Origin of the sequence: Lysinibacillus sp. NPDC086135, assembly GCF_044746345.1 — a bacterium.
Lineage (GTDB): Bacteria > Bacillota > Bacilli > Bacillales_A > Planococcaceae > Lysinibacillus.
In genome coordinates, this window is record NZ_JBIVCA010000028.1 from 1 (window position 1) to 57,671 (window position 57,671).

At 38.4% G+C, this 57,671-nt stretch carries 56 protein-coding genes, 3 tRNA genes and 1 rRNA gene (1 of these 60 running past the window's edge); 55 read left to right on the top strand and 5 right to left on the bottom strand.

Annotated features, from left to right (window positions below; all coding sequences use genetic code 11):
- From rrf to rsmI, 13 genes are all read left to right on the top strand, one after another.
- Positions 1–93, top strand: a 5S ribosomal RNA gene (rrf, locus tag ACIPKN_RS24560); the annotation flags it as partial.
- A gap of 108 nt (positions 94–201) precedes the next feature.
- Positions 202–639 (top strand): SRPBCC domain-containing protein, encoded by a 438-nt coding sequence (locus ACIPKN_RS24565; protein WP_400941277.1) that lies wholly within the window; start codon positions 202–204, stop codon positions 637–639.
- Positions 640–949: 310 nt separating this feature from the next.
- Positions 950–1,486 carry an HXXEE domain-containing protein gene (locus ACIPKN_RS24570; protein ID WP_400941279.1) on the top strand — a complete coding sequence of 179 codons (537 nt, stop codon included), beginning with the start codon at positions 950–952 and terminating at the stop codon, positions 1,484–1,486.
- Positions 1,487–1,576: 90 nt separating this feature from the next.
- Entirely contained in the window at positions 1,577–3,001 is a 1,425-nt protein-coding gene (locus ACIPKN_RS24575) for an aminotransferase class I/II-fold pyridoxal phosphate-dependent enzyme (protein WP_400941281.1), read from the top strand.
- Positions 3,002–3,018: 17 nt separating this feature from the next.
- Positions 3,019–3,648, top strand: a complete 630-nt coding sequence (gene tmk, locus ACIPKN_RS24580; protein ID WP_400941283.1) for a dTMP kinase — start codon at positions 3,019–3,021, stop codon at positions 3,646–3,648.
- A 287-nt stretch (positions 3,649–3,935) separates the two neighbouring features.
- Entirely contained in the window at positions 3,936–4,265 is a 330-nt protein-coding gene (locus tag ACIPKN_RS24585) for a cyclic-di-AMP receptor (protein WP_049667342.1), read from the top strand.
- A 68-nt stretch (positions 4,266–4,333) separates the two neighbouring features.
- On the top strand, positions 4,334–4,774 hold the full coding sequence (locus tag ACIPKN_RS24590) for a YaaR family protein (RefSeq protein WP_132364275.1): 441 nt from the start codon (positions 4,334–4,336) through the stop codon (positions 4,772–4,774).
- 181 nt (positions 4,775–4,955) lie between these two features.
- On the top strand, positions 4,956–5,960 hold the full coding sequence (holB, locus tag ACIPKN_RS24595) for a DNA polymerase III subunit delta' (protein ID WP_400941285.1): 1,005 nt from the start codon (positions 4,956–4,958) through the stop codon (positions 5,958–5,960).
- Entirely contained in the window at positions 5,953–6,768 is an 816-nt protein-coding gene (locus tag ACIPKN_RS24600; RefSeq protein WP_400941287.1) for a PSP1 domain-containing protein, read from the top strand. The genes holB and ACIPKN_RS24600 overlap by 8 nt, the downstream gene beginning before the upstream one ends.
- Before the next feature lie 27 nt (positions 6,769–6,795).
- Positions 6,796–7,152: a DNA replication initiation control protein YabA gene (gene yabA, locus ACIPKN_RS24605; RefSeq protein ID WP_400941289.1), complete on the top strand. Its 357-nt coding sequence runs from the start codon at positions 6,796–6,798 to the stop codon at positions 7,150–7,152.
- 63 nt (positions 7,153–7,215) lie between these two features.
- A complete protein-coding gene (locus ACIPKN_RS24610; RefSeq protein WP_400941291.1) occupies positions 7,216–7,965 on the top strand; it encodes a tRNA1(Val) (adenine(37)-N6)-methyltransferase in 750 nt (249 codons plus the stop codon).
- Complete coding sequence (locus ACIPKN_RS24615) at positions 7,949–8,212, top strand: GIY-YIG nuclease family protein (protein ID WP_142510476.1); 264 nt, start codon at positions 7,949–7,951, stop codon at positions 8,210–8,212. The genes ACIPKN_RS24610 and ACIPKN_RS24615 overlap by 17 nt, the downstream gene beginning before the upstream one ends.
- Complete coding sequence (rsmI, locus tag ACIPKN_RS24620; RefSeq protein WP_400941295.1) at positions 8,209–9,081, top strand: 16S rRNA (cytidine(1402)-2'-O)-methyltransferase; 873 nt, start codon at positions 8,209–8,211, stop codon at positions 9,079–9,081. The genes ACIPKN_RS24615 and rsmI overlap by 4 nt, the downstream gene beginning before the upstream one ends.
- Before the next feature lie 619 nt (positions 9,082–9,700).
- Here rsmI and ACIPKN_RS24625 read toward each other — a convergent pair.
- Positions 9,701–9,979, bottom strand: a complete 279-nt coding sequence (locus ACIPKN_RS24625; RefSeq protein WP_004229214.1) for a transition state genes transcriptional regulator AbrB — start codon at positions 9,977–9,979, stop codon at positions 9,701–9,703.
- 506 nt (positions 9,980–10,485) lie between these two features.
- On the opposite strand from ACIPKN_RS24625, the gene metG reads away from it, so the two are divergent.
- From metG to ACIPKN_RS24750, 25 genes are all read left to right on the top strand, one after another.
- Complete coding sequence (metG, locus tag ACIPKN_RS24630; protein ID WP_400941297.1) at positions 10,486–12,462, top strand: methionine--tRNA ligase; 1,977 nt, start codon at positions 10,486–10,488, stop codon at positions 12,460–12,462.
- Between the two features lie 254 nt (positions 12,463–12,716).
- Positions 12,717–13,487, top strand: a complete 771-nt coding sequence (locus ACIPKN_RS24635; RefSeq protein WP_400941299.1) for a TatD family hydrolase — start codon at positions 12,717–12,719, stop codon at positions 13,485–13,487.
- 135 nt (positions 13,488–13,622) lie between these two features.
- Entirely contained in the window at positions 13,623–14,834 is a 1,212-nt protein-coding gene (locus ACIPKN_RS24640) for a resuscitation-promoting factor (protein WP_400941302.1), read from the top strand.
- 222 nt (positions 14,835–15,056) lie between these two features.
- Positions 15,057–15,623: a ribonuclease M5 gene (gene rnmV / locus ACIPKN_RS24645; protein ID WP_142510481.1), complete on the top strand. Its 567-nt coding sequence runs from the start codon at positions 15,057–15,059 to the stop codon at positions 15,621–15,623.
- The gene (gene rsmA / locus ACIPKN_RS24650; protein WP_400941305.1) at positions 15,616–16,497 is read left to right on the top strand and encodes a 16S rRNA (adenine(1518)-N(6)/adenine(1519)-N(6))-dimethyltransferase RsmA; all 882 of its coding nucleotides are present in this window, start codon (positions 15,616–15,618) and stop codon (positions 16,495–16,497) included. Before rnmV ends, rsmA begins: the two co-directional genes overlap by 8 nt.
- Before the next feature lie 158 nt (positions 16,498–16,655).
- Entirely contained in the window at positions 16,656–16,916 is a 261-nt protein-coding gene (gene veg, locus ACIPKN_RS24655) for a biofilm formation stimulator Veg (RefSeq protein ID WP_142510483.1), read from the top strand.
- A gap of 106 nt (positions 16,917–17,022) precedes the next feature.
- A complete protein-coding gene (locus ACIPKN_RS24660) occupies positions 17,023–17,205 on the top strand; it encodes a small, acid-soluble spore protein, alpha/beta type (protein ID WP_053594103.1) in 183 nt (60 codons plus the stop codon).
- A gap of 518 nt (positions 17,206–17,723) precedes the next feature.
- Entirely contained in the window at positions 17,724–18,590 is an 867-nt protein-coding gene (gene ispE / locus ACIPKN_RS24665; protein ID WP_248717603.1) for a 4-(cytidine 5'-diphospho)-2-C-methyl-D-erythritol kinase, read from the top strand.
- Positions 18,591–18,646: 56 nt separating this feature from the next.
- Complete coding sequence (purR, locus tag ACIPKN_RS24670) at positions 18,647–19,480, top strand: pur operon repressor (protein WP_142510485.1); 834 nt, start codon at positions 18,647–18,649, stop codon at positions 19,478–19,480.
- Positions 19,477–19,851, top strand: a complete 375-nt coding sequence (locus ACIPKN_RS24675) for a RidA family protein (RefSeq protein WP_142510486.1) — start codon at positions 19,477–19,479, stop codon at positions 19,849–19,851. The genes purR and ACIPKN_RS24675 overlap by 4 nt, the downstream gene beginning before the upstream one ends.
- A gap of 398 nt (positions 19,852–20,249) precedes the next feature.
- Positions 20,250–20,552 (top strand): septation regulator SpoVG, encoded by a 303-nt coding sequence (gene spoVG / locus ACIPKN_RS24680; RefSeq protein WP_132364315.1) that lies wholly within the window; start codon positions 20,250–20,252, stop codon positions 20,550–20,552.
- A gap of 206 nt (positions 20,553–20,758) precedes the next feature.
- Complete coding sequence (gene glmU / locus ACIPKN_RS24685; protein ID WP_400941311.1) at positions 20,759–22,129, top strand: bifunctional UDP-N-acetylglucosamine diphosphorylase/glucosamine-1-phosphate N-acetyltransferase GlmU; 1,371 nt, start codon at positions 20,759–20,761, stop codon at positions 22,127–22,129.
- Between the two features lie 24 nt (positions 22,130–22,153).
- The gene (locus ACIPKN_RS24690) at positions 22,154–23,113 is read left to right on the top strand and encodes a ribose-phosphate diphosphokinase (RefSeq protein WP_132364320.1); all 960 of its coding nucleotides are present in this window, start codon (positions 22,154–22,156) and stop codon (positions 23,111–23,113) included.
- Between the two features lie 786 nt (positions 23,114–23,899).
- A complete protein-coding gene (locus ACIPKN_RS24695) occupies positions 23,900–24,490 on the top strand; it encodes a 50S ribosomal protein L25/general stress protein Ctc (protein WP_142510488.1) in 591 nt (196 codons plus the stop codon).
- A 267-nt stretch (positions 24,491–24,757) separates the two neighbouring features.
- Positions 24,758–25,318: an aminoacyl-tRNA hydrolase gene (gene pth, locus ACIPKN_RS24700; RefSeq protein ID WP_400941315.1), complete on the top strand. Its 561-nt coding sequence runs from the start codon at positions 24,758–24,760 to the stop codon at positions 25,316–25,318.
- Positions 25,319–25,745: 427 nt separating this feature from the next.
- Positions 25,746–25,973, top strand: coding sequence for an anti-sigma-F factor Fin (locus ACIPKN_RS24705; protein ID WP_400941318.1), 228 nt, complete (start codon positions 25,746–25,748; stop codon positions 25,971–25,973).
- A 452-nt stretch (positions 25,974–26,425) separates the two neighbouring features.
- A complete protein-coding gene (mfd, locus tag ACIPKN_RS24710; protein ID WP_400941321.1) occupies positions 26,426–29,938 on the top strand; it encodes a transcription-repair coupling factor in 3,513 nt (1,170 codons plus the stop codon).
- Positions 29,939–30,448: 510 nt separating this feature from the next.
- Positions 30,449–30,985, top strand: a complete 537-nt coding sequence (gene spoVT, locus ACIPKN_RS24715) for a stage V sporulation protein T (RefSeq protein ID WP_142510491.1) — start codon at positions 30,449–30,451, stop codon at positions 30,983–30,985.
- A gap of 148 nt (positions 30,986–31,133) precedes the next feature.
- Entirely contained in the window at positions 31,134–32,756 is a 1,623-nt protein-coding gene (locus ACIPKN_RS24720) for a putative polysaccharide biosynthesis protein (RefSeq protein ID WP_400941325.1), read from the top strand.
- Between the two features lie 9 nt (positions 32,757–32,765).
- Positions 32,766–34,226, top strand: a complete 1,461-nt coding sequence (gene yabN, locus ACIPKN_RS24725; RefSeq protein ID WP_400941328.1) for a bifunctional methyltransferase/pyrophosphohydrolase YabN — start codon at positions 32,766–32,768, stop codon at positions 34,224–34,226.
- 4 nt (positions 34,227–34,230) lie between these two features.
- Positions 34,231–34,521 (top strand): RNA-binding S4 domain-containing protein, encoded by a 291-nt coding sequence (locus ACIPKN_RS24730; protein WP_132364343.1) that lies wholly within the window; start codon positions 34,231–34,233, stop codon positions 34,519–34,521.
- A 159-nt stretch (positions 34,522–34,680) separates the two neighbouring features.
- Positions 34,681–34,980: a sporulation protein YabP gene (gene yabP / locus ACIPKN_RS24735; RefSeq protein ID WP_004229167.1), complete on the top strand. Its 300-nt coding sequence runs from the start codon at positions 34,681–34,683 to the stop codon at positions 34,978–34,980.
- Positions 34,977–35,468: a spore cortex biosynthesis protein YabQ gene (yabQ, locus tag ACIPKN_RS24740; RefSeq protein WP_400941332.1), complete on the top strand. Its 492-nt coding sequence runs from the start codon at positions 34,977–34,979 to the stop codon at positions 35,466–35,468. Before yabP ends, yabQ begins: the two co-directional genes overlap by 4 nt.
- A 17-nt stretch (positions 35,469–35,485) precedes the next feature.
- Positions 35,486–35,950: an FtsB family cell division protein gene (locus ACIPKN_RS24745; protein ID WP_400941334.1), complete on the top strand. Its 465-nt coding sequence runs from the start codon at positions 35,486–35,488 to the stop codon at positions 35,948–35,950.
- Between the two features lie 134 nt (positions 35,951–36,084).
- On the top strand, positions 36,085–36,540 hold the full coding sequence (locus tag ACIPKN_RS24750) for a S1 domain-containing RNA-binding protein (RefSeq protein WP_323657028.1): 456 nt from the start codon (positions 36,085–36,087) through the stop codon (positions 36,538–36,540).
- A 150-nt stretch (positions 36,541–36,690) separates the two neighbouring features.
- On the opposite strand, the gene ACIPKN_RS24755 is transcribed toward ACIPKN_RS24750, so the two are convergent.
- The 4 genes from ACIPKN_RS24755 to ACIPKN_RS24770 form a co-directional block, all read right to left on the bottom strand.
- Entirely contained in the window at positions 36,691–36,942 is a 252-nt protein-coding gene (locus ACIPKN_RS24755; RefSeq protein ID WP_400941337.1) for a hypothetical protein, read from the bottom strand.
- A gap of 380 nt (positions 36,943–37,322) precedes the next feature.
- Positions 37,323–37,394 (bottom strand) — tRNA-Glu (locus ACIPKN_RS24760).
- Positions 37,395–37,399: 5 nt separating this feature from the next.
- Positions 37,400–37,476, bottom strand: a tRNA-Met gene (locus ACIPKN_RS24765).
- An 11-nt stretch (positions 37,477–37,487) separates the two neighbouring features.
- Positions 37,488–37,562: transfer RNA gene (locus tag ACIPKN_RS24770), tRNA-Gly, on the bottom strand.
- A 629-nt stretch (positions 37,563–38,191) separates the two neighbouring features.
- Here ACIPKN_RS24770 and ACIPKN_RS24775 point away from each other — a divergent pair.
- From ACIPKN_RS24775 to lysS, 17 genes are all read left to right on the top strand, one after another.
- Entirely contained in the window at positions 38,192–40,585 is a 2,394-nt protein-coding gene (locus ACIPKN_RS24775) for a SpoIIE family protein phosphatase (RefSeq protein WP_400941339.1), read from the top strand.
- 28 nt (positions 40,586–40,613) lie between these two features.
- Positions 40,614–42,020 carry a tRNA lysidine(34) synthetase TilS gene (tilS, locus tag ACIPKN_RS24780; protein ID WP_400941340.1) on the top strand — a complete coding sequence of 469 codons (1,407 nt, stop codon included), beginning with the start codon at positions 40,614–40,616 and terminating at the stop codon, positions 42,018–42,020.
- A gap of 63 nt (positions 42,021–42,083) precedes the next feature.
- Positions 42,084–42,626, top strand: a complete 543-nt coding sequence (gene hpt, locus ACIPKN_RS24785; RefSeq protein WP_132364364.1) for a hypoxanthine phosphoribosyltransferase — start codon at positions 42,084–42,086, stop codon at positions 42,624–42,626.
- 476 nt (positions 42,627–43,102) lie between these two features.
- A complete protein-coding gene (ftsH, locus tag ACIPKN_RS24790) occupies positions 43,103–45,127 on the top strand; it encodes an ATP-dependent zinc metalloprotease FtsH (protein ID WP_400941344.1) in 2,025 nt (674 codons plus the stop codon).
- A 148-nt stretch (positions 45,128–45,275) separates the two neighbouring features.
- Positions 45,276–46,109: an aldo/keto reductase gene (locus ACIPKN_RS24795; RefSeq protein WP_400941346.1), complete on the top strand. Its 834-nt coding sequence runs from the start codon at positions 45,276–45,278 to the stop codon at positions 46,107–46,109.
- A gap of 793 nt (positions 46,110–46,902) precedes the next feature.
- On the top strand, positions 46,903–47,670 hold the full coding sequence (locus ACIPKN_RS24800) for a type III pantothenate kinase (RefSeq protein ID WP_142510501.1): 768 nt from the start codon (positions 46,903–46,905) through the stop codon (positions 47,668–47,670).
- Between the two features lie 21 nt (positions 47,671–47,691).
- Complete coding sequence (hslO, locus tag ACIPKN_RS24805) at positions 47,692–48,573, top strand: Hsp33 family molecular chaperone HslO (protein WP_400941347.1); 882 nt, start codon at positions 47,692–47,694, stop codon at positions 48,571–48,573.
- Positions 48,557–49,528: a peptidyl-prolyl cis-trans isomerase gene (locus tag ACIPKN_RS24810; protein ID WP_400941349.1), complete on the top strand. Its 972-nt coding sequence runs from the start codon at positions 48,557–48,559 to the stop codon at positions 49,526–49,528. Before hslO ends, ACIPKN_RS24810 begins: the two co-directional genes overlap by 17 nt.
- Before the next feature lie 464 nt (positions 49,529–49,992).
- Positions 49,993–50,922, top strand: a complete 930-nt coding sequence (cysK, locus tag ACIPKN_RS24815) for a cysteine synthase A (protein WP_400941352.1) — start codon at positions 49,993–49,995, stop codon at positions 50,920–50,922.
- Between the two features lie 308 nt (positions 50,923–51,230).
- A complete protein-coding gene (gene pabB / locus ACIPKN_RS24820; protein ID WP_400941355.1) occupies positions 51,231–52,640 on the top strand; it encodes an aminodeoxychorismate synthase, component I in 1,410 nt (469 codons plus the stop codon).
- Positions 52,637–53,218, top strand: coding sequence for an aminodeoxychorismate/anthranilate synthase component II (gene pabA / locus ACIPKN_RS24825; protein WP_142510505.1), 582 nt, complete (start codon positions 52,637–52,639; stop codon positions 53,216–53,218). Before pabB ends, pabA begins: the two co-directional genes overlap by 4 nt.
- Positions 53,219–54,058: an aminodeoxychorismate lyase gene (gene pabC, locus ACIPKN_RS24830; RefSeq protein WP_400941358.1), complete on the top strand. Its 840-nt coding sequence runs from the start codon at positions 53,219–53,221 to the stop codon at positions 54,056–54,058. It begins immediately after the preceding gene.
- A gap of 13 nt (positions 54,059–54,071) precedes the next feature.
- Complete coding sequence (folP, locus tag ACIPKN_RS24835; RefSeq protein WP_400941361.1) at positions 54,072–54,926, top strand: dihydropteroate synthase; 855 nt, start codon at positions 54,072–54,074, stop codon at positions 54,924–54,926.
- Positions 54,926–55,291 carry a dihydroneopterin aldolase gene (gene folB, locus ACIPKN_RS24840; RefSeq protein ID WP_400941372.1) on the top strand — a complete coding sequence of 122 codons (366 nt, stop codon included), beginning with the start codon at positions 54,926–54,928 and terminating at the stop codon, positions 55,289–55,291. The genes folP and folB overlap by 1 nt, the downstream gene beginning before the upstream one ends.
- The gene (gene folK, locus ACIPKN_RS24845; protein ID WP_400941363.1) at positions 55,291–55,812 is read left to right on the top strand and encodes a 2-amino-4-hydroxy-6-hydroxymethyldihydropteridine diphosphokinase; all 522 of its coding nucleotides are present in this window, start codon (positions 55,291–55,293) and stop codon (positions 55,810–55,812) included. Before folB ends, folK begins: the two co-directional genes overlap by 1 nt.
- 166 nt (positions 55,813–55,978) lie before the next feature.
- Entirely contained in the window at positions 55,979–57,019 is a 1,041-nt protein-coding gene (dusB, locus tag ACIPKN_RS24850) for a tRNA dihydrouridine synthase DusB (protein WP_400941365.1), read from the top strand.
- 184 nt (positions 57,020–57,203) lie between these two features.
- On the top strand, positions 57,204–57,671 hold the 5' end (the start) of the coding sequence (gene lysS, locus ACIPKN_RS24855; protein ID WP_323657008.1) for a lysine--tRNA ligase. It continues 1,035 nt past the right edge of the window; 468 of the gene's 1,503 nt are visible here — the first part of the coding sequence; its start codon is at positions 57,204–57,206; its stop codon lies beyond the right edge, outside the window.

The following is a 57,671-nucleotide window of genomic DNA, read 5'->3' on the forward strand; positions in this document are numbered from 1 at the left end:
CACACCCGTTCCCATACCGAACACGGAAGTTAAGCTCTTTAGCGCCGATGGTAGTTGGGGGCTTCCCCCTGTGAGAGTAGGACGTCGCTAGGCACAAAGTAGCCACTGAGAAATCAGTGGTTTTTTATTGTTTAAAAAACGCAGTATTAAACCCCTAAAAAATGTTAGAATTTAATTGAACAAATAAAGGGGTGAGTTGAAATGGCAACAGGGTTATATAGTGAAAATATTCAAATTGAGAAAGCAAAGCTACAAGCGTTTATTCAAAATAAGGAGCAATGGGCTGTACTAATACCCGGTTATTTACATCATGAATTTCCAAATGAACAAAATATGATTTGGGTATTTAAAGGGGACTTTGGCATTATCCAAAAAGCTGTAAAGGTTGAGCTTGAGGACAAGGAATCGAACCCTAATCAAGTTATGTTTGATTTGGTAGGCTTATCAGACCCGATAAACGGTGATGGTTATTTTGAAATTACACAAGATCAGGATGGTACATGTCAGTTAATAGGCAATTTAACAATGAAGGCAAGTGGTTTCTTAGCAGGGATGATGAATCCGGTTTTAGAGAAGTTTGTACCACAATTAGTTGAACAGCTAGTACAAGAGATGGCGGTAAAGGCTAGTATGTTGTAGAGAAATTAGAGTTAAGTACATTTTAAAATAGTTTTACTGTTAAACGTAGAATATCATGTAATATAAAAGAAAGTTGCTATTAGGTGCAATGATCCTTTTATGGTTCATCACCAAAAGTTGTGGATGACATTGTTAATACGTGTGCAGTTGATATAAGTTGATTGGAGTGAAGATTGGGCGACTCCTCTGGCATTAATGTCACAGAGAGTTCCTGCAGCGAAGTGGCTTATCGGACGCCCCGAAAAAGCGCCCAATCGGAAACGGAAATCACTTTATGATGAGGAGCTTTGGGGGAAAAGGAGGAACCATCATGGAACAATGGGTAGGTATCCAAACACTTATTTGGTTATTTCCTATTATGTTTATTCTTCATGATTTTGAAGAGATTATTATGGTTGAAAAGTGGCTAAATAAGAATTCTACTATTTTGTACGAAAGATTGCCGAAAAAAATTGCTGATCGAATTATGAAACAGTTTTCGATGTCGACAGCGCAGTTTGCGGTAGCAGTCATCGTAATATTCACGTTTGTAAGTAGTTCCACTTTTGTAGCAAATCAGTATGTGAATCATGGGCCATATGGAGAAATCTACTTTTTTACTGTTGTTACGCTAACCTACTTTCTACATGCGTTCACTCACCTTACACAGTCTATTTTTCTTCGTTCCATTACACCCGGTGCACTCACATCTTTGATAATCGTTATTCCATACAGTTTAGTTTTGTATCATTCGTTATTAGTCAATAAAGTCATAACATGGAACATTATTTTTGTATGCTTACCATTTTGTCTTTTATTGATACCTATTGCATTACTAGCACATTGGATCGGGAAAAAGGTTATATGAATTTCACTTTATTTATATCCAATCAGCAAATGTTTTCGTACCGTAAGTGTTATAATTAACTGAGAATATAACGGAAATGGGTGTATTGTTTTGCAAAAGAAAAGGCCGATTGTAGAAGGATTAGAGCGCTTTCGACAACAACAAAATATTTCCTTTCATGTCCCAGGGCATAAGCATGGAGCACTCTCCCATCTTCCTCAGCCATTTAAAGATGTAATGCGATATGACGTGACAGAATTATCAGGACTTGATGACTTACATCACCCAGAGGAAATGATATTAGAGGCGGAAAATTTGTTAGCAGATACATATGGGGCGATGAAAAGTTTCTTTTTAGTAGGGGGATCTACTATTGGAAACTTAGCGATGATTTATGCCACATGTAAAAAAGGGGATAAGATTATTGTCCAACGTAATGCACATAAGTCTATATTTCACGCAATAGAGCTTGTTGGAGCAAAACCTGTATTTGTTTCCCCGCTTTGGGATGAACGTACATTAACTGCAACACATGTTTCTTATAAAGATTTAAAAGATGCAGTTGATAATTATCCGGGGGCCCGTGCTGTCGTTTTAACGTATCCTACTTATTATGGTATGGCATCTCAAGAAATGCAGCAGCAGATTGCGTATTGTCATGAGAAGGGTATTCCTGTTTTAGTGGATGAAGCACATGGAGCCCATTTTAGTGCATGTACTTTATTTCAACCATCAGCATTGACATTTGGTGCAGATATAGTAGTACAATCTGCACATAAAACATTGCCTGCTATGACAATGGCATCCTTTATGCATGTTAATTCTGATTTAATCGATGTCGACAAAATAAATCACTATTTACGTATGTTACAATCTAGCAGCCCATCCTATCTTTTATTGGCTTCATTAGATGATGCACGCAATTATATACAGACATATATGGAGAGTGACGGTGCATATATAATAGAAAAAAGAGATCAATGGGTAGAGGCATTACAAGCTATTGGCTCTTTGGAAGTTATTGAGGTAGACGACCCTATAAAATTATTGTTACGTGTTAATGGCTATAGCGGTTTTCAATTACAAGAGGCATTAGAAGCAAAGCATGTATATGCAGAACTAGCAGATGCAAATCAAGTGTTGCTTGTGCTACCTTTATTGAAACAGGGACATAACTATCCATTTGCAGAAATACGTGTTCGTATTAAGGACGCTATAACATTGTTAGTAAGTACACCAAAGGCAGAAATAATAACAGCTTCACAAACAGCTTATAATTTTGTAGCTATTACGGAACCAGCCTACACATTTGATGAAATTGATAAGGCGGAAAAAGAATGGTTACCGTATATGCGAACAATAGGACATATCTCTGCTAATATGATTATTCCTTATCCACCAGGCATTCCATTGCTTGTTCCAGGAGAAAAAATAACAGTAGCAAAGCTAAGTCAGCTGGAGGAATTACTGGCTTGTGGTGCAACGTTCCAAGGAAATCACCGTTTAGAAGAAAAGATAATTGAGATCATTAAATAGTTGGAGGCAATAACAGCATGAATTGCAATTTATTTATTACATTTGAAGGTCCAGAGGGTGCCGGAAAAACAACAGTTATTCAAAAAATAGCCGAGCGACTTGCAGAGGAAAATATTGATGTATTAGCAACGAGAGAACCTGGTGGTATTGAAATTGCTGAGAAAATTAGGAGCATTATTTTAAACCCAGAACATACAGCCATGGATGAGCGTACAGAAGCATTATTATACGCAGCAGCGAGAAGTCAGCACTTTTTTGAAAAAGTACGACCTGCGTTGGATGCTAGTAAAACTGTTATTTGCGATCGATTTATCGATTCTTCATTAGCATATCAAGGATATGCGCGTGGTATCGGCGTTGATGAAGTATTATCTATTAATGAGTTTGCAATCGGTAAGATGTTACCTGATATGACAATATTATTTGACCTTGCACCAGAGGTTGGCTTGGCACGCATTCATGCTCATGGAGAGCGAGAAGTAAATCGCTTAGATGTTGAAAGTTTAGCTTTTCATAAGAAGGTTCGGGAAGGATATTTACAGTTAGTGGAGCGTTACCCTGAGCGTATACATGTCGTCAATGCGGATCAAAATATTGAGCGTGTTGTTGAAGATGTATGGTCATTAATATATGAAGCAATACAGTAAATGCATGAAGTTGTCTACCACAATGTGATATAATGGTAACATCTATAATCATTCAGCAAATGTTTTCTGCGCGAAAGCGAAGCGACAATAGCTGAATGCGGATATTGTTCCTATTCAGGAGATATCCAAACACCTACTGAAATAGAGGAACTCTGGCGTATACCATGGAATCGGAAAGGAGTACTTTGTGCAAGTACGAATCCGAATCCGAACACAATTATGCCTTGGCATAATTGAAAAGGTAATAAAGTTTATTTAGATGAATTTTATCAAAGGGGTGAGTGCGAATGAAGTTAGTCGTAGCTGTAGTGCAAGATCAGGATAGCAGCCGCTTATCGAATGCTTTAACGAAAAATCAGTTTCGTGCAACTAAGTTAGCAAGCACAGGAGGATTTTTACGCTCTGGAAATACGACGTTTCTTATTGGGACGGAAGACTCTCTCATACCCAAAGTTTTAGATATTATTCGTGATAATTGTCGAGCGCGAGAACAAATGGTTGCTCCTGTTTCGCCATTAGGCGGGAATACAGATTCCTATATACCGTATCCTGTAGAGGTAGAGGTAGGAGGAGCGACAGTTTTTGTATTACCAATTGAACAGTTTCATCATTTTTAAATCAATGCCACGTTAAATGAGAAATACAACACATTATATATATTTGATAGCAAGTGGGGGCGAACAGCTTGAAGATCAATCAAGATATACGTGTCGGGTTAAATACTAATCGTAAAGAGCCGCTGCATAACAATAATCAAAATAACCGATTTGGAGATATGGTCGTCAAGCAAGGAACCAAATTACAGACTGAACAGCTTACACGATTGCTAGGGGATATTTCTACAGCAGGTGATCGTGTTGCAAGATCACGTAATTTACGAGAACTTGCTCGTTTTAAAATGCTTGTTAAACGATTTCTACAAGAAACGGTAGAGCATGGTATGGATTTAAAGCAATCACATACTTGGAATCGTTTTGGTGAAGGAAGACGCTTGAAAATAATCGAAACTATTGATACGCGTCTTGTAGAACTTGCACAAGATATTTTAGATGAAGAAAAGGAAGCAATTGACCTTCTTGATAAAATCGGTGAGATTAAAGGCTTATTAATTAATTTGTATATGTAAAACCCGTGTCTCGTTCTCTTGTAGGCGCGGGCTTTTTTCGAATCTATTCAGCAGCCAAATTTATTTGTTGAATGACATAAAACCAATCTATCTGCTCTAAAGCCACAGATATTTATGTACTAAAATTGAGCAATAGGAAACAATTATGCTAAAAGTGTAGTTTAGGAAGGAATTTAAATATATGGCCAAGAATGTTGAAGAGCTATTCACACTACAGCCAGTTGTAATGAAGCAGCTTCAAACGATTTTTGACAAAAATAGATTAGCGCATGCATACATTTTTGATGGCGAAAAAGGGACAGGCAAAATAGATATTATGCAGTTTTTTGTCAAATTAATGCTATGTGAGCAACCAAAGCAAAATGTTCCATGTGAAACATGTCGAAATTGCAGACGTGTTGATTCGGGTAATCATCCAAATATTCATCAAATTTATCCAGAAGGTCAATTTATAAAAATTGATCAAATACGTGAATTAATTGCAGAAATGAAGATGATGGGTGTGGAAGAGGGACGTAAAATTTATGTACTTCATCATGCAGATCGTCTCAATATTGCATCTGCAAACATGATACTTAAATTTTTAGAGGAACCAGAGGGTGAAGTAACTGCAATTTTGTTAACGGAGCAAATGCAGTCAATTTTACCAACGATTCGTTCTCGCTGCCAGCACATTAAATTTCAAAAAATGCCTCGACACATATTGTTAAAGCATTTGCAAGATAACAACATTTCTTATTCGATGGCTTCTACAGTGAGCATGATGACGAACGAACTCGAAACAGCTATGATTTTAGCAAATGATGAGCAGTTTGCACATGCTCGAAAAACAGTGTTAAAATTAGTAGAGGCAATTCGCCAGAATGTACATGAGGCAATGCTTGTTGTACATGAAGAATGGTTGCCACTGTTTAAAGAAAAAGGCGAGATGGAGCAGGCATTAGATTTACTACTATTTGCTTACCGTGATATAGTGTCAATAAAAGCTAATCCCGAAGCAACTTGTACTTACCCAGACATGTTACAAACATTTAAAGAAGCTGCGCTACATTCGACTTATGAACGTCTATCTAGTCAAATGGAGTCAATTTTACAGGCACGTTCATCTTTACAACGTAACATGAATAGGACGTTAATGATGGAGCAGTTAATGCTAAATCTGCAGGAGGGATATACATTTGTATAATGTAGTGGGAGTCCGTTTTAAAAAAGCGGGTAAAATATATTACTTTGATCCAGCATCATATCTACTTGAGGACAGCCAATATGTCATTGTAGAGACAGCTCGCGGTGTAGAATATGGTAAAGTAGTTGTCCCCCAAAAGGTTGTTGGGGATAATGATGTTGTATTACCACTTAAACAAGTTCTACGACCAGCGGATGAACGTGATCGTATCCAAGTAGAGGAAAATGCAGCCGAATCAAAGCACGCATTTGAACTAGCAAGCGCAAAAATCATTGAGCATAATTTAGAAATGAAGCTCGTTGATGTTGAATATACATTTGATCGTAATAAAATCATCTTTTATTTTACGGCTGAAGGACGCGTTGATTTCAGAGATCTTGTAAAAGATTTAGCTTCAGTTTTTAGAACACGTATCGAACTTCGTCAAATTGGTGTTCGTGATGAGGCGAAGTTGTTAGGTGGAATTGGCCCTTGTGGCCGGATGCTTTGCTGCTCAACGTTTTTAGGAGATTTTGAGCCGGTTTCTATTAAAATGGCTAAAGATCAAAACTTATCTTTAAATCCATCCAAAATTTCAGGTCTTTGCGGTCGTTTAATGTGCTGCTTAAAGTATGAAAATGATGAGTATGAGGAAGCAAAAGAGGGCATGCCAGACGTTGGTGATATGACGATGACACCAGATGGCCGCGGTAAAGTTGTAGGTTTAAATGTACTAGAAAGACTCATTCAAGTATATTTACAAGAGCAGGAGCGCACAGCCGAGTATACATTAGAAGAACTGCTAGCATGCGAAAAAAATCTTATTTAAGATAGAGGATTGGACGAGGTGGCTTGGGTGAAGGACCGTAATTTCTTAGATACCGTTATGGAGTTCGAACAACAGCTCGAAGCAATGCAGGAGCAATTTAGTGCATTGAAACAATTTGTAGCGTTAATGATGGAGGAGCATAAGGCACTCGAAACAGAAAATCAACACCTTCGTACACGTCTAGAAGAACTACTTTCTAATGAAAACTCTGTACAAGTTTCTGATGAGAAGAAAGAGAATCCGTTAGATATTGGCGAAGGTTATGATAATCTAGCACGTTTATACCAAGAAGGCTTCCATGTTTGTCATGTTCATTTCGGAAGTTCCCGTAAAGGTGAAGACTGTCTGTTTTGTCTATCATTTTTAAATAAACAAAATGTGTAATAGAAGGCTGATTCCCACTATAGTGGTGTCAGTCTTTTGTTTTGTATAGTAGGAGGAAGAAAAATGGAAAATTGGTTGAAGGGTGATGAACGATTAGACTATTTATTAGCTGAGAATTTGCGTATTATTCAAAGTTCCTCCGTCTTTTCGTTTTCATTGGATGCAGTGCTACTTTCTAAATTTGTCAATGTCCCATATCATAAAGGGAAAATTGTTGATTTGTGCTCAGGCAATGGTGTTATCCCACTTTTTCTAAGCGCCAGAACGAAGGGACATATTACAGGAGTAGAAATTCAACCACGTTTATTTGATATGGCTGAGCGAAGTATCAGTTACAATAAGTTAGAAGAACAAATTCATATGGTCCTTGGTGATGTGAAGGAAATTCCTAAGGAGCTTGGTATTGAAAAATATGATGTTGTAACCTGTAATCCACCATATTTTTTAGCACATGAAGCTAGTGATAAAAATTTAAGTGAGCATTACGCTATTGCACGTCATGAACTATATTTAACGTTAGAGGAAGCAATACAATCAGCAAGCAAATTATTAAAGCAAGGCGGAAAGGCAGCTTTTGTTCATCGTCCTGGTCGGTTACTAGATATTGTTACGGCAATGCGCGCAAATCGTTTAGAGCCTAAACGTATGCAACTTATTTACCCAAAAGAAGGTAAGGAAGCCAATACACTATTAATAGAAGGAATTAAAGACGGTAAGCCCGATCTGAAAATATTACCGCCCTTGTATGTTTATAATGCGAATAATGAATATACAGCAGAAGTGAGAGAAATCCTTTATGGAAAAGAGCAATAGCCATTATTTTTATGTGTTAGAGTGTGCCGATCAATCCTTTTACGCTGGCTACACGAATAATGTAGACAGGCGTGTTGATGTGCATAATGCTGGTAAGGGAGCAAAATATACGAGAGCACGAGGTCCAGTGGAATGTATTTATGTAGAGGAATTCGATACAAAACAAGAAGCAATGCGTGCAGAATACGCTTTTAAACAGCTAACACGAAAGCAAAAAATGAAATATATAGGGAGGGATGACGCATGAAATCTCAGAAAAGTACAATGCACGGTCATACAGGTTGTTTATATTTAGTGGCAACGCCTATTGGTAACCTAGAGGATATGAGTGTACGTGCGTTACGTATTTTAAAGGAAGCAGATATTATTGCTGCCGAGGATACACGTAATACAAAGAAACTATGCAACTACTTTGATATAGAAACACCACTGATCAGCTATCATGAGCATAATTTAGAGGTAGGGGGAGAAAAGCTATTAGCCTTCTTACGTGAAGGAAAAACAGTCGCATTAGTTAGTGATGCTGGTCTACCTTGTATTTCCGATCCTGGTGCAGATATAGTCGAAAAAGCAATTGATCAAGACTTTCCAGTTGTGCCGGTACCAGGTCCCAATGCTGCAATATCAGCATTAATCGCTTCTGGATTAACACCGCAGCCATTTTTCTTTTATGGATTTTTAAATCGAGGAAAAAAGGATCGTCGACAGCAATTAGAGCAACTAAAAAAACGTCAGGAAACTATATTGTTTTATGAGGCTCCTCATCGTTTAAAGGACACTTTAAAAGATATGGAATCCATTCTTGGTAATCGTCGAATCGTATTAGCTCGTGAGTTAACTAAAAAATTCGAAGAGTTTTTACGTGGTACGTTGGCTGAAGCAGTGGAATGGTCACAAACAGAGGGAATTCGAGGGGAATTTTGTATTGTCCTTGAAGGAAACGAGAATGCCGTGGAAGAAATAAACGAAGAAGCCTATTGGATGACAATGTCTGTCGTTGAACATGTCGATTATATTATTAATGATACAGGCATTACATCAAAAGAAGCTATAAAGGAAGTAGCAAAACTACGTCAAGTAGCTAAGCGAGAAGTCTATAATGAATACCATAGTTAATGGAAAGAAAGAGGTTGCCTTAATAGGGCGACCTCTTTTTTGTATATCTATTGAAATGGAGGCTACTCACCAATAGTCTTCGGAATGATATTTGTTAAAACATGCCATGTGAGGCTGGGCGACTCCTTGGGGATTAGCAATAGAGGAGCGGAGGCTAAAACCATCACGTCCTGTGATAATGCCTTCGTGACCAACATCGTAATGGACGAGACCCTGGAGCGAGCAACACGAGTGATGTGGCTATCGGACGTCCCCAGGAAGCTTTGCTTTGCGCGAAAGTGATGCGTCAGTCACAAAAGCGTCAGCAACAAATGTTTTAACTGTGCGAAAGCGCAGTGTAGCGAAGCGTCAGCAACAACAAAGCGCCTAGCCGGAACGGAAATCAACCCCACATTATTAGAGATGAGTCTATAAATCATATAAATTGATAATAATTGTAAAAAATAGTATCCTTATTCATAAAAGGTCTGACATGGACATTATAAGGGACTCAAAAATTGGGCATATTATAGTTATCTTCTATTGAATGAAGATAACGCCTGTGAACCCAATTAAGCCAAGGCGAAATTGATAAAAAAACACCTAAATCACAGTGCTTGATTTAGGTGAGTATATCAAATTATTTTTTTAAGTTAGATTGGATTTCTTTCACTAACATTTCTGCGCCTTCAGGGCTTAAAATTAATTTGCCTCCAACTAGACGGAAGTTATCATCAGAAACTTCACCAGTTACAGCACATGTCATGTTTGGCATATATTTTTTTAAGATGATTTTGTCATCATCCACATAGATTTCTAAAGCATCTTTTTCTGCAATACCTAATGTACGGCGAAGTTCGATAGGAATTACTACACGTCCTAATTCATCGACTTTACGAACGATTCCTGTTGATTTCATAATTATTTTTCCTCCTAATGTTAAAAAGTTATATTGGTATTTCGTCAAATTTCGACATAATTTCCTTGTCTGATAGTTATCATACCAAGTAATGCCATAAACGTCAATTAATTAATGCACTAAGATTATTGTTTTTAAAAAAATTTTTGAGGAGAAAACAGATATTTTGGTTATTTTAAAAGGTTTTTATTATATATTTTAATTTCTAGTAAAAAAGCTTCTCATTTAAGACATTAAATGGATTGATTCTATCATTCGACATTTTTCGCGTCCGGCATCGCCTTTGTGCTTAGGCCTGCGTGATGCAGGTCAGTTAGCCGTTATCGCATGGATGCGATGGTTTTAGGTTAACTTCCTATATAAGAGCTCCTTTCCGATTCCGTGATATCCGCCGAGGCTTTAACTTCTCTGGAGCGAGTGTTTGAATACCCGCTGAAAGAAGTTGAAACGAATTTCGTACTTAGTTAGAATAGATAGTATACTGTGAAACAATGGAGGCAGTTCTTGTGAGCGAACAAAACAAAACATTCTATATAACAACCCCTATTTATTACCCAAGCGGGAAATTCCATATCGGTACAGCGTATACAACTGTAGCATCAGATACAATTGCACGTTATAAACGTTTACGTGGTTATGATGTACGTTTTTTAACTGGAATGGATGAGCATGGGCAAAAAATTCAAGAAAAAGCTGCAGAAGCGGGTAAACATCCCCAACAATACGTGAATGAAATTGCAGATGCTGCAAAAAAGCTTTGGGCATTAATGGACATTTCATACGATGACTTTATTCAAACGACGCAAGAGCGTCATACGAAAACTGTCGAAAAGATTTTCCAAAAGTTTTTAGATAATGGTGATATTTATAAAGGTGAGTATGAAGGGTCGTACTGTACACCATGTGAATCATTCTTTACGGAGACACAATTAGTAGAAGGTAACTGCCCAGACTGTGGTCGTCCAGTACACAAAGTTAAAGAGGAATCCTACTTCTTTAATATGAAGAAATACGCAGATCGTCTATTAGCTTATTATGAAGAAAACATTGATTTCATTGAGCCTGAATCTCGAAAAAATGAAATGATTAATAACTTCATTAAACCGGGGTTAGAAGATTTATCTGTATCAAGAACTTCATTTGATTGGGGCATCAAAGTTCCTGGAGATCCTAAACATGTCATTTATGTATGGGTAGATGCCTTAACTAACTATATCACGTCATTAGGTTATCTTTCAGAAGATGAAACATTATTCAATAAATATTGGCCGGCAGATGTACATGTAGTTGGTAAAGATATCGTTCGATTCCATACTATTTATTGGCCAATTTTCTTAATGGCACTAGATTTACCACTTCCGAAAAAAATATTTGCCCATGGTTTTATAATGATGAAAGACGGTAAAATGTCTAAATCAAAGGGCAATGTTATTTATCCTGAAATGTTAATAGAACGTTATGGGTTAGATGCGACACGATATTTTCTATTACGTGAGTTACCATTCGGATCTGATGGTGTATTTTCGCCAGAATCTTTTGTTGAACGTACAAACTTCGACTTAGCAAATGATTTAGGCAATTTATTGAATCGTACTATTTCAATGATAAATAAATATTTCGACGGCATGATTCCAACTGAAAGTCTTCAGTCGACAGAATTTGATGCGGCTTTAAAAGAACAAGCTGAATCGGTACGTATTAAATATGAAGAAAGTATGGAAAAAATGCAGTTTAGTGTCGTATTAGCAGATGTATGGACACTTGTTTCAAGAACGAATAAATATATAGATGAAACTCAACCGTGGGTACTAGCAAAAGAGGAATCAGATAAGCCAAAATTAGGAGCTGTTATGCGAAATTTGGCGGAGAGTTTACACCAAATTGCTGTCATGTTACAACCATTTATGACATCTACTCCCAAACGGATGATTGAACAATTAGGTTTGGATGACAAATTCTTAGCATGGGAAACAATTGAAACATTCGGCAATACTATTCCAGTAAACATTAAAGTGGTAGAAAAAGGTATTCCGATTTTCCCTCGTTTAGAGAGTGAAGTTGAAATTGCGTATATTCGTGAAGAAATGCGAGGCTCAGTGAAAACTCCACAAGTGGAAGAAACAAAAAATGAGCAAAAAGACGCAGAAGTTCCAGAAATTCCTGAAATTACTATCGATGATTTTATGAAAGTTGATTTACGAGTAGCTACTGTAACAGCGTGTGAAACGATTCCGAAGGCAGACAAATTATTAAAGCTTCAAGTGGATCTTGGATATGAGCAACGACAAGTAGTTTCAGGTATTGCAAAGTTTTATTCTCCAGAAGAATTAATTGGTCAAAAAGTGATTGTAGTCACTAACTTAAAGCCGGTTAAATTACGCGGTGAATTATCACAAGGAATGATTCTAGCTGGTGAAAAAGATGGGATTTTAAAATTAGCATCGGTTGATCCGAAACTAGAGAACGGCGCAAAAGTAAAGTAATAAATTTTGAGGAAGGCCTGCTGAATGTAAAAAGTTCAGCAGGCTTTTAAAATCCGTTTCGAAAAGGAGTAGTTTATTATCTTGAAATAATTTATGCACACTATTCATTGGGTTTTTTTAGGTATATAGTAATAGGTGTGGTGTCTGAGGTTGTGAGTAATGTTATAAAACAAAATTGTTTGTAACATAATTGTAACACTGACGAAAAATATGAAATAATAATTTTTAATAAAATCTATGTTAGGAGAATGACGATGTTCATTGATACACATGTACACTTAAATGCAGATCAGTATGAAGAAGACTTACAAGAGGTTATAGATAGAGCTCTTGAAGCCAAAGTAGAAACAATGGTTGTTGTTGGTTTCGACCGCAAAACTATAGAAAAAACAATGCAACTGGTTGAACAGTATGATTTTGTTTATGGTGTCATTGGTTGGCACCCTGTTGACGCCATTGATTGTACAGAAGAGGATTTAAACTGGATTGAGGAATTGGCAGCACATCCGAAAATAGTAGGTATTGGTGAAACTGGATTGGATTACTATTGGGATAAATCCCCGAAAGATGTTCAACAAGCGCTTTTCCGCAAGCAAATTCATTTAGCGCAAAAGCTGAATTTACCAATTATTATTCATAACAGGGATGCTACTGGAGATGTTGTACAAATTTTACGTGAAGAAAACGCGGCTTCCGTGGGAGGCGTTATGCATTGTTATAGTGGCAGTGTGGAAACCGCACAAGAATGTATTGCTATGAATTTTATGATTAGTCTTGGTGGGCCGGTGACATTTAAAAATGCACGAATGCCGAAAGAAGTGGCGACAGAAATACCTTTAGAACATTTGATGATTGAAACTGATGCACCGTATTTAGCACCTCACCCATACCGAGGAAAACGTAATGAGCCAGCTTTAGTGCCATTAGTTGCAGAAGAAATTGCCCGTTTAAAAGGATTAACAATTGAGGAAATTGCACAAGTAACGACAGCCAATGCGAAAATTTTTTTTAGGATTGACAATTAACTAGCTGAGATGCCTCCAATACTGGGTTTGTGGTTGGCTAAAAAGGTAATGTCAATTTTCTTTGAAATACATTCGGGTTGACAGTGCCAAATCTAGTACGTATAATCCAACTTTGTATTAAGGAGGCGTTTTTTCATGTCAAATAATTCCATGAAAAACTTGTTCTTAGGATCATTGAGGAGTAAGCAAACAGTGATAAGCATTATTTCACTTGTCCTGTTTGTATCTGTAATTTCATTTGTACTTTATCAAGGTACTAAAAAGTCCGTAACGCTTGATGCGAACGGAGAAACAATCGAAGTAACAACACATGCCAAAACTGTAGAACAATTATTACAAGATCAAAATATAGACATAGCAGAGCATGACAAAATATCACCCTCTCTGAACACCAAAATTGTTAATGGATTAGCAATTTCATGGGAACAGGCAAAAGAAATAACTATTTCAGTTGATGGAAATCAGTCAAAAGTTTGGACAACTGAAACACAAGTGAAAGACATTTTGAAAGAAGCAAATATTGAAGTATCAGAGCATGACTCATTAGTACAAAGTCTAGATACAGAAATAGGAGCAGACAACAAGATTGATATTCAAAAGGCGTTTCAAGTATCGCTTGTCGATGGCGTAAACAAGAGACAAGTATGGTCCACTTCGACTACGGTCGCTAACTTTTTAAAACAACAAGGAATTCAACTAAATGAATTCGATCGTGTCGAGAATAACCTGAAGGACGTAATCACTCCGCAGAGTAAAATCACAGTAGTTCGCGTAGAAAAGGTTATCGATGTAGTGGAAGAATCTTTAGATTTCGCAATTGAAAAGAAGCAGGATGCTTCATTGCAAAAAGGAAAACAAAAAGTTGTAACAGCAGGCCAAAAAGGATTAATGACTAAAACGTTTGAAGTTGTGAAAGAGAATGGCCAAGTTGTAGCTAAAAATCTACAATCAGAAAAAGTTGTAAAAGAATCGCAAAAGCAAGTGGTTGCAGTAGGTACTAAAACTGTAGTAGCTAGTGCTGCGACTGTATCACGTGGTTCATCAGAGCCAGCTAGTGGTAAAGAATTTTATGTAACGGCAACCGCTTATACACCTAATTGTAACGGCTGCTCGGGGATATCTGCCACTGGAATTAATTTAAAATCAGGATCGGGGTTGAAAGTAATAGCTGTAGACCCTTCTGTTATAAAGCTTGGTTCAAAAGTTTGGGTTGAAGGCTATGGAACAGCTATTGCAGGAGATACTGGTGGTGCAATTAAGGGTAATCGGATCGACATACTTGTACAATCTGAATCCCAAGCTAGTAATTGGGGAGTAAGGAAAGTGCGTGTAAAAGTATTAAATTAAAAAAATTGTAAAATTAATCAAAAATGTTTTTCACTATTATTAGCTTTCCTGTTTTGACTGGCGGGAAAGCTTTTTTATTTTTTTCCGTAATTTGTTTTGGAGAATCACCGATAGCAAAATTAGGGGGGGAATATTATAAAGGTGAATAGCCGTGTATTTCTGTACAATCGTACAGGGCAGTTGTAAAATGGTCTGAAGATAAGGTAGAAAAGAGGAGCCTTTTTGCAAATAAAAGAAATCATTGTTGTTGAAGGAAAAGATGATACAACAGCTATTAAGCGAGCTGTACAAGCAGATACTATAGAAACGAATGGATCGGCTATTTCAGAGGAAACACTGAAGAGAATTCAACATGCACAGGATAAAAGAGGTGTTATTGTTTTTACTGATCCAGATTATCCAGGACGTCGAATTCGTTCCATTATCGAGGAGCATGTAAAAGGTGTAAAACACGCTTTTTTACCGAAAGCCAAAACAATTGCGAAAAACGGTAAAGGACTAGGCATTGAGCATGCAGCAGATGAAGATATACGTGAGGCGCTGCAACATGTCTATACCCCAAATGAGGGTGAATCAACCACAGATGATATCACTCTCGAAGATTTAATGACGGCACATTTAATTGGCCATCCGCGGGCGAAGACTCGACGTGATCGTCTTGGGGAAATTTTGAATATCGGTGCAACAAACGGCAAACAGCTTCATAAAAGATTGAAAATGTTTCAAATTACAGAAAAGCAATTTGGTGCGGCAATCGCACAGTTAGATCAGGAGGAAAACGATGCATAAGGATATTGCAACACCAATTAGAACACAGGAAATTTTAAAAAAATATGGATTTTCATTTAAAAAAAGCTTAGGTCAAAATTTTTTAATAGATCCGAACATTTTACGAAATATTGTTAGTCATGCAAATTTAACTGAAAATAGTGGTGCAATCGAAGTTGGTCCTGGCATTGGAGCATTAACAGAGCATTTAGCAAGAAGTGCAAAAAAGGTTGTATCTTTTGAAATTGATCAGCGATTATTACCTGTATTAGAAGATACACTTAGCCCATATAATAATGTAACTATTGTACATTCAGATGTTTTAAAGGCGGATGTTGCTAAAGTGATTCAGGAAGAGATGCCGGGTATTGAGGATATTATGGTTGTAGCGAATTTACCTTATTATGTGACGACACCGATTTTAATGAAATTACTCAATGAACGTTTGCCGATTCGCGGTTTCGTTGTCATGATGCAAAAGGAAGTTGCAGATCGTATTACAGCTAAGCCTGGAACGAAGGAGTACGGTTCTTTATCAATTGCGATTCAATATTATGTAAAGGCGGATATTGCCATGACGGTACCGAAAACTGTTTTTATGCCGCAACCAAACGTGGATTCTGCAGTGATCCGTCTTATTAAGCATGATGAACCTCCAGTAAACGTAATTGATGAGGATTTTTTATTCGTTGTTACTCGTGCGTCGTTTGTACAACGACGAAAAACGATCTTCAATAATTTACAATCAGGTTTACCAAATGGGAAGGTACACAAAGAAAAAATTATGGATGCTTTAAAAGCGGTAAATATTGAACCGACACGTCGGGGAGAGACCTTAACCATTCAAGAGTTTGGAAAATTAGCCGATGCACTATACCCTACATTTGCAAAGTAAAAAAATTTTGTTAACATTTTTGGGTATAAGTAAAAAAAACATGCCCTTTTTATGAAAAATAAGTTGACAAAATTTATTAGAGGCTGATAAAATATTATATTTTGTTGACATTTTTGGGCGAATCGCTTATACTATTTATTAGTGAGGTGTAAGCGAAAATGCCAAAAACTTTAGCGGACATTAAAAAGTCGTTGGATTGTCATTTGGGTAAACGTTTGCAGTTAAGAGCAAACGGAGGTCGCAAGAAAACGGTCGAGTGTGCAGGGGTATTGCGTGAGACATATCGCGCTATCTTTGTAGTTGAGCTTGATCAAGAAGACAATGCGTGCAAACGCGTATCGTATAGCTACACAGATATTTTAACTGAGGCAGTAGAGATTACATTTTTAGACGAAGCAAAAGCTGCTATCGCAAAATAGTTTCTAGTACTTTTTCTATATTTTGAAACACTCATGTAAAAACTACATGAGTGTTTTGCTTTTTCTGGGGCATACTAAAATCGTCAGTTGTTAAGGAGGAGTTTATATGCCTAGAAAAGGTATCATGTCACCTCGTTTAAAGGAAGAGATCGCTAAAGAGCTTGGATTTTATGATGTTGTGCAACGAGAAGGCTGGGGCGGCATAAAAGCTCGAGACGCCGGTAATATGGTCAAACGTGCCATTGAAATGGCTGAAAGAGCAAGTAGTGAGCAAGAGCATAATAAGTAGCCTCTTTGTGAAAATAGACCACTTATTATTTTGAAACTTCAATTACAGGATGAAAACTTCCTGTATACACAACAACACGACTGACGAAAGAGAACCGTTACACCAAATAGGGGTATACGGTTCTTTTTTTCCATTTTCACATTCCCATTATGGTAAAATAAAATGAATAATCTTGTGAAAGATGAATGAAAGTTTATCTTCATTCAGAAAATGTTTTATATAGCGAAGTGAACGCCAGTTACTGATGTTTTGTAACAGTTACAGAAGACTCCTACATCTAAAGGCAGAAGGAAGTGTAATTTTTATTCAGGGTGTATTAAAATATCAAACTGAATGATCTGTCAGATGTTACGGTTTTAAAGGACAAGCTAGGAGGTTAGCCTTAACTCTCCATGCGTGCGATAAGGCTTACTAACCTGCAATTTAAAATTAGGAGCATTGTTTATCTGTGCGAGGCGAAGTGTCAGTAAATTGCGCTAATGCGTAATTGATAAGTGTAGCTATAAGGAGGAAGAAAGATGCTTTATGTAAAGGCGCCTGCAAAAATAAATTTAACATTAGATGTGCTTTATAAAAGACCAGATAATTTCCATGAGGTAGAGATGGTCATGACAACTGTGGATTTAGCAGATCGTATTTGCCTAGAATCTCGAGAAGATGGCGTAATTGAAATAATTTCTACTGATAATTTCGTGCCAAATGATCACCGGAATTTTGCTTATCAGGCAGCGCGTCTAGTTAAAGATACATACGGCATTGGACAAGGTGTATCCATTACTATAGAAAAAGAAATACCGATCGCAGCAGGATTAGCAGGTGGCAGTAGCGATGCAGCTGCTACACTAAAGGGTTTAAATGAGCTGTGGAATTTAGGATTATCTATAGATGAGTTAGCGGAATTAGGTGCGAAAATTGGTTCGGATGTTTCATTTTGTGTCTATGGTGGCACAGCATTAGCAACGGGGCGTGGAGAAAAAATTCAGGAATTGCCTGCACCACCAAATTGTTGGGTAGTCTTAGCTAAACCTAAAATAGGTGTCTCTACTGCAGAAGTGTATGGAGGATTAAAGGTTGAAGGGTTAGAACATCCAAATACGAAGCAAATGATTCATGCTATTGAAACGGAAGATTATGACCTACTCTGTGCATCATTAGGGAATGTTTTGGAAACTGTAACTTTTAAGCTACATCCAGAAGTAGTAATGTTAAAGGAGCAAATGAGGCGCTTTGGCGCAGATGCAACATTAATGAGTGGAAGCGGTCCGACGGTGTTTGGTTTAGTGGATAGTGAAGCTCGAGTGAGCCGAATTTATAATGGTTTACGTGGTTTTTGTGAAGAAGTATATGCCGTTCGGATTTTGGGCGAGCGAAATACACTTGCTTAAAACCGCAAATTTATGTTAATTTTACCTATAAATATTCGTGTTTAGGAGAGGGTCGCATGAAATGGAAGCGTAGTGAACGACTAGTTGATATGACGTACTATTTACTAGAACATCCACATCAGCTGATCCCGCTAACTTATTTTTCTGAACTATATCAATCTGCAAAGTCTTCTATTAGTGAAGATTTGACGATTGTAAAAGAAACTTTCGAAGAAAAAGGAATCGGGTTATTGATGACAGTACCGGGCGCTGCAGGAGGAGTTAAGTATATTCCTAAAATGTCCGAGGCTGAGGTCCGTTTAGTTATTAATGATTTAAAGGCGGAGCTTGAGCATTCAGATCGTTTGTTACCAGGCGGTTATTTATTTATGACGGACTTACTCGGCAATCCAGATTTAATTAATCGGGTTGGAAAGGTATTTGCATCCGCATTTGCTGATCAACAAATTGACGTCATAATGACTGTCGCAACGAAGGGAATTTCTATTGCCCACGCGATTGCAAGACATTTAAATGTACCAGTTGTTGTTGTCAGAAGAGATAGTAAGGTAACTGAAGGCTCTACAGTCAGCATTAACTATGTATCGGGTTCTTCCAGAAGAATTCAGACAATGGTATTATCAAAAAGAAGCATGAAGAGTGGGCAACGAGTGCTTATTACTGACGACTTTATGAAGGTCGGTGGTACAATGAATGGCATGAAAAATCTATTAGAGGAATTTGATTGTCAGCTAGCTGGTATTGCAGTGCTTGTAGAGGCTGAGCATGCAGACGAAACTTTAGTAGATGATTATTATTCACTAGTAAAGCTTCATGAGGTCAATGAAAAAGACCGTACAATTGCATTAAGTGAAGGTAACTATTTTTCTAAAAGGGGAAATGACAAATGAAAGTAGTAGCAACAACAAATGCACCAGCAGCAATTGGACCATATTCACAAGGGATTATTGTAAATGGCATGTTTTATAGCTCAGGTCAGATTCCGCTAACAGCAACAGGCGAATTAGTGGAAGGCGATATCACTGTTCAAACAAATCAAGTATTTGCAAATTTAAAAGCAGTTTTAGCTGCTGCTGGATCATCTTTGGACAATGTTATTAAAACAACCGTTTTTATGAAGGATATGAACGACTTTGTTGCAATGAACGAAGTATATGCTAGCCACTTTGGTGATCATAAACCAGCTCGTTCAGCAGTAGAGGTTGCACGTCTGCCAAAAGATGTGCGCGTAGAAATTGAAGTTATTGCCATCGTTAAATAAGAATTTTTTAAAGCTCACTAGAAGAGAAGCTCTTTTAGTGGGTTTTTTTATTTTCATTCAGCAAATGATTGTTGTAACGTCAGCTACAAGTGTTTTCAGCGCGAAAGCGAAGCGAGTGGCGATCGCTGATAAAGACAAACCTGCTAATAAAACTCTGAAAAGTAAATCCGTTTTACTGTGAAACGTTGAATGGTTAACCCACAATTACGTTCAAAGTCATACCAATCTGAAAGGGAGACTGACAAAAAATTGTCAAATTTAAAGTAAATTAAAGGAAATATTATACTGTTGAGTATTCAAATTTTTTAGATAATTTGGTAGACTAGAAAAAGGAAAATATTCGGTAATAAAGAATATTATATTTTCATTTAGACATCTAGAAGAGAGGTGGTGAGAAAATGGAAGTTACTGATGTAAGGTTACGTCGTGTACAGACGGATGGTCGCATGCGTGCGATTGCTTCCATTACACTCGACAATGAGTTCGTAGTTCATGATATTCGTGTGATTGATGGCAATACAGGTTTGTTCGTTGCTATGCCAAGTAAACGAACGCCAGACGGTGAATTTAGAGATATTGCACATCCTATCAATTCTACTACTCGTAATAAAATTCAGGAGATAATTTTAAACGAGTACCATAATTCAAGCGAGGTAGAAGCAACAGAAAAACCAGAAGAATTAGAAGGAATTGGCGTATAGTTAAAAAGAGCTCTTCTTAATTGGAGAGTTCTTTTCATTTTGAGAATAAGAGAAAACGAGCAGTTTTAGGACATACATATTAACATTCGAGCAAAAGGTGCATTTGATTTGGAAATTCATCTTTTTGTCAAGTCAACATGCCTTGAAAATAGATGGATTTTGCTATATAGTCATAAGAGAAAATGAGCGTATTGGAGGACTTACAGATGAGCAACATTTTTGCTGTCATTTTGGCTGCAGGTCAAGGTACACGTATGAAGTCCAAATTATATAAAGTGCTCCATCCAGTATGTGGGAAGCCAATGGTACAACATGTGGTGGATCACATTCAAACGTTAGATGTGAATCGCATTGTAACGGTTGTAGGACATGGTGCAGAAAAGGTGAAACAACAGCTTGGCGATAAAAGCGAGTATGTTTTACAGGCTGAACAGTTAGGGACAGCTCATGCTGTACAACAGGCTGAGGCAATTTTAGGTAGCGAGGAAGGGACAACACTAGTTGTTTGTGGCGATACACCACTTATTCGCCCTGAAACGATGCAAGCTTTGTTCGAGCATCATCAAGCAAAGAATGCAAAAGCAACAATTTTAACAGCTATTGCTGAAAATCCAACAGGCTATGGTCGTATTTTACGTGGCGACAATGGACAAGTGGAACAAATTGTTGAGCAAAAGGATGCTTCAGCAGAGCAGCAATTAGTTAAAGAGATTAATACGGGCACATATTGCTTCGATAATAAAGCGTTATTTGAGACATTAAAGCTTGTGAAAAATGACAATGCTCAGGGTGAGTATTATTTACCTGATGTGATTGAAATTTTACAAAAACAAGGCGATGTCGTTGAAGCATTTGTAACGGAAGATTTTGAAGAAACACTTGGTGTCAATGATCGTGTTGCTCTGTCTCAAGCAGAGACGCTAATGCGTACAAGAATTAATGAAAAGCATATGCGTAACGGTGTCACAATTATTAATCCAGAAACCACATATATTAGTGTAGATGCAATGATTGGTCGTGATACTGTCATCCAACCAGGTTCTATGATTGAAGGTACAACTGTTATCGGTGAAGATTGTATAATCGGGCCTAACACACAAATCGTAGATAGCCGTATTGGTGATCGAACAACTGTGCATTCTTCTGTTGTGCGTGAAAGCGTTGTAGCAGAAGAAACAGCTATTGGACCGTTTGCACATATTCGACCACTTTCTGACATTGGTAGCCATGTGAAGATTGGTAACTTTGTAGAAGTGAAGAAAAGTAAACTAGGTAATGACACGAAAGTATCACACTTAAGCTATATTGGCGATGCTGATATCGGAAGTAATGTCAATATTGGCTGTGGTTCCATTACAGTAAACTATGATGGGAAAAACAAGTTCCAAACAGTTATTGAAGATGATGTATTTGTAGGATGTAATACTAACTTAGTAGCGCCAGTGAAAGTTGGAAAAGGTTCATTTATTGCAGCAGGATCTACAATTACAAAAGAAGTTCCTGAGGATGCACTTGCAATCGCTCGTGCAAGACAAGAAAACAAACCGAATTACGTAAGTAAATTAAATTCAAAATAATTATCAACTAAACAGGAGGCCATCATGCCGTATCATTATGCAAACTCACAATTAAAAATATTTTCACTTAATTCTAATAATCCACTTGCTCAAGAAATTGCTCAAGAAATGGGTGTTGAATTAGGTAAATCTTCTGTTAAGCACTTCAGCGATGGTGAGGTTCAAATTAGCATTGAAGAAAGTATTCGTGGTTGTGATGTGTTTATCGTGCAATCTACTTCTGCACCTGTAAACGAACATTTAATGGAGCTTTTAATTATGGTAGACGCTGTAAAACGCGCATCTGCTCGTACAGTAAACGTTGTAATGCCTTACTATGGCTATGCTCGTCAAGACCGCAAAGCAAAAGCACGCGAGCCAATTACAGCTAAATTAGTAGCAAACTTACTTGAAACAGCTGGTGCAACACGTGTGATCGTTTTAGATTTACATGCACCTCAAATCCAAGGTTTCTTCGATATTTTAATCGACCACTTGATGGCAGTTCCTTTATTATCGGATTACTTTAAAACAAAAGGTATCCCAGAAGATGAAATCGTTATTGTTTCTCCAGACCATGGTGGTGTAACACGTGCTCGTAAAATGGCAGAACGTTTAAAAGCACCTATTGCAATTATTGACAAACGCCGTCCGAAACCAAATGTTGCAGAAGTAATGAACATTGTTGGTAATGTTGATGGTAAAGTGGCAATCTTGATTGATGATATTATTGATACTGCAGGTACGATTACAATTGGCGCGGATGCATTACGTGCAGCTGGTGCGAAAGAAGTTTATGCTTGTTGTTCTCACCCAGTATTATCAGGTCCGGCAATCGAGCGTATCGAAAACTCGTCGATTAAAGAATTAGTTGTAACAAATACAATCCAACTTCCTGAAGAGAAAAAATCTCCAAAAATTACAGAGCTTTCAGTCGCTAAATTGATGGCAGATGCAATCTCTCGTGTCTATGAAAATAAATCTGTAAGTACTCTATTTGATTAATATAAAGCAAGTTTACCTTGGCGTAATTGCGTCCGGATTTTGAATTGCGCGTGCACAATTTATTCCTTTCAAAATTCGTGATATTCGCCGGGGGCTTTATCTTCACTTAGCAGATGTGATGGAACACATCCGCATTCATCTCTCTACCTTCAAGATGAGAGTGTTCTGTTGAATGAAGATAAATAAACACCACATGCAGTAAGATGTGACGTATTAAGGACAAATCTACGTTTGCAAGTAGATTTGTCCTTTTTTATATGTCCTATTTGTTTGAATTTTCTTATAAAAGGGTATAATAGAAATTGTGACTTAATAATATTTACTCTACTTTATAAAAAATAGTTTACCGCCTAAGGTTGGGATACATTTTGTTAAGACGTAAGTTATATGAATAAGTTGATTCGAGTGGAGGCTGGGCGACTCCTTGGGGATCAGCGTCACAGATGAGAGCCTGGAGCTCAAGCGAAGCGGCTCTCGGACGCTTCTGGTCGAAATGAAGATCAACCCCACGCCATGGCGATGAACCAAAAAAATAAAGGTAAATATTATTATAGCCTTAACAAATGTCATTAATTTAACTTATGTAGCGAAAGCAAAGCAGCAGCTACAAATGTCTTTTGTACCGAAAGCGTACAGAAGTCTCCTACCTCTTTAGGTGGTGAGATGAATGCGGATTTAAGCTGCTTTTCAGAGGGTATTCAAGCACCTGCTGAAAGAAGTAATAATTCGAAAGTAGTGACATTCTAATAAGGCGTAAATAATTTTTCTTGGAAGGGGAAGATAGATATGAGTACAGTATTAAGTGTTAAAACGCGCGAAGCTGGGCATCGTTCGACATTAACCCAACTTAGAAAAGGGGGAGCCATTCCTGCGGTTATTTACGGCTATAATTTAGATTCGACCCCAATTTCTATTTCAGCGAATGAATTCAGAAAATCCATTCAAAAGAATGGGCAAAACGGTGTGTTTTTGATGGAGTTAGATGGGAAAAAAGTGAATGTTGTTGTGTCTGAAATTCAACAATGTTCTATGAAAGATGAAGTAAATCATATCGACTTTTTAGCAATTAATATGTCCGAAGCGATAGAGTCTGAGGTGCCTATTAAACTCGTTGGAGAGTCAGTTGGTATTAGTTTAGGTGGCATATTAATGCAGCCTAACTTAGACGTAAAAATTAAAGTAAAGCCAGCAGATATCCCAGAAGCTATTGAAGTTGATATTACTGAGCTTAAAATTGGTGAAACAATTACAGTAGCAGATATTCGAGATACGATTGATTTTGAGATTATCAGTGAAGATGATCATACATTGGTAACAATTATGGCTCCAGTCGCAGCTGTTGAAGAAACGGCAGACATTGCACAGGAACAAGAGTAAAAAGATATGTTAAGGAAAGGCTACTAAGGAAGACTAAAAACTTCTTTAGTAGCCTTTTGAATTTAATGGTCGACATTATTCGTATGTTTGCTTTTGCTTCTTTAATTACGGCATGTATTATTTTACCGATATGTATGGTTAAAGTGAGGATTTCAAATAATATCAAGCCATTATTGAACTTTTACTTTCAAAAACTGTACAAACTGCTTTCTTAGCGTATGATATGGTAAAATAATGACTATTAGATTTGAAAGAAGAGGAGTACTTATGAAAATTATCGTTGGTTTAGGAAATCCGGGTAAGCCTTATGAGCATACAAGACATAATATTGGCTTCGATGTTATTGATGCATTAGCTGAAAAATGGGGTACACCTTTAACTAATTCAAAGTTTAATGGTATGTATGCAACGGTACATCGTCCAGAAGGAAAGGTTCTACTTGTTAAACCTTTAACATATATGAATTTATCGGGGGAGTGTGTTGGGCCCCTTATGAACTATTTTGATATTGATGTGGAAGACTTAATTGTTATTTATGACGATTTAGATTTAGAAACAGGAAAATTGCGCCTGCGTCAAAAAGGAAGTGCGGGTGGACATAATGGTATTAAATCATTAATTCAGCATTTAGGTATACAAGAATTTAATCGCATACGTGTTGGGGTTAATCGCCCACCAGCTGGTATGAAGGTAGCAGATTATGTGTTATCAAAATTTTCAAAAGAAGATCAAGCTATTGTTGGCGAAGCTGTTGAAAAATGTGTAGATGCTGTAGAAGAATCTCTTTCAAAGCCATTTCTTGATGTGATGAATCGCTTTAACGGGTAATAATGGATTAAAGCGTAGTGTGGATATTACAGTTGTTTTACGCCTAAAGCTGGGGAAATATTTTGTTAAAACTTATGTTATATAAATAAGTTGATCTTCGTTCCGATTGGGCGACTCCTTGGGGATCAGCAATAGAGGAACGAAGGCTACAACCATCACGTCCTGTGATAACGCTTTCGTGTCCAATATCGTGCCGCTGCGCTATCGCACAGAAGCATTTGCCGCTACCGCTGCGCTTTCGCGCAAAAAAACATTTGTTGACCTAAGCGGCTCATCGGACGTCCCTAGGAAAGCGCCCGGTTGGTACGAAAATCAACCCAAGTTTCTATATTCTAAATGGCGCTAAGGCGGAATTGGAAGTGCATAATCTGTTTTAGAAATGTCTATACTTTAAGTAGTAAGTTGCTTAAAGGAGGATGATTTGGAGATGTCAGTTCGCTATCGATGTCGTCATTGTGAAGTAGAAATAGGAACACTACCATTTGATGCAGATGATACAATTCGAAAACTACATATTTTCGAAATGGGTGAAGCGGATGATTATGTTGAGAAAGATCGGCATGGTCACACGACGGTGCACTGCATTTGTGAGCAATGTGAGGATTCACTGAAACAATATCCAGATTATCACGCACTCAATAAATGGATTCAATGATTGGAAGGATGCTTTGGCGCACATCTAGTGCGTTCAAAGCTTTTTCCATTTAAGTTTTATGTACTGAAAGCGTAGCGACAGGTACAGAAGTCTCCCACCTTTATAGGTGGTGTGATGAATGTGGTTTTAAGTCACTTTTCAGCGGGTTCCAAACAGCCGCTGAATAGAGGAACTCAGGAAGAACTCATATCCTGTGAAAATGCCTGAGTGACCAACATCGTGCTGCTGACGCTGCGTTAGCACTACGCTTTCGCGCAAAAGACATCTGTTGGCCAAAAGCCTCCGGCGGATGTCAAGGAATCGGAAAGGAGTACCTTGTGCAAGCACAAAGCCGATTCCGGACGCAATTATGCCGAGGCATAATTGATAAAAAATACAATAAAGATGCATATTATAGTACTAGATTACTAGTAATGGTGAATAGAATTATGCGCTGAGAGGAGCTTTTGACATTGGAAGTTTTACGACAGCTTGTGATGCAGGACAAACATATCACATCATTTTTACAGGAGATTCAGAGCGGTCATTCTGCAACACAGCTTATAACAGGATTAACAGGAAGCGCGCGCCCGGTAATGGTCGATGCGTTATTTGAATATGTAAAAAAACCTATTTATATTGTATCTCCTAATCTATTGCAGGCACAAAAAATGGTTGACGAGCTGGCGGGACTTTTAGGTGAGGAGCATGTTCATTATTATCCTGCCGATGAGTTTATTGCTGCAGATTTGTCTGTTGCCTCTCCAGAGTTACGAGCTGAGCGTATTGCAACGCTTGATTGCCTAGCAAGAGGCGAAAAAGCTGTTTATGTGATACCAGTTGCGGGCTTACGCAAAATAATGCAGCCTAAAGAGCATTGGCAACAGTATTTTTTACAAATTTCAGTAGGCGAAGATATTCAGATTGATGAATGGCTACAAACGTTAGTAGAGATGGGGTACGTGCGTAATTCGATGGTGACAACACCTGGAGAGTTTGCGCTACGTGGAGGGATATTAGATATATATCCACCATATTTAGAGGAGCCGATTCGTATAGAATTATTTGATACGGAAGTTGACTCGATTCGAACATTTTCTGCGGACGATCAACGTTCCATTGATAAATTGCAGAAGGTTCGTATTCTACCAGCGTCAGAAGTTATTTTGACAAAGGAAGAAAGAATGACTTTGGCAGGCCGTTTAGAAGCTGCATTAGCGACAAGTTTAAAGAAAGTCAAAAAGCAGGAGACGAAGGAATTACTGTATCAGCATATTCAATATGATATTGAATTGTTACAACAAGGGAATTTACCGGACTATGTAAATAAATATGGTTCGTTATTATATGAGAAAACAGCCTATTTAGGAGATTATTTTGTACAGGATGGCATTGTGCTGTTTGATGAGCTAGGACGTATTCAGGAGGTTATGGATGCCTGGGAGCGTGAAGAGGATGAATGGTTTTTATCATTAATTGAAGAAGGAAAAATGGTGCATGATGTAAAGCCAGCATTCTCCTTGAAAGAAATTCTAGCAATGCTGTCTCAACAAAAACTATATTTCTCATTATTTTCACGAACTTTTGCAGGTGTATCCTTTAATAAGACGACGAACTTTTCTTGCAAGCCAATGCAACAATTTCATGGCCAAATGTCATTATTACAAAGTGAGATTGAACGCTGGCTGCTTGGTAAATTTACAGTACTAATTGTTGCGAGAGATAAAGATCGTGTTAAACGTGTACAGCAAATGCTCGGAGAATATGATATTCATACGACAATTGGTAAGCCGACAGAAGCCGGTATTTATATTGTGGATGGCTCACTATCTAGTGGCTTTGAATTACCACTACAACGCTTGGTGATTGTCACAGAGGATGAGCTATTTAAACAACAGGCGAAGAAAAAGGCACGTCCTCAAAAAATGACGAACGCAGAACGTATTAAAAGCTATACAGAAATTAAACCGGGCGACTATGTTGTACATGTACATCACGGTATTGGGAAATATATAGGCTTAGAAACATTAGAGGTAAATGGTACACATAAGGATTACTTACACATTCGATACCGTGCTGATGATAAGTTATATGTTCCAGTAGAGCAAATAGATTTAATCCAAAAATATGTAGCATCTGAAGACCGAGAACCGAAGCTACATAAATTAGGTGGAGCAGAGTGGAAAAAAGCTAAAGCAAAGGTATCCTCTGCTGTGCAAGATATCGCTGATGATTTAATTAAGCTGTATGCGAAACGTGAAGCAGAGAAAGGCCATGCATTCGCGATTGACAACGACGATCAGCGTAATTTTGAGGCTTCTTTCCCTTATGAAGAAACAGAGGATCAGCTACGGTCAATTATCGAAGTAAAACGTGATATGGAGCGTGAGCGTCCGATGGATCGTCTTGTATGTGGAGACGTAGGGTACGGTAAAACAGAGGTAGCGATTCGCGCGGCATTTAAAGCAATTCAAGATGGCAAGCAGGTAGCGTTCCTTGTGCCGACAACGATTTTAGCGCAGCAACATTACGAAACGATTTGTGAGAGATTCCAAGACTTTGCTATTAATGTAGGTCTCTTGTCTCGTTTCCGCACAAAAAAAGAGCAAACAGCGACGTTAAAGGGTTTAAAAGAAGGGCAAGTTGATATTGTCGTTGGAACGCATCGGATTTTATCTAAAGATTTAACATTCCAAGACCTTGGACTGCTGATTGTTGATGAGGAGCAACGTTTTGGTGTAACGCATAAGGAAAAAATTAAACAACTAAAGACGAATGTTGATGTATTAACGCTAACGGCAACTCCAATTCCAAGAACACTTCATATGTCGATGGTAGGTGTTCGTGATTTATCGGTAATTGAAACGCCACCAGCGAACCGTTTCCCTGTGCAAACTTATGTAATGGAGCATAGCGGTGCATTAGTGCGGGAAGCTATTGAGAGAGAAATGGCGCGTGGTGGGCAAGTATTCTACTTATACAATCGTGTAGAAGATATGGCTCGTAAGGTTGATGAAATTCAAATGCTTGTCCCAGAAGCGCGTATTGGGCATGCACATGGCAAAATGAAGGAATCAGAATTAGAATCTGTTATATTAGCCTTTTTAGAAGGTGACTATGATGTGCTTGTAACGACAACCATTATTGAGACTGGCGTGGATATACCAAACGTTAACACATTGATTGTTCATGATGCGGATCGAATGGGCTTAGCGCAACTTTATCAATTGCGGGGACGTGTTGGGCGTTCTAATAGGGTGGCGTATGCTTACTTTATGTATCAACGTGATAAAGTTCTTACGGATGTAGCTGAGCAAAGATTACAGGCGATTAAAGAATTTACAGAGTTAGGTTCAGGATTTAAAATTGCTATGCGTGACTTATCTATTCGTGGTGCTGGAAATCTACTTGGAGCGCAGCAGCATGGCTTTATTGATTCTGTTGGTTTTGACTTGTATTCACAAATGCTGGAAGAGGCGATTGCTGAGCGCCAAACAGGTGTGAAAAAAGAAGAGAAGCCTGACATTGAAATTTTATTGAGTGTGGATGCGTATATCCCGGATGTATACATCCCCGACGGCTATCAAAAAATTCAAATGTATAAACGTATAAAAGCAATGGATCAAGTGGAGGAGTACAGCGAAATCATAGAGGAATTACAGGATCGTTTTGGTGATCTTCCAATTGAAACAGAGCGTTTACTGCGAGTTGCGCGTATGAAGGTATGGGGCTTAGGTACAGGTGTATTGTCTGTAAAAGAAAAGCAAAAAATCATCACAATATTGTTGTCAGAAGAAGGTACAGGGCAAGTTGATGGCGGTAAAATTGTGGAAGAATCTATGCAATTTGAACGTGCTGTCGGGTTTGGTATGGATGGTATGCAATTGAAATTAACGATTGATGAACGAAAGTGTGGGAAATATCAACCCTTTGATATTTTAGAAGAAATGATGCATATTATTGCTGACGCAAAAAAACAACAATAGAAGAAAAGCTGATCTTATCTCCTAGGATAATGATCAGCTTTTTATTGTTAAAAACAAAAAATTACAAGGGAAACTCTGTGAATGTTGTAGCTCTTTATCTTCATTTGTTAATTTTACTGTAGACTGTGTGGCTCCTTAGAGATCAATATTACAAATTGAGACTCAGGAGCTAGACAGTAGGGAAAATAAGGGTAAAAGTATCACTTTTTGTTATGGTTCTTTTGTGATAAACATCCTTTTGTCTTATTGACGTAATGGTAAAGGTTGAATTATTATTGTTTCTTGTTAAAAATATTTTATAAATTATTTATAAAAATTTGTTTTTGTGGTTAATCTAAGATAAGTTGATTGAAGTTGAAAATTCTACAGGTATTTGTTTAGGTTTTAAGGCCTTTTTTGAAAATATTGTTGGATGTGAAATCCTTTTTCTTCAGTTTTTGCATAGATTGCTTCATAAAAAACCATACTAAAATTGAAAAAATTTCATTGTAGCGAAAGCGAGGATTAAGAATGAAGGCAACAGGAATTGTTCGTCGTATTGATGATTTAGGGCGTGTGGTTATTCCAAAAGAAATTCGTAGAACGTTACGTATTCGTGAGGGAGACCCGCTAGAAATTTATACAGACCGTGAAGGTGAAGTCATTTTAAAGAAATATTCTCCAATTAACGATTTGGGGGAATTTGCAAGAGAGTATGTGGAAACATTATATGAAACGTTAGGTACTCCAGCTTTTGTAACTGACCGAGATGAAGTAATTGCTGTCTCAGGGATCGGTAAAAAAGAGTATATTAATCGTCGTATTACATCCTTTGCGGAAAGTTTTATGGACGAACGTTCAACAAAAATAGAAAAAATGGAAACAACTATCGAGATTGTTCCTGGACAATATGAGCAAGTTAAGTCTTATTGTGCAACGCCTATTATGGTAAACGGTGATCCGATCGGCTGTATTATCGTTTTGTCTAAAGTACATTTTATCGGTGAAGTTGAAGTGAAAGTTGCTGAAACAGCTGCTAACTTCTTAGCTAAACAAATGAATAGTTGATGAGAATTGAAAGTTATTGCGCTGGCCTTTTTAGGCTGAACAATAACTTTTTTTCGTACATAGTTTTACGGTAGTGCTACCCGCGCGCGTCAAACTTTGGAGATATGCTATACTATTGGCATTGTTAAAGAAGGAAAGAGGGCAATTTATGTCGGAACGTTTTGGCATGAAAAGCTACATGAAGGGAGCGGCCTTACTTACAATTGCTGCTCTTGTTGTGAAGGTTCTTAGTGCAATTTATCGTGTGCCTTTTCAAAATCTTGTTGGTGATGAAGGGTTTTATATTTATCAGCAGGTGTATCCGGTTATATCTATTTTTGTCGTATGGACAGCTAGTGGATTTGCAGTAGCTATTTCTAAAATGCTTGCAGATAATGATTGTATTTTAGACCCGCTAGAGAGGGATCAGAAACGAAGCGGTATTATGCGTATTGTCTTTCGTTATTTAACAGTACTATCGTTATTGTTTTTTGTCGCTTTATTTAGTGGTGCTGAAATAATTGCACAGCTTATGGGCGATACTCAGCTTGCGCCTTTAATACGGACGGGTTCATTTATAGTACTTGTTATGCCAGCACATGCTATTTTAAAGGGCGGGTTTCAATCGAGAGGCGTTATGGAGCCGATTGCTTATGCGCAAGTCCTTGAACAGGCTGTGAGAGTATCAGTCATTTTAGCAGGAACATTTATCATTATGAAGACGACAGAATCACTATATAGTGCTGGACAAATGGCTATCATAGGTACAGTTATTGGCGAAATTGTAGGCTTTGTATTACTTGCGTTTATTTTTAAAAAACGTTTTGGTTTATTTAATGATAAGAAACAACAGCGGCGTATCGAAAGTTTCCCCATTATTAAAGAGGTAACATTGCTAAGTTTAAGTGTGAGCATGAGTGGTCTATTGTTACTTGGCTATCAGTTAGTTGATTCCTTTACAATTTATTCGCTATTAATAGATGGTGGAATGGATCAGACGGTAGCTAAGGCAACAAAAGGCGTTTATGATCGCGGGCAGCCATTGGTACAGCTCGGAGTTGTCATTGCTTCTTCACTTTCACTTGCTATTGTGCCCCTTGTCGCGCATATGTCCAGACAACAGGAAGGCCGTAGTGCAATTCCGTTTATTCAACTAACGTATAAAGCGTCTGTATTATTTGGCTGGGCGGCATCTCTAGGTTTAATACTCGTTATGCCGTATATTAATGCCATGCTCTTTAAAACAGATGCACTGTCGGAAGTACTTATGGTATATGTATTACAAATTGTGCCATTGTCGGTTATTTTAACATTTACAGCTACTTTGCAAGGCTATGGAAAATTAAAAAAGCCAGCTTTATTTTTGATTATAGGTTTTATGTTAAAAATAATATTGAATGTGCTGACAATTGGTTTATTTGGTGTATTAGGTGCAGCTATTGCTAACAATGTGGGTCTTTTGTTTACTGCTCTAATGCTTATTTTTTATTTAAAGAGAATGACTGCTATTCAATTAGCGTCAGCCAATTTTTATAAAAAAGTTGGAATTGCATCACTCAGCATGGCAGCTGTAGTGCTAGTTTGGCTGCAGTTTATACCACCGTTGTTAAACCAATTTTTATCACCTCGATTTGTCGCGGTGGTAGCCGGTTTTTCAGCCGTGTGTTTAGGAGCGTTTGTAATGATCACCATAATTGCTAAGTTACGAGTACTAGTCGAAAAAGAGTGGTACTTACTACCGTTTGGGCGCAAAATGGCAGTTTATCAATTATGGTTAAATCGGAAAAAGTAGGTGGATTGATTGAATACTTTAACAGTTATAGGTCTAGGTGCGGGTGATTTTAATCAGTTGCAAATGGGTGTCTATAAAAAACTAAAAGCGGCAAGAAAATTATATGTTCGTACAGTGGATCATCCGGTATTAGAAGAATTATCTGCTGAGGGCTTACAATTTGAAAGCTTTGACGCAGTCTATGAAAAACATAATTCGTTCCAGCCTGTGTATGAGGAAATTGCAGAAAAGCTTGTGGCTGCTACAACAAATGAAGATGTCATGTACGCTGTACCGGGGCATCCACTTGTCGCAGAGCAGACTGTACAATTGCTTATTGCTGCTGCGGATGAGGGAAAAGTAAAACTAGTCATTGAAGGTGGGCAAAGCTTTTTAGATCCAATATTTGGCGCGTTAAAGATCGACCCAATTGAGGGTTTTCAACTGCTGGATGGCACTAGCTTTTCTATGCATGACATTAACATGCGTCAACATATTTTAATAGCCCAAGTATATGATACATTTAGTGCATCAGAAGTAAAGCTAACGTTAATGGAGAAATACAATGACGAATACCCTGTTACAGTCGTTACAGCAGCAGGCTCGTCACAGGAAAAATTAGTGACAGTACCACTTTATGAGCTCGACCAAAGCGTTGAGGTGGATAATTTAACAACGGTATATGTGCCGCCTGTGAAATCACAAGAGGATGCTTTACGAGACTGGACAACTTTCCGTCAAATTATTGCTGTTTTACGAGGTCCGGATGGCTGTCCGTGGGATCAAAAGCAAACACATGAGTCACTGAAAAAATATTTACTAGAAGAAGCACACGAATATTTGGCAGCAGTAGATGCAGAGGATGACTTTGCGATGATCGAGGAGCTTGGAGATGTACTGTTACAAGTGTTCCTTCATGCACAAATCGGAGAAGATCAAGGTTACTTTACGTTGGAAGATGTATTGGCTTCGATAAGTGAAAAAATGATTCGTCGACACCCGCATGTATTTGGAGATGTATCGGTGGAAGATGCAGAGGGTGTTGTAGCAAACTGGGAAGTTATAAAAGCGGAAGAAAAGGGTATAAGTGATAAGCCACTATTAAAAGAGGAATACCGGGCGTCCTCTGCTCTACAAACAGCCTATAATTATCAAAAAAGAGCTGCGAAGGTAGGATTTGATTGGCCTGATGTAGAGGGCGCATGGGACAAGTTTGCAGAGGAATGGCAGGAATTTCGTAATGAAGTGACGAAAGGTACAAATGCGTCACGTCTTGATGAATTTGGGGATGTCTTGTTCACACTTGTGAATTTAGCGCGTTTCTATAAGCTATCTCCAGAAGAGGCTATGTTACATGCGAATGAGAAGTTTGCGAGACGCTTTGGTTACGTGGAAGCAAAGGTAAAGGAAAGTGGAAAGCCATTTTCTAATTATACATTAGAACAATTAGATGCTTTCTGGAATGAAGCGAAGCAGCAAGAAAAGGAGTAAAAATATGCGATTAGATAAATTTTTAAAAGTATCACGTTTGATTAAACGTCGTACATTAGCGAAGGAAGTAGCAGACCAAGGCCGTATTACGATTAATGATAAGGTCGCGAAAGCTAGTAGTGCTGTTAAAGCTGGGGATGAGCTAGCTATTCGTTTTGGACAAAAAATTGTGACAGCACGTGTAGAGGAATTACGTGATACTGTGAAAAAAGAAGATGCCGCAAAAATGTTTACTATTTTGAAGGAAGAGCGTCTTGAAAAAATTGAACCTGAATTTATTGATGATGAGGACTAATGAATAATAGTGTAGGAGTCTTCTGAAGTTGTCGTTTAGCTTTTGCCATAAAGGTGCTGAAGTGGAGATAAAAGTGTAACAACTTTAATAAAGTTGTCATGCTTTTAAGGTTGTCCGCATAAAGTGAACAGAAGCTAGGACGACTAAAGGAGGAAAAAAATGACGCTACATCAAGAAAGTAACCGTTACACAATTCCATCTGGAGAACATATTTTAACGATTCGTAATCGTAAAAGAATGGACATGACTTCTGTAAAATCAATTGAACGCTTTGATCAGGAAGAATTTTTCATCAAGACGTCCCAAGGGCATTTGTTAATCCGTGGAGAAGAACTGCATATCGTTCACTTAGATGTTGACAAAGGGTTATTGACGCTTGAAGGAACTGTAAAAACTTTGCAGTATGACGAGGAGGAAAGTGGCTTCTCGAAAGGTTTCCTTCATAAATTGTTTGGATGATTGTTAGTGAACAATTTGTTCAGCTATTAGTCATGGTTTTGAGCGGTATAGCAGTTGGGTTCATTATTGATAGTGTAAGACTCATTGTTTTTTCAACTCCAAAAAGGTCAAGCCTTCGAAGATGGATGATGGTATTTGAACTACTTACCTGGATTCTGCTTGGAGGTCTGACATACTATTTGTTATTTTGGCTAAAAGATGGCGCTTGGCGGGCTTATGACCCGCTAGCGCAAATAGCCGGAATTTTTTTGTATCAAACGTTTTTTCAAACTTTTTTACGTTTCGTCGCAAGGGTTTTGGTGAATATAACATGGAGACCCCTGTGGTTCATCATACGACTAATAAGTGCTATTATTCGACAAATTTTTAAATTCTTAATAAGTATTTGTGCGTTTGTTTTAAGACCTTTTGTCAAAATTTATTCGTATTTGTCCAACACTTTTTTTAAAAAAGTTCGATTTATCAAGTATAATAAAAGACAACAATAATTTTCGGAGGTGCGGGCATGACTATACGTCGTTCATCAAATGATGATCAACAAAACTATACTAAACTTGATAATGACTATGTCCGTAACACGGATAAAGCTATAAATCGTAAAATTCAAGCGCGAAAACGGAAAATGCGCCGTATTGCCTTTTTTGCGATTGTGCCAGTCGTTATTATTGCCTTTCTCTTAAATATACTTTTGAATCAAAATGAAACGCTAGCTGCAAAAGAGCAAGAAAAGGTTGAAGCGAAGAAGCATCTTTCTGAATTGAAAGATGAGCGAGATTCGTTAAATCTTAAAATTAAACAGTTAGAGGATGATGAGTATATCGCAAAATTATTACGCAAAGATTATTTTCTATCCGAAAAAGGTGAAATAATTTTCATTATACCGGACGAAAAAGGGCAAAAAGGCGATATACCGGAGAAAAAAGATAAAAAAGACAGCATATCAGAAAAGAAAGGTAAAAAAGAAGACTGAAAAGCTATGTATTGTTGACACTCTTTTATTGTTATATATAATGAAAAGAGAAACTTATTGTAGTAAAAAGTTTGATTAAATTGATTACATGACTCAAATGAGTCGCTTAATTTTTAAGGAGGAGCATTTTTTTTATGTCAATTGAAGTAGGCAGCAAGGTACAAGGTAAAGTAACAGGAATCACAAATTTTGGAGCATTCGTTGAGCTGCCAGACGGCAAAACAGGCTTAGTACACATCAGTGAAGTTGCTGACAATTATGTTAAAGATATCAATGAGCATCTAAAAGTTGGAGATGAAGTTGAAGTAAAAGTGATGAATGTTGAAGCGGACGGGAAGATCGGTCTTTCAATCCGTAAAGCAAAGCCTCAAGCAGAGAGACCAGAGCGTCCAGAGCGTCCTGAGCGTCCAGAGCGTCCTGCACGTCCACGTCGCGATAATCGTTCTAATGATCGCAACGATCGTCATCAGCCGAAAGAGAATTTTGAGCAAAAAATGGCACGTTTCTTAAAAGATAGTGATGAACGTCTAGCAACACTTAAACGTGCTACAGAATCAAAACGCGGTGGTCGTGGAGCTAGAAGAGGGTAGTTTGCTGACTGTTTTAATCGTAGAAAAAGTGTATTAAATAGATTTGGGATTAGCTTTTTAATAAAGCTAATCCCTTTTTTTAATAATCTTTGCATACACCTCATCTAGCTATAAGTCGTAAAACCCTTCTAGTAGGATCTATGTGTCCTCCTAAAACGTGGATGTCGGTCTTTTCTTCTTTTTAGGAGCTTGTGCGGATGCTTGTTCTGTTAGTGTTTCTAAAGACTTTTCGGGTGGCTTAACGACCATTTTGACAAGTAAAAACACACCATAAACACTAACCGCTAATCCGGTGAGGAGTAAAAATGTTTGTACGGCAAATGGTAAATTAATAAGAATGGATACGAGAATAATCATAGAGCCACTTCCACAAATTAAAGCAGCTTTAGTTAATGAACCCAAAGGAAATAAACCTCCTAGTTTACACGCTTTTTTCATTATTAGTATGCCATATTTTTATTCTTATCACCATAACTTGGGTTAATTTTCGTTTCGGCTAGGACCTTCCGAGGGGACGTTAGGAGCAACGAGTGTTTTTTATGTGCGAAAGCGAAGCGACAGCAACAACGGGGTATTGTCTGTGTGAAGCGGTAGCAACGCAACAACAGCTGCAATAACAGAGGGAAACTGCTCATGTAACCATTATCGCAGGATGTTCCTAAACTGAAAGCTCCGGGGTCTCGGGTAGTAAAAGAATAAATAAATTCGATGTTTCTAGTATCCAACTTAAATGTGCAAAAAAATAGGCGCCTCAGAAATCGTTCTGAGACGCCTATTTGAGATGACCCCTACGGGATTCGAACCCGTGTTACCGCCGTGAAAGGGCGGTGTCTTAACCACTTGACCAAGGGGCCTACTATGGTGGCGGCCGAGGGGATCGAACCCCCGACCTTACGGGTATGAACCGTACGCTCTAGCCAGCTGAGCTAGGCCGCCATTAAATATTATGGAGCGGAAGACGAGGTTCGAACTCGCGACCCCCACCTTGGCAAGGTGGTGTTCTACCACTGAACTACTTCCGCATTTTGTCTTAAGCAACAAGTTATATAATACATGCCTTTGTAACTAACGTCAAGAGTTTTTTATAGAAAAATTAATAAAAATATATGGTTTTATAAATTATTTAACCTATTTTATACGAAAGTGAAACGGCAGTTACAAATGTTTTGGTAGCGAAAGCGAAGCGTCAGTTACAGAAGTAGTCTTCTACTGAATGAAGATAAATAGAATAAGTTTAACAAATGTCATCTACTACTTTTGGTAGTGAGCCTTGTTTATCAAACTTTTTGTTCTTAAGTAGAATATCGGTGTAATTGTTGACTATAGTATTTTGACGAAACTGGGAGCATCGATCAATGAAAAAGAAGGGGCCAACATGCACTAGACCTCTCATGTAAAAAATTTGCAATGTTTTTTATGTAGCGAAGGTGGGACTGGGTTATGTAATTTTCGTAATTTTTAAACAAATTATATAGAAAGAGATGTTTATAATGATGTGCAGCTTCTCGTTTTCGTAGATATTGTTGCCATTTCTCGTATTTATGCATATGTATTCGTCGAAATGTTTATATTTTTTTCTGTCACCGTCAGACAATCTTTCCATACATAATTTCTTATAATAGTTCCAAACGTGCAGAAAGGGGATAGTGAAATGACGAGTATTGAATGGTATAACACGGCAAATGTAGACGAACAGAAATTAGGAGTGAGAAAAAGGCAATTGTTAATAGGCTCTTTATTTTTTTTAACATCCTTCTTTTTAGCTCAGTCTGTGGTATTTGAAGCGGCCGTACCTTTCTCAGTCCCTTTTTGGGCAATTATTCGAACAAAATATAAAGAATATGCCAAATATGTTTTGTTCGGTGGTTTAATAGGGTGTTTTTTCCTCGGTTTTGGACAAGTCTTCATTTTAGCATTGCAGATCGTCTTGTATGAATGTATTATGCGCTTCCGTTATTGGCAGCTACCACAAAGTATAGCAGTATCTTTAGCGGTACTACTCGTGCAGATATTGTGGCAGGGAGCTATGTATCAAGGTTTACCTCCGATGCTTGTACAATTTTATGTAGGCTGTGAAGCGGCTTTAGCTCTTATTATGACGCTGTTCATGCAAGTGTTGTTTGTCAATTCTCATGAATGGTTTACGAGTCATTGGACTTATGAGAAGCTAGGCTCTGGATTAGTTGTATTTGCTGCTATGCTTACAGGGATGCAAGCGATTGTCATTAGCTATTTTTCACTTCCCACTTTTTTATTACAACTATTCATTTGCTTCGGTGCGTTAGTAGGAAGTGTACCATTAGCGACGGTTATCGGAGCCGTGCTCGGGACTCTCATTGGGGTTGCAAAACTTTCATTTACGGGTATGCTGTCTGTAGCCACCTTAACAGGATTGTGTGCCGGGATGGGGGCTCGTGTTGGACGATTCGGTGTAGCAATTGGCAGCATTTTGCCAAGTGTGTTTTTTTTATTTTACGATGCAACATTGCCGTTAGATAGCGTTTATTTTACATCGATTGTTGTTGGGAGTATCGTTTTTATAACTATCCCTAGTAAATATTCTGAAAAGGTACGGGACAAGCTGTTTCCACAGCGTGAGGAGATCTTACTCGCTCGTCAAAATTGGTTAACGGAGCATGTTACGTTTAAATTGGAGCATTTTCAACATTTTGTACAGTTTATGAAGGAGCTTGTGTTTGAGCGTTTTATGACAACCCCTATAGAAGAGGCGAAGGAAGTGTCGCCGATGAATACATGCTTAAGTTGTTTTCGCTATGATCGCTGTTGGGGAGCGCAAAATAATGGAATGGACAAGCTCGTGACAGACTGGTTTCATATGAAAGGTGTAGGCAAGGATTCTGGTATTCATCGTGTCGAAGAACAAATACGCTATAAATGTGTGAAATCAACGAAAATTTTCGAGGAATTGGAAACGGAGCTGTACAGAGAGCGCATTAATGGTCAGTATTTTCATGGTAAGAAAATGATAGCGCTTCAGCTACGTGATATGAGTAATCATCTAAATCAGTTAATAGCGGAGATGCAAGAAGAGACTATTTCATTCGTTAGTGTGGAGAAGGACATTACTCAACGATTAAAAGATGCTCATATTGAATGTTTTCAACTAGATGTGCTTAGTAATAAGCCTGGAGGACGAAAAATTGTCTGTGCTTTAGCACCAGCACGAGTCAATTGGGAGGAAGACACAACAGTAGCTGAGCGGATGATATTGCCGATTTTATATGATATTTTTGAAGAACCATTTGAAATTGAAAAAGTAGTAGCAAGCGATATACCATTTCGTCACATTCAAGTAAGCTTTAGATCAGCTATTAGCTTTGAAGTAGAGTATGATATATATAGCATGTCTAAAGATGCGACGTTATATTCCGGTGATTCCCATGCATTATTTCAATTACATCCAGGACTATTTGCAATTTTATTGTCAGATGGTATGGGTCAGAGTAAAGAAGCACAGCATGAGAGTAGAAAGTTAATACACTTAATGCGAGAATGTTTAAATTACAATATGAACCCAGAGACTGCGATGCATACGTTGCATTATGTCATGTCCTTGAAGCAACAAGATGATATGTATGCAACGCTTGATTTTGCACTTGTCGATTTACAACACGGAGATTTATGGTCGTGGAAGGCTGGGGGTATGTCTACGTATATTTTACGTGGAAAAGAGGTGCTGAAGGTTGAAAGTAATGCAGCGCCTGTAGGTTTTTTATCCATTTCAGCAGTCGAGGCTGAAAAAAGAAAGCTTAAAGCTGGCGATGTAATTTTAATGCATTCTGATGGATTATTTTCAAGTGTTGATGATTGGGACGAGCAGGAAGAGATATTTTTAGCGAATGCACAGCAAGTAGCTGGAACTACTAAAACCATCCAAGAAAAACTAACAACGATTATGCAATCTTTCCAAGCTTACTATGCTATTGAAGACGATTGCACTGTATTAATGCTAGAGGTTACACATGTTGTACCTACGTGGGCTGTATTTAAGCCAGTTCAACACTCTATGAGCAATTCATCATAAAAGAGAACGAAAAGGGGAGGAGAAGCGTTTGTCACTTGAATTAAAGGTCAAAAAATTTATCGAAGAAGAGCAATTATTGCAGCAAGACGACCATCTTCTCATCGCCGTTTCGGGTGGAGTGGATTCAATGGCTTTGCTCCATTATTTTGTCAAAACAAAAGAGCAGTGGGGAATTACGATAGGAGCCATACATGTTGATCATATGCTAAGAGGTGAAGCGTCTGCTGAGGACAGAGCTTTTGTCCAAAAATATTGTGATGAGTATGGTGTATACTTATATGCAAAGGCAATTCCAATACCAGAGATTATGGCTTCAGAAAATGGGAATACACAGCTTATTTGTCGTAGAGAGCGGTATCGATATTTTAAAGAGGTCATTGAAAAAACAAATGCTAGCAAGCTTGTAACTGCACATCATGCGGACGACCAACTGGAGTCAGTATTAATGGCCCTGACAAAAAATGCAACGATAAATGGTATGCAAGGTATACGTTCACAACGTATTTTTGAAGGAAAAACATTAATTCGTCCGTTTTTAACGGTTACAAAGTTAGAAATAAGGGAATATTTACTTAAGCAAGGTTTAGATTATCGGGAAGACGCTAGCAATGCTAAGGATACCTATGTACGCAATCGTTTTAGACATCATGTGGTGCCTTTGTTGGAGGCAGAAAACCCAAGAGTAACAGAGCAGGTAACCCATTTTACAAAACAATTGCAAGAAGACGATGCCTATTTAATGACATTAGCGGAGGATGTATTTTCTAGAATAGTAAAAAGAAAAGACGGAAATACATATAGCATGGAAATTAAGGCTCTTCAATTGGTACCACTTGCTTTACAAAGGAGGCTCATTTTAATACTATTAAACTATCTTTACAAAGATTCAAATACGATACAAAGTTATGCTTTATTGACTTCAATTTCAAAGCTTTGTGATACGACAGCAGGGTATGCTGAAGTTCACTTGCCAGAAGATTTTATAGCAGTTCGCCGTTACGGAAAATTAACGATTCAGAAGAAAGAGCCATTAGAAGGTCACGCTTCTCCTGAGAAAAAGATTATTTCGACTGCTAATGGGTGGACAACACTGACGAATGGTGAACGTTTATGCGTAGTCGAGTTGCCTGATTTATCGTCTGAAATGCTGACGGATACTGCACAACTTTTTTATTTTAACGCTAGCAAACTCAAACTTCCACTCTATGTTAGGGCGCGTAAGGAAGGGGACAGAATACTGTTAAAAGGAATGGGTCAGCCTAAACGCTTATCTCGCCTTTTTATAGATGAAAAGATTCCTTTAAATGAGCGAAATAGCTGGCCGTTACTGATTTCTCAATCTGATGAGGTCGTAGCGGTAATTGGTGTGCGTATGGGAATGTTTTTTTCAACCTTTCCGCAACCAAACGATGATACAGTGCTCATCGTAGACTAAGGTCTTTGTAAAATTTCACCGCTAATGGTTGAATATTTTTTTATACACACAGGAGGAATCGCTATGTTACAAAATGACATCGAAAAAGTTATGATTACAGAAGAACAATTACAAGAAAGAATCGCTGAGTTAGGGGCACAATTGACAGAGGAATACAAAGATTCATTCCCGTTAGCTGTTGGTGTTTTAAAAGGGGCAATGCCTTTTATGACAGACTTGATGAAACGTTTCGATTCTTTCATTGAGCTAGATTTTATGGACGTTTCTAGCTATGGCAATGCTACAGTTTCATCAGGGGAAGTTAAAATTCTAAAAGATTTAAATACAAGCGTTGAGGGACGGGATGTATTAATCATCGAGGATATTATTGATAGCGGCTTAACGTTAAGCTATTTAGTAGACTTATTTAAATACCGCAAAGCAAAATCCATTAAAATTGTTACATTGTTAGATAAACCATCAGGTCGTAAAGTAGACTTAGGTGCTGATTATGTTGGTTTTGAAGTGCCAGATGGCTTTGTTGTAGGGTATGGTTTAGACTACGCAGAAAAATACCGTAATTTACCGTATATCGGCATTTTAAAGCCGGCAGTTTATTCTTTCTAACAAGTAAGAAAGTAACGAAAGAACACCAGCTATGAAAAGTAAGAGCCTCCAGTGAAGGTCATAGATTTTTATTTTTTAACTTCATTCAACAAAGAAAGCAAAGTGTCAGCTACAAATGTTTTCTGTACCGAAAGCGCAGCGACAGGTACAGAAGTCTCCCGCCTCTATGGGTGATGAGATGAATGCGGTTTTAAGTCACTTTTCAGCGGGTTTCCAAATATCCGCTGAAATAGAGGAACTTAGTCTAAGAACGTCACGTCCTGTGGCATGAGGCATAATTGATCATAATTCAAAGATTTAGGTACATTGTTAGATACAACTACGCTGGAACATACTTGATAAATGCATAAATATTTTTCGATTTCGACAAAAATGGGACGAAACTTTTTTTATGTAGGGCTTTTCGTTGTATGATGAAATCATGATATGTTAAGATTTTACTTATAATTTTTCTGTTTGTAATGAGGAGGCTGGAGATGAATCGAATATTTCGATATACCATATTCTATTTACTGATTTTCTTAGTGATTATCGGTATATTTGGTACTTTCAATGGTGGAAAGGCGCCAACGAAAGAGTTAACTTATTCTGAGTTTCAAGATGCTCTAGATAAGAAAGAAATAACAAGTGCTACAATTCAACCTGATAAATCAGTATACATCGTTGAGGGTACGATGAAGGGGTATGAGAAGGGTCAAAGCTTTACAGCGAATATCCCTCGTGATAACCAATCTTTATTGAACCGCATCGATGAGGCTGCTAAGGATAAGAATAGTAATATTAAATATTTAACAGCGCCAGAAACAAGTGGATGGATTCAGTTCTTTACAGGGATTATCCCTTTCATCATTATCATTTTCTTATTCTTCTTCCTAATGAGTCAATCTCAAGGTGGCGGTAATAAAGTGATGAGCTTTGGTAAAAGTAAAGCCAAACTTTATGACGATCAGAAGAAAAAAGTTCGTTTTACAGATGTAGCGGGTGCTGATGAAGAGAAAGCAGAGCTTGTAGAGGTTGTTGACTTCTTAAAGGATCACCGTAAATTTACTGAAATCGGTGCCCGAATTCCAAAGGGTATCTTGCTTGTAGGTCCTCCTGGTACGGGTAAAACATTACTTGCACGAGCGGTAGCAGGTGAGGCAGGCGTACCATTCTTCTCGATTTCAGGTTCTGACTTCGTAGAAATGTTTGTCGGTGTCGGTGCATCACGTGTTCGTGACTTATTCGAAAATGCAAAGAAAAATGCACCTTGTATCATCTTTATCGATGAGATTGATGCAGTAGGTCGTCAACGTGGCGCAGGTCTTGGTGGTGGTCATGACGAGCGCGAACAAACACTGAACCAATTGCTTGTTGAAATGGATGGTTTCGGAGCAAACGAAGGTATTATTATTATCGCTGCAACAAACCGCCCAGATATTTTAGATAAAGCGTTATTACGTCCTGGTCGATTTGACCGTCAAATTACAGTAGGACACCCTGATGTAAAAGGTCGTGAAGCAATTCTAAAAGTACATGCGCGCAACAAGCCTTTAGCTGATACAGTAGATTTAGCAGCTGTTGCACAACGTACACCAGGTTTCTCAGGTGCTGACTTAGAGAACTTGTTAAATGAAGCTGCACTTGTGGCGGCTCGTAAAAGTAAACGTACAATTAATATGGCAGATATCGATGAGGCATCTGACCGAGTAATTGCAGGTCCAGCAAAAGCTAGCCGCGTTTACTCAGCGAAAGAGAAGAAACTTGTATCCTTCCATGAAGCCGGCCACGTAGTTGTTGGTTTAGAGCTAGATGAAGCGGATACAGTACACAAAGTAACGATCGTTCCTCGTGGTCAAGCTGGAGGTTACGCGATTATGTTACCGAAGGAAGAACGTTTCTTCACAACAAAACAAGAACTATTAGACCGTATTGCTGGACTTCTTGGTGGTCGTGTTGCAGAGGAAATCGTACTTGGCGAAGTATCTACTGGGGCACATAATGACTTCCAAAAGGTAACAAGTATTGCACGTGCCATGGTTACTGAATATGGTATGAGTGAAAATCTTGGTGCAATGCAGTTTGGTTCAAGTCAGGGTGGGAATGTATTCCTTGGTCGTGACTTTAATTCAGATCAAAATTACTCTGATTCAATCGCTTATGAAATTGATAAGGAAATGCAAAAAATTATTGATTCACAATATGAGCGTACTAAACGAATCCTAACTGAAAAACGTCATTTACTTGATTTAATTGCAAACACATTAATGCAAAAAGAAACATTGAATGCGCAAGAAATTGAGCACTTACGTGATCACGGTGTCTTACCGGAACCTGAGGTAGAACCGGTTGTGGAAAAAGCTCCTAAAGCTGAAGCTCAACCAATAGTAGATGTAGTTGGTGAACAGGCTGTTCAAAAAGAATTGCTTAGCAATGAGCCGAATCCAACAACAGCTGATTTACCTAAAGAAGGTAGAGAATCGAATGATACACCAAAAGGTATCGATGAAAAGCGTGATTAATATGAGAAAGACTGTTTACGATTTTAGTAAGCAGTCTTTTTCTTTGCCTTTTCTCGGTAATAGGTATTACGATGGAATCTATATTACGCAACTGCGTATATAGATTCTTAAATTTTTTTAGGACCAAAATAGATAGGAGTGTTGTAACGTGGGAAATGTAACATTGAATAATGGTTTAGAGATGCCGTTAATCGGCTATGGCGTTTTTCGAGTACCTGAAGGGGATGACTTGGCTGAGGCAGTAAAAACAGCTATTGCAAAAGGTTACCGTAGCATTGATACAGCTCAAGTATATCGCAATGAAGAAAGTGTTGGGCGAGGAATTCGCGCAGCGATTGATGAGGGCTTAGTAACACGTGAAGAACTATTCGTAACATCAAAGGTATGGAATGATGGACTCTCCTATGATGAAACACTTGCAGCTTATGATAGTAGTTTAGAGAAATTAGGACTAGATTATTTAGATTTATATTTAGTTCACTGGCCGGGAATAGATACAAATTATATTAATGTTTATAAAGCGCTTGAAAAAATCTATCAGGATGGACGTGTACGCTCAATTGGCGTTAGTAACTTCCATGTTCAACATTTAGAAAATTTATTAAAGGAAACATCAGTTGTTCCCGTTATTAATCAAATTGAATTCCATCCTCACTTAACTCAAGAGGAAGTTCGTGCATATTGTAAGGAAAAAGGAATACAAGTAGAAGCGTGGTCGCCACTAATGAATGGTTCTTTATTGGAAGAATCATTGATTCAGCAGCTAGCTTCTAAATATGGCAAAACACCTGCACAAATCGTTTTACGCTATGATGTGCAGCATGGTGTAGTCACAATTCCAAAAACAATGACTCCTGCACGAATGACTGAAAATCTAACGGTCTTTGACTTTGCGTTAACAGAGGAAGAAATGGCTCAGTTAGATGCACTAAATGATGGCTTACGTTGCGGACCAGACCCAGAAAAATTTAATTTTAAATAATTTGAAAGGAGCTACCTAATTTGAGGGTGGCTCCTTTAGTACGGTTCTTCGGCAAAACGAGGGGTTGATTTCCGTTCCGGCTGGGCGCTTTGTAGCTGACGCTTCGCTTTCGCGCAGAGCGGAGCTTCCTGGGTGCGTCCGATGAGCCGCTTCACTCGTGACGTGATCTGACCCCCAAGGAGTCGCCCAGTCTCCACTTCAATCAACCAATTCACAAAGATGTATTTTCTGGCATGGCCTAATTTATAGTTATAAAACGAAACTTCAGCAATATTGTTTATCTGTGCGTAAAGCGAAGCGTTAGCAATAACAGTTGAACAATTTCTTCTCTGTTATAAGTCGCAATATTATACACTTTTGAAATGAATAAGATTTATAAAAATTTACACTATCGCTGATTGGAGTGGAAGGCTACTCGACTCCCGTGGGAAAGCGAGACAGGCGAGACCCTGCACGGAGCGCAAGCGGAGGAAGCGGCTCGACGATCGCCCACAGGAAAGCGAGTAGCCTGGAACGGAAATCAACTTCACGTTTTAATATGAGATTTAATTTGAAAGAGCTATCTAATATGAGGGTGGCTCCTTTTTTGGAGTGAGATGAATGTTATTTCATAGAAATAAAAGTGTGGTATCATTTTCTAAAGTGTTTTAACTTCTTTCTGATTCCAGACGCAATTATGCCGAGGCATAATTAATTTGATTTTTTGTGCATGAATATGCATTGTTTTAGTTGTATCAATCGCATAGTGACAGGTACAATTACGATGAAGGGCAATAAATAGGAGGCATCAACCATGATTTTAGTTTTAGATGCAGGAAATTCGAATATCGTATTAGGTGTCTATGATGACAACGATCAATTGGCCTTCCATTGGCGTATGGTGACTGACCTTCATAAAACAGAAGATGAATACGCAATGCAAGTATTATCTTTCTTTAATCATGCAGGCATTTCATTTGAACAGGTTACAGGCATTATTATATCCTCTGTTGTACCACCAATAATGTTTTCGTTAGAAACGATGTGTCAGAAGTATTTTCGTAAAAAACCGCTCGTTGTAGGACCAGGTGTGAAAACAGGACTGAATATTAAATATGAAAACCCGCGTGAAGTTGGCTCAGACCGCATAGTGAACGCTATTGCAGCTCTTGATGTTTATAAAGCACCACTGATTATTGTTGATTTTGGAACTGCTACAACATATTGTTACTTAAACGAAAAGGGCGATTATATGGGCGGTGCTATCGCTCCAGGTATTTCGATTTCAACGGAGGCGCTTTATACACAGGCAGCTAGATTGCCGCGTATTGAAATATTGCGCTCTACACATATTGTTGGAAAGACAACCGTATCTGCGATGCAGGCCGGGATATTTTATGGCTTTGTTGGGCAAGTTGAGGGAATTGTTAATCGCATGAAAGCACAAAGTAAGGAAGAGCCTTTAGTAATTGCTACTGGAGGATTAGCAAATTTAATTGCTGGTGAGACGCAAGCTATTGATGTAGTCGATCCGTTTTTAACATTAAAAGGCTTATATAAGCTATATAAACGCAATCAATAAGAAATGAGGGACATTTCATTTATGAAAGACTATTTAGTACGAGGTTTAGGGTTCAACGGACAGGTTCGTGTTTTTGCAGCTTGTACGACAACAACTGTAGGAGAAGCACAACGTCGTCATAATACATGGCCTGTTGTGTCGGCAGCCCTTGGTCGTTCTATGACTGCTGCGGTGATGATGGGTGCCATGTTAAAAGGTGAGGAAAAAATCACTGTAAAGATTGAGGGGAACGGTCCAATCGGTCCGATGGTAATTGACAGTAACGCGCACGGTGAAGTACGTGGTTTTGTAACAAATCCCCACGTTCATTTCGATTTAAACGAGCACGGTAAGCTTGATGTTCGAGCGGGTGTTGGGGCAGAGGGCTCATTAACAGTTGTAAAAGATCTTGGTTTGAGAGACATGTTCTCTGGACAAACGCCAATTGTATCGGGTGAAATTGCTGAGGACTTTACTTACTATTTCGCTACATCAGAGCAAGTGCCTTCATCAGTTGGATTAGGGGTTTTAGTAAATCCTGATAACACAATTCTAGCAGCTGGTGGGTTTATCCTTCAATTAATGCCAGGCTGTGAAGAAGAAACAATCGACGAAATTGAGCAGCATCTTGCTTCTATAGAGCCTGTTTCAAAAATGATTGAAAAAGGTTTTACGCCGGAGCAAATTTTAGAAGCTGTATTAGGAAACGGTCATCTGCAAATTTTAGATTCCATGCCGGTAGAATTTAAATGTCAATGTTCAAAAGAGCGATTTGGTGCAGCGATTTTAGGGTTAGGGATACACGAGATTCGAGAAATGATTGAAGAGGATGGCGAAGCAGAAGCACAATGTCACTTCTGTTTAGAGACATACCACTTCTCAAAAGAAGAGTTAGAAGGATTCATCGATGAGCTCAACGCGTAATCGACGACCTTTATCCGCTGAAACACCCAACCAAACGCCCTTATTGCAACGTCGTCTGAAGACAAAACCTGCATTAACAGTTATGGCAATCTTATTATTAGGAAATATTTTGTGGTTTATAACTTGGCTAATTCCTAATAAAGACCAGGAAATTGGTAGCGACGAGCAAGTCGCTGCCGTTGACGGGGATATTATTACACGTCAAAAGTGGATGGTTGCCATGGAAGAACGCTATGGTAAAGAGACGCTACAAAATTTAGTGAATGAATCAGTGATGGAAAAGGCAGCTGAAAAGTTTAAAATAAAAGTAACGGATAAGGAGATTGATTTAGAGTTAGCCTTAATGCGTTCTGCTCAAGATAAATTTGATACTGCAATGCAAAACCTTTCATCAGAGCAACTGCGACAAAAAATTCGCTCACAGCTTATATTGGATAAGGTACTGACAAAAGATGTGGTTATAAAAGAAGGTAGTATTGAAAAATATTATGAGGAAAATCAGGCACTGTACAATACGAAAACAAGTTATCGTACGAATTTTATAGAAGTGAATTCAAAAAAAGCTGCTGAGGAAGCATTAAGTGAAATAAAAAATCCCGCTGATTTTTCGGTGCTAGCACGTGAGGTTTCAGTAGACAGTGCTTCAGCTAGCTTAGGTGGAGATATTGGTTTCCTCACAGAAAAACAGGAAAATGTCGATCCTGCCATTTTAAAAGCAGTGAAGGCTTTAAAAGCGGATGAGGTTAGTAAAGCATTTAAGCTTGCTAACGGTCATTACGGAATTGTACAAGTTCAAGAGATAACAGAAGGACAATCCTTTACATATGACGATGTGAAAGAACATATTGAACGTGAGCTTGCGTTAGAACAATTGCCACAACATGTTACACCGGAATCATTCTGGTCTGAATTCAATGCGACTTGGTATTACGGAGAAGCGAAAAAAGGTAAATAACAGATTGCTCTGAAATGAGTATCAATTATGCCTCGGCATAATTGCGTCCGGAATCGGCTTTGTGTTTGCACAAAGAACTCCTTTCCGATTCTGTGACATCCGCTGGAGGCTTTGACTTCTTTCAGCTCACCATCTATAGAGGTGGGAGACTTCTGTCGCTTCGCTTTCGCTACAAAAAATATGTGCTGAAAGAAGTTAAAGAATCTGCAAGATATCTGCGGGAAAAGTGAGCCAGGGAAACCCTGCAGACGTTAGCGTCAACAGAGTAATGGCCACTCCGGGGTATTGAGCAGATTTTTGTTTCCCTTCATTCGCCAATGTTGGCCAATAACCTTTGACGTAGGTGAAGCAATAAATATTCTGAAAATATAAGTTATATTTATTGACAATCGAATGGAAAAATTGATAAAATCAAAAATAAGTAAAACCTATAAAATTAGTAGGGATTAGGAGTGGATTGATAAATGAGTAGATTAGCAAACTCGGTAGCTGAATTAGTAGGTAAAACGCCAATTGTTAAATTAAATCATGCAACAGGTGAAAACGAAGGTACTGTTTATGTAAAATTAGAATATTTTAACCCAGGTAGCTCAGTGAAAGACCGTTTAGCTTTAGCGATGATTGAAGCGGCAGAAAAAGACGGTACATTAAAGCCTGGTGGTACAATTATTGAACCTACTTCTGGTAACACGGGTATTGGTCTAGCGATGATTGCTGCGGCTAAGGGCTATAAAGCGATTTTAGTAATGCCCGAAACAATGAGCTTAGAGCGTCGTAACTTATTACGTGCATATGGTGCAGAGCTTGTATTAACACCTGGGCCAGCAGGTATGAAAGGTGCGATTTCTAAGGCGGAGGAATTAGCTGCTGAGCATGGCTACTTCTTACCACAACAATTCACGAACCCAGCAAATGCAGTTGTTCACCGTTTAACAACAGGTCCTGAAATTGTAGAAGCATTTGAAGGTTTAAAATTAGATGCATTTGTTGCTGGTGTTGGTACAGGTGGTACAATTACGGGTGCGGGTGCTGTGCTAAAAGAGAAGTATCCAGAGATTGAAATTATTGCTGTTGAACCAAAAGATTCACCAGTACTTTCTGGCGGTCAACCAGGGCCTCATAAAATTCAAGGTATCGGAGCTGGCTTCGTACCTGAAGTGTTAGATACAGATGTGTATTCTTCTGTATTCCCAGTTGAAAATGAAATTGCTTTCGAGGTAGCTCGTAAAGTAGCGCGTGAAGAAGGTATCTTATGCGGTATTTCATCAGGTGCAGCTATTCATGTTGCGATTGAAGCAGCAAAACGTTTAGGTAAGGGCTCAAATATTCTTGCGATCGTACCTTCTAATGGGGAACGTTATTTATCAACACCTTTATATCAATTTGAAGACTAATCCAATTATTTGAACGTAAAGGCTCCTTAAACGAGGAGTCTTTTTTATTTGTTAAAGAATCTAATTCTATTTTCAAATTATGGATTAGGAGGTGTTTCGTTCGCAAAAGAGGTGGAGCGCGTATTGTTCCTTCGGTTCTCCAACTTTTTTTGGATGTAAATATGCGCTTTAGCATATTTGTTCATCACCGATCGGATGTAGAAACATTCGGTAATTAAATTTTAAGTGGCTACCTGAAAATATTCGCTTCCAAGCAATATTCAAGTTAAGATGGAATCACATCATATGACTTAAAGGGGAATAGCGACTTGAAGACAATACTGACGAAAACAATATCGATGGATGCAGACTCGTTTTTTTATAGTTATAAGAAGCAAACAGAAGCAGAACAAGCACATGTATTTTTAGAAAGTGGACGTGGAGGGAATTTTACAATAGCTGCTTGGAATCCACTAGCTACAGCACAATCGATCGAGAATGGTTTACTTGTAAATTGGAGAAATGGTGAGACTGAAAATTTAAACGGTGAACCTCTTGCTTTGTTAGAGAAATTAGTAGAGAACTATCACATTGCATATAATTCTGAGCTTCCTGTTTTTCAAGGTGGGGCTATTGGGTTTGTAGCATACGATTACGCTCGTAAAATTGAAGTGTTACCTAATACTGCTGTGGATGATTTACATATACCAGATATTTATTTTTATATTTTTGATTGCTGGGCAGTACACGATGTGAAAACAAATAAAGTAACGCTTATGAAGCTAGCTGATTGTCATGTAGATTTGGAAGAATGGGCTAATGTGTGGCAAGGGGCAGCGCAAGAAGGATTGCTTACACGAAAATTTGAAAAAACAAGCGCTGTCGAAATAGTAAATGACGAAAGTGAATTGTTAGTATCATTTGCTGGGACTGCCTTTGAGGAAGCAGTAAGTAAAATTCAAACATACATAGCGCAAGGTGATGTATTTCAAGTGAATTTGTCGGTACGTCAATCCAAAAAATTAAACGCAACTGCAATGGATGTATATGAAGCATTACGTGCATTTAATCCTTCACCTTACATGGCTTATATAGAAGCGCCAGATTTTGCAGTTGTTTCGGGTTCACCTGAGCTTTTGGTGAAGCGTCACGGTAATGAGTTGTCTACTCGACCAATCGCTGGTACACGACCAAGAGGAAAATCGGAGGCTGAGGATTTAGCGTTAGCGCAGGAATTGATTGATAACGATAAGGAACGTGCTGAACATGTAATGCTTGTTGATTTAGAGCGCAATGATTTAGGGAGAGTATCTACATATGGGACTGTTGAGGTAGATGAGTTCATGGTGATTGAACGCTATTCACACGTGATGCATATTGTTTCCAATGTACGAGGAGAAATAGCTGAGGAGAAAACCAATGCAGACGTTATCCGTGCCATGTTCCCAGGAGGCACAATAACAGGTGCACCTAAAATTCGTACGATGGAGATTATTGAAGAATTAGAACCTGTAAGACGAGGGTTATATACGGGTTCAATTGGCTGGATAGGTTTTACAGGTGATATGGAATTTAATATTGTTATTCGTACAGCATTTATTAAAGATGGAGTAGCACATATTCAGGCAGGAGCAGGCATTGTTATTGATTCTGTTCCGGAAAGAGAATACCAAGAATCCTTAAATAAAGCGAAGGCGATGTGGCAGGCAAAGGCAATGGCAGAGGAGCGAGCAAAATGATTTTAATGATTGATAATTACGATTCTTTTACGTATAACCTTGTACAATATTTTGGGGAATTCGGACATGAATTAGTGGTCAAAAGAAACGATGTATTAACGGTGAAAGATATTGAGCAGCTTGCACCAGATATGATTGTCATTTCTCCGGGGCCATGTAGCCCGAATGAAGCGGGTGAAAGCCTGAACATTATTAAGTATTTCGCGGGAAATATTCCGATTTTAGGCGTTTGCCTTGGCCATCAAGCCATTGCTCAAGTATTCGGAGGGAATGTTATACGAGCTGAACGTTTGATGCATGGTAAAACATCACCTGTGCTACATGCTGAAATAGGTTTGCATAAGGGGATGCCAAATCCATTTGCAGCTACTCGTTACCACTCCTTAATTGTAGAAAAGGAAACGTTACCGGCATGTTTTGAAGTGACGGCATGGACAAAAGAAGGCGAAATTATGGGCATTCGTCATAAGGACTATCCAATTGAGGGAGTGCAATACCATCCTGAATCGATTATGACGGAGCGAGGTAAAGAGCTTCTACGCCAGTTTATAGATTTGTATGTTGAGGGAGCGAAGTAAATGCTGTGCTGGATGAATGGAGACTATGTAGCGGCGCAGGATTTGCGTATTTCACCATTTGATCATGGATTTTTATACGGGTTAGGCTTTTTTGAAACGTTTCGAACATATAAGGGCAAAGTGTTTTACTGGGGAGCACATATGGAAAGGTTGCAAACCGCGCTTTCTCAATACCGTATTCATATGCCGTATACGGAAGAGGATTTACTAAAGGTTGTTCAGCAATTAAATGAACAGGCCAATGGACAAGATGGGTATTTCCGTATAAATGTCTCGGCTGGAGAACATAGTATCGGATTGCAGCCTACTGAATATAGACAACCAAATGTTATTGTCTTTCGCAAAGAATTACATGATACACCTCGAGGTATGGAAAAAAACGCACAGTGGCTTGTGACACCGCGTAATACTCCTGAAAAAGGACTTCGAGTGAAATCGCACCATTATGGCAATAACGTTCTTGGCCGTTTTGAGATGCCATCTTTGGCGCAACAAGAGGGCTTCTTTTTAACGGGAAATGGCTTTGTTGCTGAAGGTGTAACATCAAATATCTTTTGGGTGAAAGATGATATACTATATACGCCTTCTTTAGAGGCTGGTATTTTACCTGGAATTATCCGAGCGTGGGTAATTGAGCGGGCACAATCTCTAGGGATTAAGGTAAAAGAAGGCTTCTTTACTAAAGAGGATGTAGAGCAAAGTTCAGAGTGCTTTATTACTAACTCTATACAAGAGCTTGTTCCAATTTTTAAATTAGAGAGCAAGCAGTTATTAGGCAATAAAGGGCCTGTTTATTCGCGTTTACATGAAGTATTTGTCAATGAAGTGGAACAAGAATAAAAGGAGAGTTAACATGCTTGAAAAATATACAACACCATTAACTATTAACGGGATCACGTTAGACTATACAGCAGAAACTTTTGTGATGGGTATTTTAAATGTCACACCGGATTCATTTTCAGATGGAGGAAAGTACAATAACGTTGAAGCTGCTGTTGCTCAAGCAAAAAAAATGATAGCTGATGGCGCTAAAATTATTGATGTTGGCGGAGAATCAACACGCCCGGGTTATGAACGTATTTCCGATGAAGATGAAATTGCACGAATTGTACCAGTTATTCAAGCTTTAGTAGCTGAAGTGCCAGCGGTTATATCGGTTGATACGTATAAAGCGAACGTAGCTCGTGCAGCTATTGAAGCGGGTGCCCATATTATTAATGATATTTGGGGAGCGCAAGCTGAACCCGAGATCGCACAGGTTGCTGCAGATTTAAATGTACCGATTATTTTAATGCATAATCGAGACAACACTAATTATGGTACTGATTTCTGGATGACGGCAAAGGCTGACTTAGAGAAGAGTATTGCTGTTGCTCGGAATGCAGGTATACCAGATAATCATATTATTTTAGATCCGGGCATAGGCTTTGCGAAAACAACTGCTCAAAATATAGAAATGATGCAGCATTTAGAGGGTTTAGTAGCAATGGGTTATCCTGTTTTGCTAGCGACTTCACGTAAGTCAATGATTGGTAATGTCTTAAAGCTGCCTGTTGAGGAACGTATAGAAGGTACAGGAGCAACAGTTGTTTACGGTATTGAAAAAGGCTGCCATATGATTCGTGTGCATGATGTAAAGGAAATGGCACGATCTACACATATGGCTGATATTTTAGTAGGTAAGCGTATTTATAAGGAGGAAGCATGATGGACTATATTCATTTAAAGGATATGCAGTTTTTCGGCTATCATGGCGTTTTAGCGGCGGAAACAACACTTGGCCAACGCTTCCGTGCCAATGTTTCACTTGCTGTTGATATGACAAAGGCTGGAGAGACGGATGACTTAAATCATACGGTGAACTATGCGGAGGTTTATGCGTTATGCCGTGATATTGTAGAAGGAGAGCCGTTCAAGCTTATTGAAGCGCTTGTCTCTAAAATAGCAGACAGTATTTTAGAGACATACTCAGAAAAGGTTAAGGGGGTTCGCGTGGAGCTTATTAAACCAGACCCACCAATCCATGGCTATTATAAAGAAGTATCGGTAGAAATAACGCGAGGTGATTACTAATGAATGATGTGTATTTATCGATCGGTACAAATATGGGAGATCGATTTGAAAACTTACAACATGCTGTTACCTTTTTAAAGGGCAAAGAGGAAATTGAAGTTGTACACATTTCTTCTGTTTATGAAACAGCTGCTGTAGGCTACACGGATCAGGCACATTTTTTAAATATTGCTGTTCATATTAAAACGAGTTACTCATCTTCCGAAATGCTGAAAATTTGCCAATGGGTTGAAAGCGAACTTGGGCGTGTTCGTGAATTTCGATGGGGTCCTCGCATTATAGACCTTGACATTCTACTCTACAATCACGAAAATGTTGAAACAGAGAGCTTAATTGTTCCGCATCCAAGAATGTATGAGCGAGCTTTCGTATTAGTACCACTAATAGAAATTACGCCTACACCAGTTGGACAACAACTGCAAAGGGCACATGATATAATGCAACGGATGAATTGTGAAGAGGAAGGCGTAACTTTATGGCGAGCATCAGCAGAGCTGAAAATTATGCAGTCCGTTAATTAAGTTTCTAATCCAGTGGTCAAAGATAATGGGTGTATCGGCTGCCTATAACATCTGCAGGCAAAAGCCAAATTCGGATACCATCATGCTGAGGCATAATTGATTTGAGTAGCATTAACAATTGATATATATGGAATAGGTGAAAACCTATAGAAGGAGGAAAACAGCGTTGAGTCAGACAACTGAGAAGCCGTTTCAGATTGGCGATATAGTCATGGACAACCGTGTTGTATTAGCACCAATGGCAGGAATCTGTAACTCTGCTTTCCGTTTAACGGTTAAGGAGTTCGGAGCAGGGCTAGTATATGCAGAAATGATTAGTGATAAAGGGATTGTCCAGAAGAACGAAAAAACACTAGGCATGCTTTATATCGATGAGCGTGAAAATCCACTTTCATTGCAAATTTTTGGTGGTGATAAAGCAACGCTAGTGGAAGCGGCTAAGTATGTAGATGAAAACACAACTGCCGATATTATCGATATTAATATGGGTTGCCCAGTTAATAAAATTATTAAATGTGAAGCGGGCGCCCGTTTACTTTTAGATCCAAATAAATTATATGAAATGGTAGCAGCTGTTGTAGATGCAGTAAAAAAACCTGTCAGCGTGAAAATGCGTATTGGTTGGGATGACGAGCATATCTTTGCTGTAGAGAACGCACAAGCTGCTGAACGTGCCGGTGCTTCAGCGGTAGCTGTTCATGGACGTACACGTGTACAAATGTACGAAGGAAAAGCAAATTGGGATTTCATTCGTCAAGTGAAGGAAAATGTAAAAATCCCTGTGCTTGGTAATGGCGATGTAGAAACTCCTCAAGATGCAAAACGTATGCTTGATACTACTGGGGTGGATGCAGTAATGATTGGACGCGCTGCGTTAGGCAATCCATGGATGATTTATCGTACAGTTCAATACCTTGAAACTGGCGAGTTAAAAGAAGAGCCGAGTGTACGCGAAAAAATTGATGTGTGTTTGCTACACTTTGAACGCCTTATGCAATTAAAAGGAGAAGGTGTGGCGGTACGTGAAATGCGTAAACATGCTTCATGGTATTTAAAAGGTATTCGTGGTAATGGTAAAGCGCGTAAAGCGATTAACCAAACAGAAACTGCGGTAGAGCTTCGTGTGCTATTAAATAGAATTGTACAAGACTATGAAGAGCTTGAATCTAATTTAATAGTACCAGAAGCAAAAGAATTAATTCTTTAATACACTAAATAGACGTCTCTCTGTTCGTTTTGAGACGTCTATTTTTCTGCTAACATTAATTTTTAGAATTATTAATCATTTCTTCTCTTATGGAAATTAAAACGAAACAGATGATTACAACAATAAAATTGTGTACAATAGAAATATTATGGACGTAAACGCAACGCGGACAATTTAATAAGGAGTGAAACAAGTGTCAAACATAGAAGAATTAAATGATCAGCTTTTGGTGAGACGCCAAAAAATGACGGCTATTCGAGAAAATGGTCAAGATCCATTTGGTAGTCGTTTTGAACGTACGCATTTATCAACAGAAGTGCGTGAACAATTTGCAGATCAAACAAAAGAGCAGCTAGAAGAAAACCTACAAGAGGTAATTATTGCGGGTCGTATTATGACGAAACGCGGTAAAGGAAAAGCTGGCTTTGCGCATATGCAAGACTTAGGTGGCCAAATTCAAATTTACGTTCGTCAGGATCATGTTGGCGAAGAAGCATATGAATTATTTAAACAAGCTGACCTAGGTGATATCGTAGGTATTCGAGGTAATGTATTCCGAACACAAGTAGGAGAGCTTTCAGTCAAAGCTGAAGAATTCACATTCCTATCAAAAGCTCTACGCCCTATGCCAGAAAAATTCCATGGCTTACAA

What these genes read in the sequence shown, in the direction of transcription:
- pth (WP_400941315.1), top strand. Translation starts at nt 24,758, where the DNA reads ATGAAAATTATCGTTGGTTTAGGAAATCCGGGTAAGCCTTATGAGCAT.
- ACIPKN_RS24640 (WP_400941302.1), top strand. Translation starts at nt 13,623, where the DNA reads ATGTCAAATAATTCCATGAAAAACTTGTTCTTAGGATCATTGAGGAGT.
- ACIPKN_RS24610 (WP_400941291.1), top strand. Translation starts at nt 7,216, where the DNA reads ATGGAAAATTGGTTGAAGGGTGATGAACGATTAGACTATTTATTAGCT.
- folB (WP_400941372.1), top strand. Translation starts at nt 54,926, where the DNA reads ATGGACTATATTCATTTAAAGGATATGCAGTTTTTCGGCTATCATGGC.
- ACIPKN_RS24730 (WP_132364343.1), top strand. Translation starts at nt 34,231, where the DNA reads ATGCGATTAGATAAATTTTTAAAAGTATCACGTTTGATTAAACGTCGT.
- hpt (WP_132364364.1), top strand. Translation starts at nt 42,084, where the DNA reads ATGTTACAAAATGACATCGAAAAAGTTATGATTACAGAAGAACAATTA.
- ACIPKN_RS24720 (WP_400941325.1), top strand. Translation starts at nt 31,134, where the DNA reads ATGTCGGAACGTTTTGGCATGAAAAGCTACATGAAGGGAGCGGCCTTA.
- spoVT (WP_142510491.1), top strand. Translation starts at nt 30,449, where the DNA reads ATGAAGGCAACAGGAATTGTTCGTCGTATTGATGATTTAGGGCGTGTG.
- rsmI (WP_400941295.1), top strand. Translation starts at nt 8,209, where the DNA reads ATGAAATCTCAGAAAAGTACAATGCACGGTCATACAGGTTGTTTATAT.
- folK (WP_400941363.1), top strand. Translation starts at nt 55,291, where the DNA reads ATGAATGATGTGTATTTATCGATCGGTACAAATATGGGAGATCGATTT.
- veg (WP_142510483.1), top strand. Translation starts at nt 16,656, where the DNA reads ATGCCAAAAACTTTAGCGGACATTAAAAAGTCGTTGGATTGTCATTTG.
- ACIPKN_RS24775 (WP_400941339.1), top strand. Translation starts at nt 38,192, where the DNA reads ATGACGAGTATTGAATGGTATAACACGGCAAATGTAGACGAACAGAAA.
- ACIPKN_RS24675 (WP_142510486.1), top strand. Translation starts at nt 19,477, where the DNA reads ATGAAAGTAGTAGCAACAACAAATGCACCAGCAGCAATTGGACCATAT.
- glmU (WP_400941311.1), top strand. Translation starts at nt 20,759, where the DNA reads ATGAGCAACATTTTTGCTGTCATTTTGGCTGCAGGTCAAGGTACACGT.
- cysK (WP_400941352.1), top strand. Translation starts at nt 49,993, where the DNA reads ATGAGTAGATTAGCAAACTCGGTAGCTGAATTAGTAGGTAAAACGCCA.
- hslO (WP_400941347.1), top strand. Translation starts at nt 47,692, where the DNA reads ATGAAAGACTATTTAGTACGAGGTTTAGGGTTCAACGGACAGGTTCGT.
- folP (WP_400941361.1), top strand. Translation starts at nt 54,072, where the DNA reads ATGCTTGAAAAATATACAACACCATTAACTATTAACGGGATCACGTTA.
- ACIPKN_RS24660 (WP_053594103.1), top strand. Translation starts at nt 17,023, where the DNA reads ATGCCTAGAAAAGGTATCATGTCACCTCGTTTAAAGGAAGAGATCGCT.
- ACIPKN_RS24695 (WP_142510488.1), top strand. Translation starts at nt 23,900, where the DNA reads ATGAGTACAGTATTAAGTGTTAAAACGCGCGAAGCTGGGCATCGTTCG.
- ispE (WP_248717603.1), top strand. Translation starts at nt 17,724, where the DNA reads ATGCTTTATGTAAAGGCGCCTGCAAAAATAAATTTAACATTAGATGTG.
- pabA (WP_142510505.1), top strand. Translation starts at nt 52,637, where the DNA reads ATGATTTTAATGATTGATAATTACGATTCTTTTACGTATAACCTTGTA.
- tmk (WP_400941283.1), top strand. Translation starts at nt 3,019, where the DNA reads ATGAATTGCAATTTATTTATTACATTTGAAGGTCCAGAGGGTGCCGGA.
- ACIPKN_RS24625 (WP_004229214.1), bottom strand. Translation starts at nt 9,979, where the DNA reads ATGAAATCAACAGGAATCGTTCGTAAAGTCGATGAATTAGGACGTGTA.
- yabQ (WP_400941332.1), top strand. Translation starts at nt 34,977, where the DNA reads ATGATTGTTAGTGAACAATTTGTTCAGCTATTAGTCATGGTTTTGAGC.
- ACIPKN_RS24810 (WP_400941349.1), top strand. Translation starts at nt 48,557, where the DNA reads ATGAGCTCAACGCGTAATCGACGACCTTTATCCGCTGAAACACCCAAC.
- ACIPKN_RS24690 (WP_132364320.1), top strand. Translation starts at nt 22,154, where the DNA reads ATGCCGTATCATTATGCAAACTCACAATTAAAAATATTTTCACTTAAT.
- ACIPKN_RS24750 (WP_323657028.1), top strand. Translation starts at nt 36,085, where the DNA reads ATGTCAATTGAAGTAGGCAGCAAGGTACAAGGTAAAGTAACAGGAATC.
- ACIPKN_RS24745 (WP_400941334.1), top strand. Translation starts at nt 35,486, where the DNA reads ATGACTATACGTCGTTCATCAAATGATGATCAACAAAACTATACTAAA.
- ACIPKN_RS24570 (WP_400941279.1), top strand. Translation starts at nt 950, where the DNA reads ATGGAACAATGGGTAGGTATCCAAACACTTATTTGGTTATTTCCTATT.
- ACIPKN_RS24615 (WP_142510476.1), top strand. Translation starts at nt 7,949, where the DNA reads ATGGAAAAGAGCAATAGCCATTATTTTTATGTGTTAGAGTGTGCCGAT.
- yabP (WP_004229167.1), top strand. Translation starts at nt 34,681, where the DNA reads ATGACGCTACATCAAGAAAGTAACCGTTACACAATTCCATCTGGAGAA.
- rsmA (WP_400941305.1), top strand. Translation starts at nt 15,616, where the DNA reads ATGCATAAGGATATTGCAACACCAATTAGAACACAGGAAATTTTAAAA.
- holB (WP_400941285.1), top strand. Translation starts at nt 4,956, where the DNA reads ATGGCCAAGAATGTTGAAGAGCTATTCACACTACAGCCAGTTGTAATG.
- ACIPKN_RS24565 (WP_400941277.1), top strand. Translation starts at nt 202, where the DNA reads ATGGCAACAGGGTTATATAGTGAAAATATTCAAATTGAGAAAGCAAAG.
- ACIPKN_RS24800 (WP_142510501.1), top strand. Translation starts at nt 46,903, where the DNA reads ATGATTTTAGTTTTAGATGCAGGAAATTCGAATATCGTATTAGGTGTC.
- purR (WP_142510485.1), top strand. Translation starts at nt 18,647, where the DNA reads ATGAAATGGAAGCGTAGTGAACGACTAGTTGATATGACGTACTATTTA.
- ACIPKN_RS24635 (WP_400941299.1), top strand. Translation starts at nt 12,717, where the DNA reads ATGTTCATTGATACACATGTACACTTAAATGCAGATCAGTATGAAGAA.
- ACIPKN_RS24585 (WP_049667342.1), top strand. Translation starts at nt 3,936, where the DNA reads ATGAAGTTAGTCGTAGCTGTAGTGCAAGATCAGGATAGCAGCCGCTTA.
- spoVG (WP_132364315.1), top strand. Translation starts at nt 20,250, where the DNA reads ATGGAAGTTACTGATGTAAGGTTACGTCGTGTACAGACGGATGGTCGC.
- pabC (WP_400941358.1), top strand. Translation starts at nt 53,219, where the DNA reads ATGCTGTGCTGGATGAATGGAGACTATGTAGCGGCGCAGGATTTGCGT.
- ACIPKN_RS24705 (WP_400941318.1), top strand. Translation starts at nt 25,746, where the DNA reads ATGTCAGTTCGCTATCGATGTCGTCATTGTGAAGTAGAAATAGGAACA.
- ftsH (WP_400941344.1), top strand. Translation starts at nt 43,103, where the DNA reads ATGAATCGAATATTTCGATATACCATATTCTATTTACTGATTTTCTTA.